This is a genomic window from Stenotrophomonas sp. YJH_SMC_58 (genome assembly GCF_059369635.1).
In genome coordinates this window covers 1-57,671 of record NZ_JCAFSW010000008.1, presented here as the reverse complement: position 1 = coordinate 57,671, position 57,671 = coordinate 1, and the positions used below count along the sequence as shown (strand labels likewise).

Here is a 57,671-nt window from a genome sequence, read left to right as displayed (position 1 = left end):
AGCACCACGCCGCCGCAGATCGAACTGTTCCGCGCCAATGGCGAGAAGATCGCCACCCTGCTCGAGAACGACCTGGCCGATCCCAAGCATCCGTATGCGCGCTACCGCGATGCGCAGCGCCCGGTGGAGTTCGGCACGTTGATGGCTGCCGACGGCAAGACCCCGCTGAACTACAGCCTGATCAAGCCGGCCGGCTTCGATCCGTCCAAGCGCTACCCGGTGGCCGTGTACGTCTATGGTGGCCCGGCCAGCCAGACCGTCACCGACAGCTGGCCCGGCCGTGGCGACCACCTGTTCAACCAGTACTTGGCCCAGCAGGGCTACGTGGTGTTCTCGCTGGACAACCGTGGCACCCCGCGCCGTGGCCGCGACTTCGGTGGTGCGCTGTATGGCAAGCAGGGCACGGTGGAAGTGACCGACCAGCTGCGCGGCGTGGCCTGGCTGAAGCAGCAGCCATGGGTGGACCCGGCGCGCATCGGCGTGCAGGGCTGGTCCAACGGCGGCTACATGACCCTGATGCTGCTGGCCAAGGCTTCGAACCAGTACGCCTGTGGCGTGGCCGGTGCGCCGGTGACCGACTGGGGCCTGTACGACAGCCATTACACCGAACGCTACATGGACCTGCCGGCGCGCAATGAAGCGGGTTACCGCGAAGCGCGCGTGCTGACCCATATCGATGGCCTGCGCTCGTCGCTGCTGCTGATCCACGGCATGGCCGACGACAACGTGTTGTTCACCAATTCGACCAGCCTGATGAGTGCGTTGCAGAAGCGTGCACAGCCGTTCGAGCTGATGACCTACCCGGGTGCCAAGCATGGCCTGTCCGGCGCCGATGCCCTGCATCGCTACCGCGTGGCCGAAGCCTTCCTGGGACGTTGCCTCAAGCCCTGATCCAGCAACGGGAAGGAGCCCGCCGATGACCCTGCCACCGCCGATTCCCGCCCATGACCCCGCATCCGCCGGTTGGTGGTGCCGCCACTGGCGCTGGGCGATGCCGTTGATGGTGGTGCTGGTGCTGGGTGGTGCAGGGGGTGTAGTGACCTGGAGCGTGCTGCGCTGGAGCGAGGCGGCACGCGAGAGCCCGCCGATGCGCGAGGCGCTGCGACGCGCGGGCTGCAGTATTGAACTGGTGGAAGCGTTCGGTGAGCCGTTGAACATCGAGTCGATGCCGCTGGGCAGCATGCAGACTGCGATCAACGGCCAGCGTGATGTCGGCCTGACCGTAGCCCTGGAAGGACCGCATGCGCACGGACGGTTGTTCGTGCAGGGTACCCGTCGCGATGACGTGTGGGACTACCCGGTGATGTACGTGTTGGGCGAGGACAAGCAGACCTTCGACCTGACGGCGCTGGACGACGACGAGGCCGCGCAGGAGTGCGAGCTGAAGGCCTGCCGTGATCGCGGCGAATGCCCGCTGACCGCCGTGCTCTGACCTCCGGGCGCAGGCGACTGCGGGACGCCGACTGGATAGAGTCGACCGGGTAGAGTCGACTGCCAGTCGACTGCTCTTCGATCAGACAGCGAAAACCCCCGCGCTGCGCGCGATGGTCGACTGACAGTCGACTCTACGCCCGCCAGCTTTCCGCGGAGCCCGGCTGCACAACCAGCCCGCCATGACTTCCCGCCGATTGTCGCCATTGCCGTGAGCGCGTAGGGTGCGGGCAACCCTTTGCTGGAGTGTCCCATGAAGCCGATTGCGCTCGCCGTTGCCCTGGCCCTGACTGCCGCACCGCTGCTGTCCGCACCACCGGCGCTGGCGGCACCCTCCGCCAAGGCCGCCACCCCGGCCAGCCCGGCCTGGGTCGCCCGCAGCAATGCGCTGGCGCAGATTCTGCTGGACGCCCAGGGCCCGTTCCAGCCGGAGGAAACCGGCTTCTTCGGCGTGCCCGGCTACGACGACAAGGTGGCCGATCTCGGCCCGGACAACGGCAAGCGCTACCGCGCTGCCATGGCCAAGGCACGCGACGAACTGAAGGCAAAGCTGGCCGTCGAGAAGGATCCCAATGTCCGCCAGGACCTGGAGATCATGATCCACGCCGCCAGCCAGAACATCGAAGGAAGCGAGCTCAACGAGAAGTACCTGCTGCCGTGGAGCGATGCGCCGCAGACCGTGTTCAGCGGCCTCAACCTGCTGCTGTCCGACCAGGTGCCGGCCGAGCGCCGGGCCAAGGCGCTCGACCGCCTCAAGGCCTATGCCGGCCTGCAACCGGGCGGCACCGCCTTCACCACGCTGGCGCGCCAGCGCTACGAGGAACGGCTGAAGGACAGCAGCCTGTTGCAGCCGACTAGGATCGAAGTGCAGCAGTCGCTGGACAACGTCGAGACCTACATCACCGGTATCGAGTCGCTGCTGAAGAAGTACCAGATTGCCGGCGCCGATGAGGCGATGAAGGCGCTGGCCGGGCAGATGAAGGACTACGCCGCCTGGACCCGCAAGGAGGTACTGCCGAAGGCACGTGCCGACGCACGCCTGCCGGCGCCGTTGTACGCCTACCAGCTCAAGCAGGTCGGCATCGACATCGACCCGAAGCTGCTGATGCAGCGCGCGCAGCTGGAGTTCATGGAAACCCGCTCGGCGATGCAGCAGCTGGCACCGCTGGTGGTGAAGGAGAAGGGGCTGAAGGTGGCCGACCCGAGCGATCCGGTGGCGGTGATCCGTGCGCTGAAGGCCGACAAGATCGCCGACGACCATCTGGAAGGCCACTACCGCAAGGTGATCGATGCGATCGATCCGCTGATCCGCGAGCACGCCATCGTCGACGTGCCCAAGCGCGCCATGCAGATGCGCCTGGGCTCGGCCGCCGAGAGCGCGGCCAGCCCGGCCCCGCACTTCCTGCCGGCCCCGCTGGTCAACAACACCGGGCAGCAGGGCACCTTCGTGCTGCCGCTGGGCAACCCGGCAGCGGGCCCGGGCGCGCAGTACGACGACTTCAACTTCGGTGCCGCAGCATGGACGCTGAGCGCGCATGAAGGCCGCCCCGGCCACGAGCTGCAGTTCACCGCGATGGTCGAGCGTGGTGTGTCGCTGGCACGCACCATGTTCGCGTTCAATTCGGTGAACGTGGAAGGCTGGGCGCTGTACGCCGAAGCCGAGATGGTGCCGTACGAGCCGTTGGACGGACAGATGATCGCCCTGCAGTTCCGCCTGCTGCGCGCCGCGCGCGCGATGCTCGACCCGATGCTCAACCTCGGCCTGACCGACCGTGCCAACGGCGAGCGCGTGCTGATGGAGCAGGTCGGCCTGTCCAAGGCGATGGCCACCCAGGAACTGGACCGCTACATGGTGCGGATGCCGGGCCAGGCCGGCAGCTACTTCTACGGCTACACCCGCATCCTGGAACTGCGCATGCAGACGGAACTGGCGCTGGGTGCGAAGTTCGACCGCCTGGCGTTCAACAACTTCCTGCTCGACCAGGGCCTGCTGCCGCCGGACCAGCTGGCTGACGCAGTGAACAAGGTGTTCGTGCCGAAGTACAAGCGCTGAGCATCACCGGGTAGTGCCGGCCGCTGGCCGGCAACCGGTGTGGGTAGATGCCGACCTTGGTCGGCGCTGTGGGGTCGTGCCAACCAAGGTTGGCACCCACCAGAGCGATGCGTCGGTTGCAGCGGTAGTGCCGCGTCACCGCTGCGGTTGCGGCGTGATCACCTGTGTCGGCAACCGCGCCGGCGGTGCCGGATTCGGCACCCAGATCGCGACGCCCGCGGCGCGCTTCTGCGTGGTCGGAATCCCGATGCCGACGCCGCCACCGACGTGCGAGCCGAACGTGCCCGCGCCCACCGACATGCCTACCGGCGACCCGCTGCTGCCCACGCCCATCAGCACCACGCCGTTGGCGCCCAGCGCTGCGGCTTCACGCTTCAGGCGGGCCACCGCGGCGTCGGTCTGGCCCTGGGTGCCGAAGCCGACGGCGGAAGACGATTCCAGCTGGGCGATTTCCTGGGAGCCGGCCGGTGGCGTCGAATAGATCTGCACCAGCGCCGGATCGATCGGTGCGCGCGCGCGGCCCAGCATCACCTTGGAGGTGCTGGCACAGCCGGCGGCGACCAGCAGCGTGGCCGCCAACGCGGCCCAACGGATGTTCATGGCACTTCCCCTGCAGGACTGGTTGCGATGATCGGCGGGCCACTCTGAATCGGCGCCAACACCCGGGCCAGGGCACGCACGACAGCACGCTAGCACGGGCCGGGTGACAGCCCCGCCAATGGCAGTAGGCGGCGGCAACGGGAACGATTATGGTGGGGCCAGGAACCAACTGCGGGAGAGCGGCATGGGTGTGATCAGTCTGTTGTGGGGCGTATTGGCGCTGTTGTGGATGATCCTGGCGTTGATTCCGCTGCTGGGCTGGGGCAACTGGTTCCTGATCCCGTTCGCTGCGGTCGGTGCGGTGATCGCCGCGCTGGGCATCCTGTTCACCCACCCGAGCAAGCGTGGCCGGGCGTGGGCCGGGTTGGTCCTGAACGGTATCGTGGTGGTGGTCGGCATCCTGCGTCTTGGCCTGGGCGGCGGCGTGGTCTGAGCCCGGTCCCGGGTGCGACAGGGCGTCGCAGGCACACGGCCGATGGCCGGGCGGGGGCGTACAATGAATGGCTGCGCGAGCCCCCCGCGTGCCTGTGAATCCGCGCCCCGCGCGGCTGCCCCATGATCATCCGACCCCGTCCCCACGGCTGGCAACTGCTGTACATCCTGCGCGGTTCGATCGTCAAAGCGATCGCGCCGAAGGTGCTGGCCATCCTGATCCTGTCCATCGCCGTGGCTGCGGTGGTCGAACTGGCGCCCCCCACCGGCATCGAACGCGTGTCGGTGACCCCGTTCACCCTGCTTGGCCTGGTGCTGTCGATCTTCCTCAGCTTCCGCAACAGCGCCTGCTACGACCGCTGGTGGGAAGGACGCAAGCTGTGGGGCCAGCTGATCTACGAATCGCGTTCGCTGGCGCGCCAGGTAAACCTGCTGCTGGCCGACGACGCGGGCCGTCGTCGTCGCGTCGCCTACCTCACCACCGCGTTCGCCCATGCGCTGGCGGCGCGACTGCGTGGTCGCATCGTCGCCCTGGCAGCACTGCCGTGGCTGGACAAGCGCCAGCGCGAACAGCTGGGCCAGCGCGAGAACGTGCCCGATGCACTGCTGGCGATGATCGCGGCCGAACTGGCGCATGCGCTGCGCGCCGGCCAGCTCGAGCCCATCCTCTACACCCAGCTGGAAGAGCGCCTGCACGCGATGTCGTCGATCCAGGCCGGCTGCGAGCGCATCCTCACCACGCCGCTGCCGTTCGCCTACACCCTGCTGCTGCACCGCTGCGCGTGGATGTTCTGCGTGCTGCTGCCGTTCGGCCTGGCCAGTTCGCTGGGCTGGGGCACGCCGGTGCTGTCGGCGGTGCTGGCCTATGCCTTCTTCGGCCTGGACCAGCTGGGCGAAGAAATGGAAGACCCCTTCGGCCTTGAGCCGAACGATCTGCCGCTGGACGCGCTGGTGCGCACGATCGAGATCGACCAGCTCGATGCGCTCGGCGAACGCCCGTTGCCCGAACCCCTGCTGCCGCAGGGCTACCTGTTGCAATAGCCACTCCTCGGAGCCTGCCATGTCCCACCCGCTGTACCGCCCGCGCCGCATGCGCCACGACGAGTTCTCGCGCCGCCTGATGCGCGAGAACACGCTGACCACCGACGACCTGATCTACCCGGTGTTCGTGCACGAACTGGCCGGCCGCGCCGCAGTGCCGTCGATGCCGGGCGTGGAGCGGCTGTCGATCGAAGAACTGCTGAAGGTGGCCGAAGAGGCGCTGGAGCTGGGCATTCCGGTGATCGACCTGTTCCCGGTGATCGACCCGTCGCTGAAATCGCTGGATGCATCGGCGGCGTGGGCCGAGGACGGCCTGGCGCAACGCGCGATCCGCGCGCTGAAGTCGCGCTTCCCGGAACTGGGGGTGATGACCGATGTGGCGCTGGACCCGTACACCACCCACGGCCAGGACGGCATCATCGACGACAAGGGCTATGTACTGAACGACATCACTGTCGAAGCGCTGGTCAAGCAGTCGGTGTCGCATGCCGAAGCCGGCGTCGACATCGTTTCGCCGTCGGACATGATGGATGGCCGCATCGGCGCGATCCGCCGTGCGCTGGATGCCGACAACCACGTCAACGTGCGCATCATGGCTTACTCGGCCAAGTACGCCTCGGCGTTCTACGGTCCGTTCCGTGATGCGGTGGGCAGCGCGGCCAGCCTCGGCAAGGCCGACAAGAAGACCTACCAGATGGACCCGGCCAACGGCGACGAGGCCCTGCGCGAGATCGCGCTGGACCTGGAAGAAGGCGCCGACATGGTGATGGTCAAGCCGGGCATGCCGTACCTGGACCTGGTGCGCCGGGTGAAGGAAAAATTCGGCGTGCCGACCTTCGCCTATCAGGTCAGTGGCGAGTACGCGATGATGAAGGCCGCCTTCGCCAACGGCTGGCTGGACGAGCGCGCCTGCGTGCTGGAGTCGCTGCTGGGCTTCAAGCGGGCCGGTGCCGATGGCGTGCTGACCTATTTCGCGCCGCAGGTGGCGCGATGGCTGCGCGAGCGCTGACAATAGCGCCACGATAGACGGAGGACTGCGCGATGGGACCCGAACTGGGATGGATGCAATGGCTGATCTGGGGCACCGGCACGCTGGTGTTCGGCGCCATCATCGTCGGTGTCTTCATCGCCGCCTGGCGCGCGGGCAAGCGCCCACCGGAGCAGCTCTCCGCCGCCCGCCACGTGGCCCGTGAGCAGGCCCTGCCGGACAGCGTGCAGGCCGAGCTGGCCGCGCTGAACCAGCGCAAGGACAATGGCCAGCTGAGCGAGATGGAGTACGAGCAGTTGCGCGCCAAGGTGTTGTCGCGCTGACGGGCAATGCCCGGGGTCGGATCCCTTTCCGCAGGAAAGGGCTCTGATCCCCTTCGCGGGCGCCATCCACGCGCGGCGTGGATCTACCGCACGCACCCGGCCACCGCCGCCACCTTCGGCACCGCCAACCGGTACACGTCCACGCCACCGGCACGCGGTGCCCTGGCCGCGCTGCTGGCCACCATCATTTCGCCTGGCTTGGCGTTGTCGATCACCGGCGCGCCGGTCCAGCCGCCGGTCTGGTTGAACGACAGTCCCAACGGTTGCAGGGGCGCGCCACTCCACGCGCAGCCGCTGCTCCACACCTGTGCGGTTGCGCCGTTGCCGCGGCTGAACACCACCGCGCCATCGTTACCCAGCCAGTCGCCGTCGGTCTCGTCGTCGGCGCTGTTCAACGCTGTCAATGCGGTGGCCGGGCCGCGCATGCCCTGCGCATCCAGCGTCGCCACGAACAGGTTCCAGCCGGCGCCACGGCCCTGTTGGCGGGCAAACAGCAGCCGCGTGCCGTCCGCGCTCAGGGCCGGCCCGCGCTCTTCGTGGCGTCCACCGTCGCCGGCCATGGGGTGCGCCTTGCCCAGCCGGCCATCTGCTTCCACCGCAGCCCGGTACAGCGCCAGCGCGCCTTCGCGGCCGGCGGCGAACAACAGCCAGCGGCCGTCGCGGCTGAAGTAGGGATCGCGGGCCTCGCCGGCCACGCCTACCGGCAGGGCCTGCGCCTGCTGCCAGCGGCCATCGACCACGCGCGCCTCCCACAGGCCCCAGCCGGCTTCGCCGCGGCGGGCGAAGACGATGCGCCGGCCATCGGCACTGATCGTGGCGCGGCCCTCGTCGGCGCGGGTCGAGACCACGCCCATGCCTTCGATGCCGTACTCGTTCAACGCCATCGCCACGGGGGCAGAGAGTAGACTGGCGGCAAGCACCAGCAGGGGCGGGGTGATGCGCATCATCCGGGTCCGTGCACGAAAGAGCATCAGTCTAGCCAGCTTGAGGATTCCATGACCGACCGTTACGCCGTCTTCGGACACCCCGTTGCCCACTCGAAGTCGCCGCAGATCCACGCGACGTTCGGTCGCCAGGAAGGCATCGCGGTGGATTACCGCGCGATCGACCTGGCCCCGGAGGCGTTCCTGGCCGGCCTGGAGGCCTTCGCCGCCGACGGCGGTGTCGGCGCCAACGTCACCTCGCCGCACAAGGAGGCCGCGTTCTCGGTGTGCACCACCCTGACCGCACGCGCGCGCCGCGCCGGTTCGGTCAACACGCTGCTGCGCAAGGGCGACCGCTGGCATGGCGACACCACCGACGGCATCGGCCTGGTGCGTGACCTGACCGACCGCCATGGCCTGGACCTGCGTGGCCGCCGCATGTTGCTGATCGGTGCCGGTGGCTCCGCGCGCAGCGTCGCCCCGGCGCTGCTTGATGCCGGCATCACCGAGCTGGTGGTGGTCAACCGCACACCGGAACGCGCCGATGAACTGATCGATGCGATGGGTGAGCCGGGTCGCGCGATCAGCCGCTACTGGGAAGACCTGCGTGATCTGGGTGACTTCGAACTGATCGTCAACGCCACCTCGGCCGGCCGCGACCGCGACGTCGAGTTCAAGCTGCCGCTGTCGCTGGTCAACTCGATGACCACCGCCGTCGACCTCAACTACGGCGAAGCGGCGATCGCCTTCCTGGCCTGGGCGCGCGCCGCAGAGTGCCGCAATACGGTCGATGGCCTGGGCATGCTGGTCGAGCAGGCCGCTGAGAGTTTCCTGCAGTGGCACGGTGTGCGCCCGCAGACCGACGAGGTCTACCAGTCGCTGCGCCAGGGCTCGGCCGTGCTGGCCGGCGAGGACTGATCGATGGACGGCACAACCCTGCTGGTCACGGTGCTGAGCATGGTGGGCGTGCGCCTGCCGGTGCTGATCGCGCTGTGCGTGGGCCTGGTCTGGGTGGTCGGCGCACCGCGCGATGCCACCCGCACCGGTGCCCTGGTCGGCCTGCTGCTGTTGCTGCTGGCCAGCCTCGGCGGCATGGCGGCGGGCATCCTGCCGATGTGGATGGTCCGCAGCGGTGATTTCAGTGCCGTGTCGAGCTTGAGTGCCATCCTCGGCGTGCTGCATTTCGCGCTGGCGATGGTCGAGGCCATCGGTGTGGTGCTGGTGGTGTGGGCGCTGGTGCGCCTGCTGCGTACCCGTACGCTCCCGGCCGCCTGACCGGTCGCGCCGGGCCATGCCCGGCGTATCTGCCCCTTGGATGGTCCGGCCATTGGACCGGGACCGCCAGCGGGCGTCGTCGCTGGCCCGTTCAGGGTCCCAGCGGCGGTGAATGCGGCCGGCCATGCGACAATGCCCGGCCTGATCCAGCTACGGTAATTCCCGGCGTGACCGAAACCGTCGCCGCTCCGCGCACCCTCGATGACACCTTGAAGGACGCGATCCGCAAGGCGTACACGACGCTGCAGGCCAATACCCCCGGCTTCTCCACCCGTCGCTCGCAGAGCCAGATGATCGGCGTGGTGTCGCGTGCGCTGTCGAAAAGTGGTGGCGTCGGCGTGGTCGAGGCGCCCACCGGCGTCGGCAAGAGCCTGGGCTACCTCACCGCAGGCGTGCCGATCGCATTGGCCAGCAAGAAGAAGCTGGTGATCAGCACCGGCACCGTGGCGCTGCAGTCGCAGCTGGTCGAGCGCGATATCCCGAATTTCCTGAAAGCCACCGGCCTGGAGGCGACCGTGGCGCTGGCCAAGGGCCGTACCCGCTACCTGTGCACGCGCAATGCCGCCGAGGCGCAGGGCGAGGGCTCGCAGGGCGGCATGTTCGAGGACGACGCGCCCTTGTTCGACCGGCCACTGGCGCCGATCGAGATGGACATCGCCAAGCGCCTGACCGATGCCTTCACCGGCGGCAGCTGGGATGGCGACATCGACAACGCACCGGAGACGATCAGCCCCGGCCTGCGCAGCCGCATCACCACGCCGGCTTCGGGCTGCGCCGGGCGCCGTTGTGCCTATTCGGCGCAGTGTGCGGTGCTGCGTTCGCGCAACACCGTGCGCGATGCGCAGATCGTGGTCACCAACCACGCGCTGCTGCTGTCGGCGCTGTCGATCGGCGACAGCGACAACGGCCAGCCGTTGATCGCACCGCCGTCGGACATGCTGCTGGTGCTGGACGAAGGCCATCACATCGGCAACGTGGCGATCGACCAGGGCGCGGCCAGCCTGGCGCTGGACGAGATGGCCAAACGCACCGGTCGCCTGCAGATCCTGATCGCCGGCGCCTACCGCGCGGTCGACAAGGATCGCCTCGGCAACCTGCTGCCGAACGAAGCGATCGAGGTGGCCAGCAACGTGGCCAAGCAGCTGCGCGCGTTCCGCGATCATATCGAGCGCGTGTGGATGCCGGCGCCGGCGGACGAAGAGCCGATGTGGCGCGCGGCCAATGGGCGACTGCCCGAGGCCTGGCGCGAGCCGATCGAAGCACTGGCTGACGATACCCGCAGCCTCTACAACTGGGCGCACGCCGCCACCGCCCAGGTAGCCAAGGGCAAGCCGGACGATGCCGCGCGCGAGCGCCTGCAGCGCAACCTGGGCATGGCGCTGGAGATGATCGAGCAGCAGTACAACCTGTGGCAGGCCTGGCGCCGCGAAGACAAGGACGGTGCGCCGCCGATGGCGCGCTGGGTCACCGCCACCCGCGACGGCGATCTGGTGCTGCACGGCTCGCCGGTGTCGGCCGCGCACGTGCTGCGCAAGCTGCTGTGGGATGAAGTGGACTCGGTGGTGATGACCTCGGCGACGTTGACCGGTGGCGGCGATTTCCAGTCGCTGGCGATCGACAACGGCATCCCCGAAGAGGCCGAGATGGTCTCGCTGTCGTCACCGTTCGACCTGCCCAACCAGGCCGAACTGATCGTGCCGAAGTTCCCGGTCACTCCGGACGACCGCGAAGGCCATCCGCGCGAAGTGGCGCGCTACCTCGACACCGAGCTGGACTGGGCCAAAGGCTCGATGGTGCTGTTCACCTCGCGCTGGAAGATGGAGAAGGTGGCCGGGCTGATGTCGGCCGCGCGCCGCAAGCAGGTGCTGGTTCAGGGCGAGATGTCCAAGACCCGCCTGATCGACGAGCACCTGCGCCGCGTGGCCGCAGGCGAGGGTTCCGTGCTGTTCGGGCTGAATTCGTTCGGCGAAGGTCTCGACCTGCCCGGTGAAGCCTGCACCACGGTGGTGATCACCCAGGTGCCGTTCGCGGTGCCGACCGATCCGCAGACCGCCACCCTCAGCGAATGGTTCGAGGGGCGTGGGCTGAATGCCTTCAATCTGATCGCCATTCCGCATGCGTTGCGCACGCTGACCCAGTTCGCAGGCCGCCTGATCCGCACTTCCACCGACACCGGCCGCGTGATCATCCTCGATTCGCGGCTGCTGACCCGCCGCTACGGCAAGCGCATCATCGACGCGCTGCCACCGTTCAAGCGTGTGATCGGCTGACCGGTAGTGCCGGCCGCTGGCCGGCAAAAAGGGGACGGAGGGGATTAAGTCGATTTAGGCACAAACGACTTAATTCCCTCAGCCCCTTTTCCCAGATGCCGGCCAGCGGCCGGCACTACCGTATGGCGGTCAATCGCCCAGAAGCGCGGTGTTGCGTACGGCACCCTTGTCGGCGCTGGTGGCCAGCAGTGCATAAGCCTTCAGCGCGCTGGTGACCTTGCGTGGGCGCGGTGCGCGCGGCTTCCAACCACGCGCATCGGCGTCGCTGCGGCGCTGGGTCAGCGTGGTCTCATCCAGCAGCAGGTCGATGCGGCGGGCCGGAATGTCGATGCGGATGCGGTCGCCATCTTCCACCAGGCCGATGACACCCCCGCTGGCGGCTTCCGGCGAGACATGGCCGATCGACAGGCCGGAGGTGCCGCCGGAGAAGCGGCCGTCGGTGAGCAGTGCGCACTGCTTGCCCAGTCCCTTCGACTTCAGATAGCTGGTCGGGTACAGCATTTCCTGCATGCCGGGGCCGCCCTTCGGGCCTTCGTAGCGGATCACCACCACCTCGCCCGGCTGCACTTCGTCGGCGAGGATGCCAGCGACGGCGGCGTCCTGGCTTTCATAGACGCGCGCGGGGCCTTCGAACACATGGATCGACTCGTCCACGCCGGCGGTCTTCACCACGCAGCCATCCACGGCCAGGTTGCCGCGCAGCACGGCCAGCCCACCTTCCAGCGAATACGCATGCTGCAGTGAGCGGATGCAGCCCCCGGCGCGGTCTACGTCCAGCGTCGGCCAGCGCGTGGCCTGGCTGAAGGCTTCCTGGGTGGGGATGCCGGCCGGGCCAGCCTTGAAGAACGTATGCAGGGTGTCGTTGTCACTGCGCACCACGTCCCAGCGTTCCAGCGCGTCGGCCAGGCTGGCGCTGTGCACGGTCGGCACCGTGGTTTCGAGCAGGCCGGCGCGGTCCAGCTCACCGAGGATGCCGAACACACCGCCGGCGCGATGCACGTCCTCGATGTGGTACTTCGGCGTATTCGGCGCCACTTTGCACAGCTGCGGTACGCGCCGCGACAGCGCGTCGATGTGGGTCAGGTTGAAGTCGACCTCCGCTTCCTGCGCGGCGGCCAGCAGGTGCAGGATGGTGTTGGTGGAGCCGCCCATGGCGATGTCGAGGGTCATCGCATTGGCAAACGCCGCCTGGGTGGCGATGCCGCGCGGCAGCGCGCTCGGGTCTTCGCCGCCATACCAGCGATGGCAGAGTTCGACGATCAGGCGGCCGGCGCGGCGGAACAGCGCCTCACGGTCGGCATGGGTGGCCAGCGTGGTGCCGTTGCCCGGCAGCGACAGGCCCAGTGCTTCGGTCAGGCAGTTCATCGAGTTGGCGGTGAACATGCCCGAGCAGGAGCCGCAGGTGGGGCAGGCACTGCGTTCGAACGCTGCCACCTTCTCGTCGGAAGCGCTGTCATCGGCAGCCACCACCATCGCATCGACCAGGTCCAGCTTGTGCTCGGACAGCTTGGTCTTGCCCGCTTCCATCGGTCCGCCGGAAACGAACACCACCGGGATGTTCAGGCGCAGCGCTGCCATCAGCATGCCGGGGGTGATCTTGTCGCAGTTGCTGATGCACACCAGCGCGTCGGCGCAGTGCGCGTTGACCATGTACTCCACGGCGTCGGCGATGATCTCGCGGCTGGGCAGCGAATACAGCATGCCGTCGTGGCCCATCGCGATGCCGTCGTCCACGGCGATGGTGTTGAATTCCTTGGCGACGCCGCCGACCTGCTCGATCTCGCGCGCGACCAGCTGGCCGAGGTCCTTCAGGTGCACGTGGCCGGGCACGAACTGGGTGAAGGAGTTGGCGATGGCGATGATCGGCTTGTGGAAGTCGCCGTCCTTCATGCCGGTGGCACGCCACAGGGCGCGGGCGCCGGCCATGTTGCGGCCGGCGGTGGAGGTGCGGGAACGGTATTCGGGCATGGCTGGCGGAACGGGCGGGCCGTACGACGTGGGGGTCAGCCGATCATGGCCAATTTTTTCGGTTGCTGCTGCAACCACCTTCACCGCTTGCAGCGGCTTGGTGGTCCGCGCATTTCCCCTTATCCCCGCGCCTTCGGCGCGCCCCCCTTGAACAACAAGGGGGCTTCTTGCCGGAGACTTGGCTGCGCGCGCCGGGCATGACCGGGCGCCGCGGGATGTGTGCCAACCAAGGTTGGCACCTACCAGAGCGGTGCGTCGCCTGGGGTCGGATCCCATCGCGGCGCGATGGGCTCTGACCCCAATGCCGACGAAAATGAAAGTCCGTTCATCTTTCGGACTTTGCCGATTCCGGTTGCTGGCCCGGATTTGGCATCATTGGGGCATTGATCCGTCGACAGGGCATGAGGCCATGAAACGTTCCCGCACCACCGCGCTGCTGCTGATGAGCGCCGCGCCGCTGCTGTTCACCGCCTGCCAGAAGGAGCCGGAGGTGAAGGTGCAGGAAGGCCTGTACACGTCGGTCGAGGCCTGCACCGAGGCCACCGGCGATCCGTCGTCGTGCCGCAATGCCTTCGCCGAAGCGCAGAAGCAGGCCGCCGATGCGGCGCCGAAGTACGCCAGCAGGGAAGCCTGCGAGAAGGATTACAAGCCGGAGCAGTGCGTGCAGCAGCACACCTCGGCCGGTACCTCGTTCATCGGCCCGATGATGATGGGCTTCTTCATGTCGCAGATGCTGAGTAACCGCGGAGGCCTGGCACCGCAGGCACCGGCGTCGGCGCCGGCCTACCAGGACAAGAACGCGGGTTGGGCGCGCCCGGCACCGGGTGGCACTGGTGGCCTGAACACCGCCAGCGGCATCGGCGCGGGCAAGGCCGGCCTGGCCCCGGTCACCAGCGAACCGAACCGTGCGGTCACTGCCAGCCGTGGTGGCTTCGGCAACACCAGCGCGCGCCGCAGCAGCAGCGGCAGCTACGGCGGCTGATCGACCCATGCAGCGCATCCGGATTGCCGAGCGTGCCCAATGGCGGGCGCGCGCGGAAGAGGCGGGTTTCCGCTTCCACACCATCGACGGCCAGCCGTACTGGGACGAAAGCGCGTACTACGCGTTCACCCTGCGCCAGATCGAGCAGGACATCGAAGACCCCAGCGCCGAGCTGCACCAGATGGCGCTGGACCTGGTCGGCGATGTCATCGCCAGCGAACGGCTGATGGACCAGCTGGCGATTCCGTCGCATTACCGCGACTGGATCGCCGACAGCTGGCGCCAGCGCCAGCCGCATCTGTACGGTCGCCTGGACCTGGCCTACGACGGTACCGGTCCGGCCAAGCTGTACGAACTGAACTACGACACGCCGACCTCGCTGTTCGAGGCCAGCTTCTTCCAATGGCAGTGGCTGGAAGACCAGCGCAACGCCGGTCGCCTGCCGCAGCACGCCGACCAGTTCAACGCGATCCACGAAACGCTGGTCGAGCGTTTCGGCGAACTGGCCACGCAGCTGCCGCCGCCGCTGTATTTCAGTGCCGTGGGCAGCTCCGAAGAAGACCGCGGCACCGTCGACTATCTGCGCGACTGTGCATCGCAGGCCGGCCTGCATGGCCAGGCCATCGCCATCGAGGACATTGGCCTGTCCGAGGACGGCCGCTTCACCGCGCTGGACGATTCGGTGATCGGCACGCTGTTCAAGCTGTACCCGCTGGAAGACCTGATGGCCGAGGAATTCGGTCGCGCGCTGCCCGGTTCGGGCGTGCAGCTGCTGGAGCCGGCGTGGAAGGCGGTGTTGAGCAACAAGGGCATCCTGCCGCTGCTGTGGCAGCGTAACGTGGGCCATCCGAACCTGCTGGAAGCGCATTTCGATGACGGCAGCACGCTGGCGTCGGGCTGGGTGCGCAAGCCGCTGTTCTCGCGCGAAGGCGCGAACATCGAGATGCATCTGGCCGATGGCAGCACCCAGCGCAGCGACGGTCCCTACGATGGCCCGGCGATCATCCAGCGCGCCCATCCGCTCACCCGCTTCGAAGGCGGCTATCCGCTGATCGGCAGCTGGGTGGTGGGTGACCACGCCTGCGGCATTGGCATCCGCGAGGACGACAGCGCGATCACCCGTGACAGTGCGCGCTTCGTGCCGCATGCGATCGTTGACGAGGCGCCGACGCGGATCTACGTCTGATGACGGTGCGGCGTTGGCCTGGCCGGCATGGGCGTCCCACGCCCGTGCCGGGCCGGCATTTCGATGACGGGCGCAGCCTGCAGGCCTTCGCGGACCGCGTCGCGGTGCGTTGCCATCGCTGCGATACCCCCGGCTGGGTGGTCGCCAGCTGGAAACCCTACCGGTGGACCGCGCGATTCCGCTGCACCGGCTGCAGTTCTGCACTGGACAGTGGTGACTGGGTCGGTGCGGTCTACATGCTGGGCCGCCAACCTTGTGGATTCTGTGGGCATCAGTGGCTGCACGTGCGTCGTCGGGTTCCCGCTGGCATCCCTGCGCCGGCGTCCTTCGCTGCTCGATGTGCGCAATGTGATCGCAGTACCGATGTTTCGGTCTCGGTGCGTCCGTTGCGTGATGCCGAGCCTGCCGATCCGCACTTCGGATTGCCGCTGTGCCTGGTCGAACCGACCCGCGCAGGCCTGCTCTGGGCCTATAACGCTGAACATCTGCAGGCATTGCACGAGTACGCGAGCGCGACATTGCGCGAAAGCCGCGGCCATCACCGATCCATGTTCTCGCGCCTGCCGCAGTGGATGAAGCTGGCCCGCAATCGGGTGTTGCTGCAGCGCGCGGTGGAGCGATTGCAGCGGCGATTTTTGCAGGGGTAGTGCCGGCCGCTGGCCGGCAATCGTTCCTGGTATCAGAGCAACCCTTCGCGCTTCACCGCCAGATAGCGCTCCACCAGTGCACCGGGCAGGGCGTCGGCGGTCACGTCCAGAACCATCACCTTCTCGCTGCGCAGCGCTTCATGCGCTTTCGCGCGCTGCTGCAGGTACAGCGCCGCGGCGCCGGCCTGTGCCGCGTCCTCCAGCGACTGCACCTCATCATCGAGGACAGCATCCAGTTCGCGCTCGCGCAGGCTGGCCACGCACACCAGGTGGCGTTTCTGCAGCAGGCGCACCGCCGCCAGCAGGTCTTCGATGTCCTCATCGCGTACGTTGCTGACCAGCATCACCAGCGCGCGCCGGCGCTGGCGCAGCGACACTTCGGTGGCGGCGGCCAGGTAGTCGGTGGCCACCGCGCGCGGCTGCAGGTCGTAGCTGGCACGCAGCAGGTGCTCGACCGTGCCCATGCCACGCTGCGGTGCCACCCAGCGGCGCTCGCCACCGGTGGCGAACAGGCCGGCAGCATCGCCCTGGCGCAGCGCCAGGTAGGCCACCACCAGAGAGGCGTTCAATGCATGATCGAAGTGCGAGAGCCCGCCTTCGCTCGCCAGCATGCGGCGGCCACTGTCGAGCATCAGCAGCAGCTGCTGGTTCTTCTCGTCCTGGTACTCGCGCGAGACCAGCTTGCGCGCACGCGCGGTGGCCTTCCAGTCCAGCTGGCGCAGGCTGTCGCCGATGCGGTACTCGCGCATCTGGTGGAAGTCGGTGCCTTCACCGCGGCGGCGCTTCACGTGTGCACCGACCAGCCGCGAGGCCTGGTCGGCACTGAACAGGGCGAAGCGGGTGAGCGGTACGAAGTTCGGATAGACCCGCACGTCCAGCGCGGGAGGCAGCGTGCGTTGCTGCCACCACAGGCGCCATGGCGAGCGCATGCGCAGATGCACGCCGTCGAAGCGGAAGCGCCCACGCTGCAGCGGCTGCAGGTGGTAGTGCAGGGTGGAGGCGCTGCCGGGCTTCAGGCGCACGCGCTGCGGCAGCGATTCCAGCGGCCAGCCGCCGGGGACCAGGTCGAACACCTGCACCGTCATCGATGCGTCCGCCTGCAGCCGCAGCGCGGCCTCGCGGCGCACGCCCAGTGCCAGTGCTTCGGGCAGCTCACGCTGGATCTGCGGCGATGGACGCCGCGTCTGCCGCCACAGATCCATCAACGCTGGCACGGCAATCGCCACCGCGGCCAGCGCCCAGCTCCAGCGCGGCAGCATGCCGCCCAGCACCAGGCCACCCAGGGCGGCCCAGGCCAGCAGCAGCGCCAGCAGCAGCGGGGCCGGCCTCATCGGCGCGGTGCTTCCACCTTGGCCAGCAGTGCACCCAGCACGTCGTCGGCGTCCTGGCCTTCGATCTGCAGTTCCGGTGCCAGCGCGATGCGATGGCGCAGCGCGGGGCGCGCGATGTCGCGCACGTCGTCGGGGGTGACGAAGTCACGGCCGGCCAACACCGCCTGCGCGCGCGAGGCACGTACCAGCGCGATGCTGCCACGCGGGCCAGCGCCGACCGCGATACCCGGCCACTGCCTCGTGGCCGCCACAATCCGCACCGCGTAGTCGATCACTTCGTCATCGACGGTGATCGCCGCCGTGGCGCGCTGCAGTTCCAGCAGCTCACCGGCGCCGAGCACGCGCGGCACCTGGCTCAGGTCGAAATCGCTGGCGGCGCGGCCGCTGGTGATCGCGGTCACCATGCGCTTCTCGTCCTCCAGCTGCGGGTAGTCGATCAGCACCTTCAGCAGGAAGCGGTCCAGCTGCGCTTCCGGCAGCGGGTAGGTGCCTTCCTGTTCCAGCGGGTTCTGCGTGGCCAGCGCCATGAACGGCGGCGCCAGGGTGAAGGCCTTGCCTTCGATGGTCACCTGGCCTTCCTGCATCACTTCCAGCAGCGCCGACTGGGTCTTGGCCGGTGCGCGGTTGATCTCGTCGGCCAGCAGCAGATTGGTGAACACCGGGCCACGACGGATCTTGAAGCTCTCGGTCTTCGGGTCGTACACCGCGTGGCCGCTGACGTCGCTGGGCATCAGGTCGGGGGTGAACTGCACGCGACCGTAGTCCAGCTCAAGTGCCTGGGCCAGCGCGCGCACCAGCAGGGTCTTGCCCAGCCCGGGCACGCCCTCGATCAGCACGTGGCCACCGGCCAGCAGGGCCACCAGGATCTGGTCCAGCACATCAGCCTGGCCGATGAAGGCGTGGCCGACGGCATCGCGGATGGCATCGACGCGTTCGATCAGGCGGGCGTTGGCGGCCGCCGGCAGCTCGGGGACTTCGGTCATAGCAGGGATCTCATCTGGAGCAGCAAGCGGATGCGCTCGCGCAGGGCGGAGGAATCGTGCGGCGGAGGGGGCGTGAGCGCGCTGGCAACGCGGCCTTGCGGCCACTTCAGCAGCTCGGCGATGGCCTGATCGCGCGGCGCGCCATCGAGTGCGGCGGCAACCGGTGCGCGCAGGCGCAGGCGGTGCAGGAACAGGGCGAGTACGGCCTCGTACAGGCGCGCGCCGTGGCCGAAACGCAGCAGCAGTTCGCCACTGGCGCGCACGTGCTCCAGCAGCGAACGGCGTTCCAGAACCGGCGACGGCAGCAGGCTGCCGAAGCGCTGCGAGCGGCCCCACAGCCAACCCAGCAGGGCCAGCAGCAACGGTGCCCACAGCGGCCAACCCTGATAGAACATGCGCGACCACAGCGACGGCGGGCGGCTGGCATAGACCAGCCAGACCGCACCCTTGCCGTAGTTCGGATCGAGCAGGTAGCGGGTCAGGTCGCGATGCGACGCGTCGTGCAGGCCGTCGCTGGCCTTGCCCCCTGCGGAGGCCAGGCGCGCCGCCGGTGAGTCCACCTCGCTGCGCATGAACTCCATGTCGGCCAGCACGCTCACCTTGCCCTGGCCATGGCGCAGGCGCGCGAACACCAGGTCGCGATCCGTGCCCCAGCGACGTTCGGCCTGCGCACTGGCGGCAAAACCCAGGGTGAAGCGACGGCCACCGCAGAATTCGACGTGGCCAGGATCGTCGTCGACATGGAACGGCTGGCAGTCGCTGCGCTGGAACAGGCTGTCCACGCCCAGCCGGTCCAGCAAGGGGCCCTGCGTGCTGCCGGCATCGTCCTCGGCCGGCGGCGGTGTACGTACCAGCAGGTGGCCGCCACCGTCGACCCAGTCCAGCAGCGCGCTGGCAACGGGCGGCGGCAGTTCGCTGCTGTCCTGCAGCAGCACCACCGTATCGTTCGGCCCCAGTGCCATCTGCTGCAGTTCCAGCCGTGGCCGCGAGTGCACGTCAATGCCATCGGCGCGCAGGGCCTGGCCGAGTACGTACAGCGGGTTGTAGGCGGCTTCGCCCTGTGGCGGCAGCCGGATCGTCTCGGTCACCCGTTCGTGCGTGCGCAGGTAGAGGATGGTCAGCGGTACACCGAACAGCACCAATGCACCGAGCAGCAGCGACCAGAACAGGCGCGGACTCATGCCTGCCACCCGTACTGCTGGCGCAGGGTATCGGCCAATGCATCGAAATCGGCGCGGCTGGGCAGGCGGCCACCGTAGGCGGCGTACTGCCACATGCGCACGATGCGCGCGAACAGGTCACGATCGGTGGCATCAGGCATGCGCCGCGACGCGCGCAGGCATTGCGCTTCGGTGGCACCAGGTGGAAGCGCGATACCGCTGCGCTCGCCCACCGTGCGCACACTGGCGCGGTACAGCAGGGCCAGCGCCTGCCGCGGCCGGCCCTGGTCCCAGAGCAGGCCAGCCTGGGTGGCCACGTCCGGCGGCAGCACCACCGGCAACTCCACCTGTTCCTCCAGCACCTTCGGTGCAGCGTCGGCCTTGCGCCGGCCACTGCCACGCAGCCATGGCAGCCACAGCCGCGCGGTCAGCAGCAGCACCAGCAGCAGGATGCCGAGCAGGCCCCACAGGCCCCATTCGGCCAGCCGTGCCAGCCAGGCGATGCCGTCCCTGCGCGCTTTGCGTTCACCTTTGCTGTTGGTGTCACGCTGCAGCTGCTTGTCTTCCTTCTTTTTTTCCTCGGCCTGCTCGATCGGCTTCCAGCGGGTGACCTCGCGGGTCGGGCGCTGCAGCGGGTCCTCATAGGCGCGGTTAACCGCTTGACGGAAACCGGCGGTGTCCACCGGCGTGCCACCGAAGATGGTGGCCGGCGTGTTGGCCGGGTCGATGGTCGGTTCATCGTCGTCGTCTTCGGCGGCGATGTTATTGGCGTTGGGCTTGCCCATTGCGCGCCCGGGCTCGGCATCTGCGTCCTGCGCATGCACCGGGGCGGAGACCAGCGGCAGTGCCAGGCACAGCAGCAGCGCCAGCGTCGATGCCGCCGGCAGCAGGCGATCGCGCAGGCGGCGCAGGGCGATTTCGACGTCCCAGGCTTCCATCTGCGTACGCCGGTTCAAGTACAGGCCAAAGCCCGCACCGACGAAGAACGGGCCGATCAGCGCCGAGGCCAGCCAGCAGGCCAGATTGAAACCGAAGCGTGCCCATGCCGGCGTGTCCTTGCCGATCATGTCCCACGCCGCACGCCAGGATTCGGACATCAGGTCCAGTGGCATGAACATGAACACTGCACCGATGGCACCAGATACCAGCACCGCTTCGAACGCCATGCAGGTCACGGTCAGCACTGTCGCCGCACCTGCGGCGCCGGCAGCCACCGCACGGCGGCGTGGACCGCGCTGGCCCGGTGCGTTGCCTTCCAGCAGGTTCACCGGCAGGCACAGGCTGCGCAGCACGCTGAAGCGACGCCAGCCCAGGTAGCCCCAGGAACCAGTGTTGCCCCAGTGGCGCTGCGCACGCAGGGCCGAAAGTGTGCTGACCGGTTCGCCGAAGATGCCGCGCGACAGCACATACAGCGGCGCACGCTCGAACAGTGGCTTGCACCACCACATCGCCAGCCAGGCCCAGCCGAAGGCATCCAGCCACCATCCCAGCGCGTTGAAGATCACGAACAACGGAGCACTGGCCAGCAGCCAGCTGCCCCACACGGCGCGCGCATGGCGGCGGGCGAGGGCACTGCCCAGCTCCATCGCTTCCCAGCCGCTGCGTGCACGCAGCACTACGTCCAGACGGTCAATGCGCATGGCCGCCTCCACGCCCGCCACGCCATAGCCACAGCAGCACGCCGGCCCAGAGCACTCCGGCGACGCCGAACTTGGTCCATGCGGGGACTTCCGCGATCGACGACCAGAACGCTTCGATGAAGGCTGCGACCAGCAGCATGAACGCCACGCCCAGGCACAGCCGCGCACCGATGCGGCCACCGTCGACCAGCGCGTCCAGGCGGCTGCGCCGGCCCGGTGCCAGCAGCTTCATGCCCAGCTGCAGGCCGGCACCGCCGGCGATCACGATCGCGGTCAGCTCGAACGCGCCATGGCCGGCCACGAAGCGCCAGAATGGTCCACCGTGTCCGATGTGCTGCAGGTGGCCGGCCACCGCGCCGATGGTGACGCCGTTGAACAGCAGCACCAGCAGCGTACCCAGCCCGGCCAGCAGGCCGCTGGCGAAGGTGCGCAGGGCAATGCTGATGTTGTTGAGGATGTAGTGGCCGAACATCATCCAGTCGGTACCGCTGTCGCGGCCCAGTCGTTCGGCGGCAGGGTCGTACATGCGCTCCATCGCGGCGATCTGGCGGTTGTCCATCAACGTGTGGATCAGGTCCGGGTAGACCTGTACAAGCACGAAGCAGGCGATTGCCGGCAGCGCGAACATCGCCAGCGCCACCCACATGCTGCGTGCCTGGCTGCGCACGAGCAGCGGGAAGTCGGCCACGAGGAATTCCAGCGCGGCGCGCCAGCGCGTCGGCCGTGTGCGGTACAGCACACTGTGGCCCTGCTGCATCAGCTGCTGCAGGCGCTGGAGCAGCTGCGGGCTGTAACCGCGCTCGCGGGCCAGCGCCAGCTGCTGGCACAGGCGCCGGTAGCGCTGCGGGACGGCGGTATCGTCCAGTGCCAGGCCGCTGGCCTTGCGGCGCGCGCGGCGCGAGGCGCCGGCACGCAGCAGCAGCCACTGTTCCAGCTCCTGCCATTCCTGCTGGTAGCGGGCGACGAACTGTTCCTGTTTCATCGCCGCCCCAGCAGCCAGTTGGCCATGGCGTACAGGCGCAGCACGGCGACCTGGCCGTGGGTACCGGTCAGGGGCTCGGCAATGCCGGCCAGCTCCTGCTGGCGGGCCGCCGACAGCCGTGGCGCGCGCTCGGCGAAGGCCATCAGCGCGGCCTGTTCCTCCGGTCGCAGTGGCTGCGGCGGGGCCAGCACGCTGTCGATGGTAGGTGGCGGCGGCAGGTACAGCACAGGCGCGTGCACCACCACGGTGCCGGCCACCAGGTCGCCGAGGCGGCGGCCGTGCGGATCGAACAGGCTGCTGACCAGGCCCAGTGCATAGCCGAACGGCAGCATGTCCACCGTGCGCAGCAGGTTGCGGGTGATCGCCGCCATCCAGCCCACGGGCGCGCCATCGCGGGACAGCACGCGCAGGCCCAGCGCGCGCTTGCCCAGGGTACGGCCCCACAGCGCCTCGCACACGATCGGGTAGACCCAGTAGACCAGGAACATCAGCACCAGGTTGAGGCCGGAGCCGAATTCGTCCAGCACCGCCAGCGGAATCGCCATCAGCACCAGTACCGCGATGCGCACGCCAAGATCGACCAGCCAGGCCATGGCCCGCGGCAGCGGTCCGGCTACCGGCAACTGAAGCAGCACACCCTCCGGCGTCACCACCTCACGGTAGGTATCGAGCATCGGTGCGGCCATCAGCGCGGTGGCCTTCGTTGTGGGCGCCGGAGTCCTCTCCGGCTGGCAACCACAGGCATGGGGGTCTCGACAGGTCCTGGTCGGGCCCAGACTTTAGCAGAGCCGCGCGGCAGCGTTGGCTGCTCAGCCCCGGTATTCGTCCTTCAGCCGCACGTAGTGATCGGCCGAGTACTGCAGCGACTCGATCTCCTTGTCGCTCAGCGTGCGTGCCGGCCGGGCAGGGTTGCCGACCCACAGCTCGCCTTCGCCCACCACCTTGCCGGGGCCGATCACCGCACCGGCGCCGACGAAGCCATGGCGCTCCACGCGGGCACCGTCGAGGATGCAGGCGCCCATGCCGATCAGGCTGTAATCGCCGATCGTGCAGGCGTGGATGATGCAGCCGTGGCCGACGGTCACGCCTTCGCCGATCAGGGTCGGGTAGCCGGCCTTGTTGTACGGGCTGTGGTGGCTGACGTGGATGATGGTGCCGTCCTGCACGTTGGTGCGTGCACCGATGCGTACGTAATTGACGTCACCGCGGATGACCGTGCCCGGCCACACCGACACGTCGTCGCCCAGTTCCACGTCACCGATGATCGTGCACGACGGGTCGATGTACACGCGCTCGCCGAGGACGGGCATCTTGTCGCGGAAGGGGCGCAGCGGGTTCATCGGGGTCTCCGGAAATCAGGGCGTTCGCGACGATGATACCCGCGTGGTCCGCACGCCGCGTGCCTGCCGCGGGTAGTGCCGGCCGCTGGCCGGCAACCACGGAAATCCAAGCGTGCCGCGCGGTTGCCGGCCAGCGGCCGGCACTACCAGAGGCAGGTGCGGCTCTTCATTCAGGCGCGTGCTCGGCCAGCATCTGCCGGAACAGCTCATCCAGCCACGCAGCATCACCTCGTCCGGCGGGCAGCTGTGGCGCCTGCGCAGTCCGGATGGCCAGTTCACGATCGATGTAGTCGCTGATCGCCGCAATGCGCGGCCCGGCAGCGACCTCGGCGCTGGCCCGTTTGACCGCCAGCAGGGCATCGATGACTTCACGCACCGCACCGTCTGGCAGCAGCCGGTCCAGCAGATCCTCGAAGGCCATCGGCGGGGGTGTCTGTTCGTGCTCTATCCACTGGCAGGCCAGCAGTGGGCGCAGCACGTACAGGTACTTCTTGGTGCGCACCGTTTCGCCACGCAGGTAGCCGCGATGGTTCGAGCGCGCCATGTTGAAGTAGTGCCACCAGGTGCCCAGCGGTGAATGGAACGCTTTCGCTGCTTCCCACAACTGTGACACCGCCGCCTGATCCTGCTGGTAGACGATCGGCGAGCGCAGCCACTCGATCAGTGTCGGATTGGATTTTGAAACCAGTCGCAGTGCCTTGCGCAGGTCCCAGCCGCTCACGTCGAGCTCATCGTCGATCGGCAGTTCGATCACATCGCGCTGCGCTTCGCCGGGACCGGTGCTCTCGTTGACGCTGAGATACCAAGGCTGGCGATGCACGTAGATGAAGCGCGCGTCGTAGTCGCTGTCGGGCGAGGAAAAGCCCCAGCCGCGGCTGCCCGACTCGCACGCCAGCAGCACGCGTACGTCGTAGCGCTGTTCGATGTCAGCCAGGGTGGAAAGGATGGCGGCGCGCTTGTCCGGCGCGATCGGGTGGATGTCGTCCATGCAGTTGTGTTCGTAATGTCGAGCGTGCTCGACTGTAACGCAGGTGCGCACCGGTAGTGCCGGCCGCTGGCCGGCAACCACGGAAATCCAGGCGTACCGCGCGGTTGCCGGCCAGCGGCCGGCACTACCGGCTAGGGTTCGTAGCTGTAGCCCATGCCGTACACCGAACGGATCGGCTCGCCTTCCATGCCGGCGTCGGCCAGCTTGCGGCGCAGGTTGCGCACATGGCTGTCGACGGTGCGGTCGACCACCACGCGATGGTCCAGGTACAGCCGGTCGAGCAGTTCATCGCGCGCCCAGATCCGGCCCGGGGTGGCCAGCAGCGTGCGCAGCAGGCGGTACTCCACCGGCGTCAGGTCCAGGCCCTTGCCGTTCCAGGTGGCGCGTGCGGCCGGCTCGTCGATGTGCAGGCCACCGTTGGCGCGCGCACCCGGGTCCGGGCGGTAGCGGCGCAGCACCGCCATTACCCGCGCGACCACTTCGCGCGGACTGAACGGCTTGCAGATGTAGTCGTCGGCGCCGATCTCCAGGCCCAGCAGGCGGTCGATCTCTTCCACCCGTGCGGTGACCATGATGACCGGTACATCGCTGCTGGCACGCAGTTCGCGGCACAGGTCCACACCGTCGCGCTGCGGCAGCATCAGGTCCAGCAGCACCAGGTCGGGCTGGTAGCGCGCGAATGCGTCGATCACCTGGCCACCGTCGTCCACCCACTCGCTGGCCATGCCGGCGGCGGCCAGGTAGTCGCGCAGTACCGAGGCCAGGCGCGGCTCGTCCTCGACGATCAGGATCTTCGTGGACGTGGCGGGCGACGTGCTCATGCAGGCTCCGGCAGGCTGATGACCACGCGCAGCCCGCCCAGCGGCGAGGGCGCGGCGTGGATGACGCCGTGGTGGGCGAGGATGATGTTGTGGCTGATGGCCAGGCCCAGCCCGCTGCCGCCACTGGCGCGGTTGCGCGAACTTTCCACGCGGTAGAAGCGTTCGAACAGCAGTGCACACTTGTCGGGCGGAACGCCCGGCGCGGTGTCTTCCACGACCAGCTGCACGCCGGCAGGCACGCGCGCTGCCTGCACGCGTACGCGGCCACCGGCATGGGTGTAGCGCAGTGCGTTTTCCAGCAGGTTGGCCAGCACCTGCTGCAGGCGCCGTTCGTCACCGGACACCTGCAACGGCGTGGCGGGCAGGTCTTCTTCCAACGCCAGGCCTGCATTGGCGAAGCGCACGCGCATGCCATTGAGTTCGCTGCGCAGCAGCGCCACCAGGTCCAGTGGCGCGAAGCGGTACGCCAGGCCGCCGGACTGGGTCATCGACAGGTCGTGCAGGTCGTCGATCAGCTTGCCCAGCTGGCGGATCTCGCCCTGCAGGCCCACCAGGTTGGCCCGGTCCAGCGGACGGATGCCATCTTCGATCGCCTCCAGCTCGGCGCGCACCACGGCCAATGGCGTGCGCAGCTCATGCGAGATGTCGGCAATGAAGGCGCGGCGGTTGCGTTCGGTATCGTCCAGCGCCTGCGCCATCCGGTTGAAGTCGTTGACCAGCGCGTCCAGCTCATCGTCACTGGTGCGCTCGATGCGGGTGGCGTAGTCACCGGCGGCTAACCGGTGGGTGGCAGCGGCCAGCTTGGCAAGGCGCTGGCGCAGCGCACGCGATACCAGCCAGGCCAGCAGTACCGTCACCAGCAGTAGCGCGATGCCGATCACCCACCAGGCGCGCACCTGGGTGTTGTAGAAATTCAGGTCGTTGGTGGCGATGACGGTCTGGAACGGCACCATGCCCAGCCAACCGACGGTCTGCCCGTCCACCTGCACCGCATGCGGCTCGTCATCGCTGGTGGCGTCGGGGTTGCCGGCCACGAAACGGTGCTGCGCGTCGAACAGGCCCAGGCGCGACGGCACGCCGGTCTGGTCGGACAGCGACGGCACCGGTCCTTCGTGCCCATGGGCCAGGTCCGGGCGCAGCAGCCGCGCCCAGCGGTCGCCATCACCGTGCAGATGCTCCCAGCCACCGTGCTCGCGGTACTCGCGCTGCAGGTGTGGCATCAGCCGCTGCATGCGCAGGTCGCCCTGGTCGTTGAGGTAGTCCAGGAAGCCGGTCTGGAAGGCCACGCGGCTGGCAACACCGTTCACTGCCAGCACCAGCAGGCAGGCGGTGAAGATCGCGAGGAAGGTCTTCGCGGTCAGGCCGAATTTGAGTTGGAACTTCGCCATCGCGAAGGCCATTAGCGGCGCATGCGGCGCCGAAAGCAAGCGCCAGCTGAGCCCGTCGCACAATCTCCATATTCTCTGCACAGTTTCACGGCAGCGTGCACGGGTCAACGCAAGGCCCCCACGCCCCCCATGTCCCTCCTGCGCCCGCTGTCCCGTTCCCCGCGTCCCCTGCTGTTGCCCCTGCTGCTGGCCCTGGCGGCCTGTTCGGCGGGCAGGACCGATGCCCCGGCCATGCCCGAAGTGGGCGTCATCATCGCCCGCGCGCAGCCGCTGGCACTCCAGCAGACCTTGCCCGGCCGTGCCGTGCCGTTCGAGATCTCCGAGGTGCGGCCGCAGGTCGGCGGCCTGATCCGCCAGCGGTTGTTCACCGAAGGCCAGCAGGTCAAGGCAGGGCAGCTGCTGTACCAGGTCGACCCGGCACCGTACCAGGCGGCCTTCGATACCGCGCGCGGGCAGCTGGCGCAGGCCGAGGCTACCGTGTTGTCGGCACAGCCGAAGGCCGAGCGTACCCGCGCGCTGGTGAGCATGGATGCAGCCAGCAAGCAGGACGCCGACGATGCCACCTCGGCATTGAAGCAGGCGCAGGCCAACGTGATTGCCGCGCGCGCTGCATTGCAGGCTGCCCGCATCAACCTCGACTACACCCGGGTGACCGCCCCCATCGACGGCCGCATCGGCACCTCCAGCGTCACCGCCGGCGCGCTGGTCGCGGCCGGCCAGGATACGGCACTGGCCACCATCCAGCGGCTGGACCCGGTGTACCTGGATGTCACCCAGTCCAGCACGCAGATGCTGGCGCTGCGCAAGCAGCTCGATGCGGGCCTGGTGAAGGCCATCGATGGCAAGGCACAGGTAAAGGTGCTGCTGGAGGACGGCAGCACCTACGCGCATGAAGGCACCTTGGAGTTCGTCGGCAGCGCAGTGGATCCGGGCACCGGCAACGTGAAGCTGCGCGCGGTCATTCCGAACCCGGACGGCCTGCTGTTGCCGGGCATGTACCTGAAGGCGGTGCTGCCGATGGCCACCGACGCGCGTGCCCTGCTGGTGCCGCAGAAGGCGGTGGTGCGCAACGAACGCGGCGAACCGCTGCTGCGCCTGCTCGACGCCAAGGATCATGTGGTCGAGCGCCGCGTCAGCACCGGCCAGGTGGTCGGTAACCAGTGGCAGATCACCAGCGGCCTCAAGGCTGGCGAACGGGTGATCGTCAGCAACGGCAGCGCGGTATCGCTCGGCCAGCAGGTGAAAGCGGTGGCGGCCACGACGGCGCAGTTGGCGGCGATGCCGGCGGTCGATCCGAACGGCAACACCGACGAAAAGTCGCACTGAGGCCTGGCCCACATGGTTCGTTTCTTCATCGACCGGCCGATCTTCGCCTGGGTGATCGCCATCGCGGTCAGCCTGCTCGGCCTGCTCGCGATCCTGATCCTGCCGGTGGACCGCTACCCGCAGATCGCCCCGCCCACCATCACCATCCGCGCCACCTACACCGGCGCCTCGTCGCAGACCGTGGAAAACGCGGTCACCCAGGTCATCGAGCAGTCCCAGCAAAGCCTCGATCACCTGATGTACATGACCTCGACCAGTGCCTCCGACGGCTCGGCGCAGGTCAACCTGGTGTTCGCCACCGGTACCAATCCGGATACCGCGCAGGTGCAGGTGCAGAACCAGCTGCAGGCCGCCATGGCCACGCTGCCGCAGGCGGTGCAGCAGAACGGCCTGACCATCACCAAGTCCAGTGGTTCGATCTTCGAGGTGCTGTCGTTCACCAGCGAAGACGGCAGCATGGACAACTTCGATGTCGCCAACTTCATGGAAGCGCGCATCGATGACCAGATCAGCCGCGTCAGCGGTGTCGGCAACATCCAGCCGATCGGCCAGGAATACGCCATGCGCATCTGGCTGGATCCGGAGAAGATGCGCCAGTACGCGCTGATGCCGTCGGACATCGAGACCGCACTGCAGGCACAGAACACCGATGTCTCCGCCGGTGAGCTGGGTGGCCAGCCGGCGCTGAAGGGCCAGCAGCTCGACGCCACGGTAACCGCGCGCAGCCGCCTGCACACGCCCGAGCAGTTCGCGCAGGTGGTGCTCAAGGCCGATGCCAACGGCAGCGTGGTGCGTCTGGGCGACGTGGCGAAGATCGGCCTCGGGCCGGAAAGCTACGACAGCATCAGCACCTTCAATGGCAAGCCGTCGGCGTCGCTGGGCATTGAACTCAATGCCGGTGCCAACGCGATCGCCGTCTCCAAGGCCATCGATGCACGGCTTCAGCAGCTGCAGAAGTACTGGCCGCATGGCTACACCGCCCACGTGGCCTTCACCACCACGCCATTCGTGACCATTTCGCTGAAGGAAGTGGTGATCACCCTGATCGAAGCGATCATCCTGGTGGTGCTGGTGATGTACCTGTTCCTGCAGAACTGGCGCGCCACGCTGATCCCGACCATCGCGGTGCCGGTGGTGCTGCTGGGCACGTTCGGCGTGCTGGCTGCATTCGGGTATTCGATCAACACCCTGACCATGTTCGCACTGGTGCTGGCCATCGGCCTGCTGGTGGACGATGCCATTGTGGTGGTGGAGAACGTAGAGCGGGTGATGACCTTCGAAGGGCTGGCGCCGAAGCCGGCCACGCTGAAGGCGATGGGCCAGATCACCGGCGCGCTGGTCGGCATCGTGCTGGTGCTGACCGCGGTGTTCCTGCCGATGGCGTTCTTCAGCGGTGTAACCGGGGTGATCTATCGCCAGTTCTCGGTGACGATCGCCGCCGCGATGATCCTGTCGGTGCTGGTGGCGATGACCATCACCCCGGCACTGTGTGGCAGCATCCTGCACCAGATTCCCAAGGGCGGCCATCCGCATGGCGACCACGGTGGCGAGCCGAGCCTGCTGGGCAAGTTCTTCATCTGGTTCAACCACCGCTTCGAGCGTACCTCCAACGGCCTGCGTCACCGCGTGGATCGTTTCCTCGGCCGCCGCTCGCTGGGCGTGCTGTTCTACCTGGTGCTGAGCGTGGCCACCGGCCTGTTGCTGTGGCACCTGCCGGGCGCGTTCCTGCCCGATGAAGACCAGGGCATGCTCAACGCGCTGGTGAAGCTGCCGGCCGGTTCCACGCTGGAGCAGACGCGGGCGGTGATGGATCGTCTGAGTGCCGTCGCGGTGAAGGACGACGGCGTGCTCTCGATCCAGGCCACCGCCGGCTTCAGTGTTACCGGCAGCGGCCAGAACGTCGGCCAGGCCTTCATCCGCCTGAAGGACTGGGATGACCGCAAGGACGACGCCGATACCATCGCCGCACGCTTGACGCGGGCGATGGCCAGCGTGCCCGATGCGCAGGTGTTCATCACCTCGCCACCGGCCATCCTGGGCCTCGGCGATGCGGGTGGCTTCACCCTGGAACTGCAGGACGAAGGCGGTGCCGGCCATGCCGCCGCCGTGGCCGCGCGCAACACGCTGCTGAAAGAAGCCGCCAAGGACCCGAAGCTGGTCAACGTGCGCTACGCCAGCCTGGAAGACGCGCCGGTATACGCGGTGAAGGTGGACGACGCCAAGGCGCAGGCGATGGGCGTGAACCCGCAGGACGTCAATGACACCTTGAACGCGGCGTTGGGCGGCGACTTCGTCAACAACTTCATCTACAAGGGACGCATCAAGAAGGTGTTCATCCAGGGCACCGCCGAAGCACGCATGCAGCCGCAGGACATCGAGCGCTGGAGCGTGCGCAACCAGGCCGGGCAGATGGTGCCGCTGTCGTCGCTGATCAGCACGCATTGGACCAGTGCGCCGGCCGCACTGCAGCGCTACAACGGCGTATCAGCGATGGAAATCACCGGACAGCCGGCGCCGGGCGTCAGCTCCGGCGAGGCGATGGCCGAGATCGCGCGGCTGGCCGACACACTGCCGGAAGGCTTCAGCCATGCCTGGTCGGACATGGCCTACCAGGAACAGTTGTCGGGCAACCAGGCGCCAATGCTGTACGCCATCTCGCTGCTGTTCGTGTTCCTGTGCCTGGCCGCGCTGTATGAAAGCTGGGCGGTGCCGTTCGCGGTGATGCTGGCGGTGCCGGTGGGTGTGTTCGGTGCGGTGCTGATGATGAACCTGCGTGGCCTCAACAACGACGTGTACTTCCAGGTCGGCCTGCTGACCACGATTGGTCTGGCAGCGAAGAACGGCATCCTGATCGTCGAGTTCGCGCGCATCCTCGAACAGCAGGGCAGGGACACCCGCGACGCAATCCTGCAGGCGGTCTACCTGCGGCTGCGGCCGATCGTGATGACTTCGCTGGCGTTCCTGATGGGCGTGTTGCCGCTGGTGTTCGCCACCGGGGCCGGTTCGGCCGCGCGCCGTTCGCTGGGTACCGGCGTGGCCGGTGGTACGGTGGCCTCGATGGTGCTGGGCATGTTCTTCGTGCCGTTGTTCTACCTGCTGGTGCGCCGCCTGTTCCCGGGCCGCGCGTCGGCCGACGCCACTGTCCCGGAGACAAGCCCATGAAGCCGATGCTGCTGCGCGCCCTGGCGGCCGCAACGATGACCGCCGTGCTGGGCGGCTGCGTGAGCATGGCCCCGCACTACCAGCGACCCGAGGCGCCGGTGCCGGCACAGTTCGGCAATGCCGCCATCGGCGCGGCCGAACCGGCACTGGCGATGCCGGCCTGGCGCGACGTGTTCCTGGAACCGCGCCTGCAGCAGGTCATCGCGCTGGCGCTGCAGAACAACCGCGACCTGCGCGTGGCGGTGCTGCAGGTGGAGAAGGAGCGCGCGCAGTACCGCATCCAGCGCGCGGCACCGCTGCCGCCGGTGGATGCCAGCGGCAGTGTCACCCGTTCGCGGGTGAGCGATGCCAACAGCGAGACCGGCGTCACCCAGGTGACCGAATCCGATGCCGTGCAGGTGGGCATCAGCAGCTGGGAGCTGGACCTGTTCGGGCGTATCCGCAGCTTGAAGAACGAGGCGCTGCAGAACTGGCTGGCCAGCGCCGAGAACCAGCGCGCCGCGCGCACCAGCCTGGTGGCTGAAGTGGCGACGGCGTGGCTGGCGCTGGCGGCCGACGAGCAGTCGCTGGCATTCACGCAACAAACGCTGGACAGCCAGCAGCAGACCCTTCAGCGCACCGAGGCCCGCCATGCACAGGGGCTGGCCTCGGGCCTGGACCTGTCGCAGGTGCAGACCAGCGTGGAAGCCGCGCGCGGTGCGCTGGCGAAGCTGCAGGCCCAGCAGGCGCAGGATCGCGATGCATTGCAGCTGTTGGTGGGGGCACCGCTGGATCCGGCCCTGCTGCCAACCGCGCAGGCGCTGGGTGGCAGCGTCGCATTGGCGCCGCTGCCCGCCAACCTGCCGTCCAGCGTGTTGCTGCAGCGTCCGGACGTGCTGTCCGCCGAGCATGCATTGCAGGCAGCCAACGCCGATATCGGTGCCGCGCGCGCCGCATTCTTCCCGACGCTGGCGTTGACCGCCAACTACGGCCACAGTTCCACCGCGTTGTCGACGCTGTTCTCGGCCGGCACCCGTGGCTGGTCGTTCGCGCCCAGCATCACCGCGCCGATCTTCCATGCCGGTGCACTGAAGGCCTCGCTGGATGCCTCGAAGATCGGCAAGGACATCGGCATCGCGCAGTACGAGAAGGCGATCCAGCAGGCCTTCAGTGAGGTGGCCGATGCGCTGGCCACGCGCGATCACCTGACCGCGCAGCTGGACGCGCAACGCGCGTTGGTGGCTGACAGCCAGCGCAGCTACACCTTGGCCGATGCGCGCTACCGCACCGGACTGGATGGCTACCTGCAGTCGTTGGATGCGCAGCGCAGCCTGTATGCCGCGCAGCAGGACCTGATCGCCCTGCAGCAGCAGGAGGCGGGCAACCGGGTGACGCTGTTCAAGGTGTTGGGTGGCGGCGCCGACGCGCGGTAACGCGCCCGCCAATGTGGGTGTGTCTTCCGCTCCGGTAGGTGCCGACCTTGGTCGGCACAAATGCATGCAGCATCGCGATCTGATGATTCGTGCCGACCAGGGTCGGCACCCACCAGGGCAGACTCATGTGCCGACCAAGGTCGGCACCCACCAGAAGCAGGTGCGACCGCTTATGCCACGCGGCCGCGGCGCGCCCGCTCCAGATGCACCAGCAGCAGCGAGATCGCTGCCGGGGTCATGCCCGGGATGCGCTGCGCCTGGCCGATGGTCTGCGGGCGCACGCGCTCCAGCTTCTGCAGCGCTTCGGCCGACAGCCCGCGTACCGTCGCATAATCGAAGGCTTCAGCGATCGGCGTGGCTTCGTGCCGCTGCTGGCGCTCGATTTCCTCGCGCTGGCGATCTAGGTAGCCGGCGTACTTCACGCCGATCTCCACCTGCTCGGCCACCTTGGCGTCGGCCACGGCCGGGCCCAGCGACGGCACCTGCATCAGCTGCGCGTAATCCAGCTCGGGGCGCTTGATCAGGTCCAGCACATTGGTTTCGCGGCTGACCGCCACGCCCAGCGTGTCCTGTACCTCGCGGCCCAGCGCATTGGCCGGGGTCGCCCACAGTGCGCCCAGGCGCGCGCGCTCGGCGGCGACGGCAGCCTGCTTGGTCTCGAACGCGCTCCAGCGATGGTCATCCACCAGGCCCATTTCGCGGCCGGCGGGGGTCAGGCGCTGGTCGGCATTGTCCTCGCGCAGCTGCAGGCGGTATTCGGCGCGGCTGGTGAACATGCGGTAGGGCTCGTTGGTGCCGTGGGTGATCAGGTCATCCACCAGCACGCCCAGGTACGCCTCGTCGCGGCGCGGGCACCAGCCATCCAGTCCACGTACCTGGCGTGCGGCGTTGAGGCCGGCCAGCAGGCCCTGCGCGGCCGCTTCTTCATAGCCGGTGGTGCCGTTGATCTGGCCGGCGAAGAACAGGCCGTTGACCAGCTTGGTCTCCAGCGAGGCCTTCAGCCAGCGCGGATCGAAGAAGTCGTACTCGATCGCGTAGCCGGGGCGGGTGATGTGCGCGTTCTCGAAACCACGGATGCTGCGCACCATCTCCAGCTGCACGTCGAAGGGCAGCGAGGTGGAGATGCCGTTGGGGTAGATCTCGACGATGCCCAGGCCTTCGGGTTCGACGAAGATCTGGTGGCTGGCCTTCTCGGCGAAGCGCACCACCTTGTCCTCGATGGACGGGCAGTAGCGCGGGCCGATGCCTTCGATCTGGCCGCTGTACAGCGGCGAGCGATGCAGCGCGTCGCGGATGATCTGGTGGGTCTGTTCGGTGGTGTGGGTGATCCAGCAGCTGACCTGCTGCGGATGCTCGTCCACCGAGCCGAGGAAGGACATCACCGGGCGCGGCGAATCACCGGGCTGTTCGTCCATCACGCTGTAGTCCAGCGAGCGGCCATCGATGCGCGGCGGCGTGCCGGTCTTCAGGCGGTCCACCTGGAACGGGCGCTCGCGCAGGCGCGCGGCCAGCGTGGTGGCCGGCGGGTCGCCCATGCGGCCGGCGGCGTACTGGGTGGGGCCCACGTGGATCTTGCCGGCGAGGAAGGTACCGGCCGTCAGCACCACGGCCCCGGCGTCGAAACGCAGGCCGGTCTGGGTGATGACGCCGCGCACGGCGTCGCCTTCGATGACCAGATCGTCCACTGCGGCTTGGAACACGGTCAGGTTGGCCTGGCCTTCGACGATGGCGCGGATCGCCATGCGGTACAGGTTGCGATCGGCTTGGCAACGGGTGGCACGCACGGCCGGGCCCTTGGAGGCGTTCAACGTGCGCCACTGGATGCCGGCGCGGTCGGCGGCATGCGCCATCGCACCGCCCAGGGCGTCGATTTCCTTGACCAGGTGGCCCTTGCCGATGCCGCCGATGGCCGGGTTGCAGCTCATCGCGCCCACCGTTTCGATGTTGTGGGTCAGCAGCAGGGTGCGCACGCCGGTGCGGGCCGCGGCCAGCGCGGCTTCGGTGCCAGCGTGGCCACCGCCGATGACGATGACGTCGTAACGATGGAAGGACGGATTCATGGGGGCTGTTCAGCTGGGGGCGGGCGCGGCCGGGGGGGCGGCGCCGGGGTGGCGATTTTAGCGCCATTCGGGTCCGGGACGTCGGCACCGGTCGGCCGGCGCCGAAATCAGCCCTAAAGTTGGCAGGATTTTTGCAGATAACCCAATAGCACCCACCGTGGCTGGCGCCGTAGGCGCCCGTGACCGGAATTGGAACAGGGGCCGGTACAGGCGCACGGTGGGGGAGCAGAGGGCCGGCAGTCGGGGGACTGTCCGGCCCTGTTTTTTTGGGGTGCCGGGAAAGGCCCCGTCCACGCATGGCGTGGATCTACTGACGCTGGGTCTCTCGCCGGTTGGCGGCCCGGCAAAACAAACGGCCCCGCATTGCGGGGCCGTCTGCCTTCAGAGGTGCCGACATCCGACAGGGCCGGAACAGGGGGGATCCAGATGTTCCTGTCGGATATCGACGTAGAGCTTTTTGCGGCGGCCCGTGTCGTTTTTGTCACTTTGTGACGCGGGCCGTCACTGTCCGCGTAGATTGCGGCTTGGACCGTGTGAAATGCAAGACGGTTCAGCGCTCAACTGTGCGCTGCGTCGCACGATCCATGTTGCGCCAGGGGGAACCGTTCATCCTCGGCGCACTCGGTGCCGGGGACGGGCGGGCCTGCGGCGCGGGCGACGGCGGCTGCATGTTCGATTGCGGCGGGCGGCGCATCGAATCCATGTTCCGCCACGGGGAACCGCCGTTGTACGACGGCCGCGGCGGCGGCGGCGGACGATTCTCGCCACCGTTGCCGGGCGGACGCGGCGGCGGGCGGTGGTTGTGCGGTGGGCGGTAGATCGGGCGCGAGTAGTACGGGTTGCCATAGCCGCCGTAATAGCCGCCATAGCCACCGTAGTACGGGTAGCCGTAGTTGTAGGGATAGCCGGCCGGGTAGCGGTACTCCACCGACGGCGCGCCGTGGTAGTAGCCGCCACCGCGGCCACCGCCTACATAATCGTAGGTGGTGCAGCCAGTCAGGCCCAACAACAGGCCACCGGCAAGCAACAGGCGCATTTTCATGGTGGGTCCCCCCAGAGGACGGATGTGCAGCCAGCTTCGTGCGCGGGCATTGAATCGGCCCTTAATTCGGCTGGCCAGGATGAATGGAGGCGTAGGCCTGCATGCTGGCATGACCTGTGCCCCGGTCGCCAGCGCGGGGGCATACGTTAATCTTGCGTCATGAGCGATTCACTGTTGCCCCGCGCCGATGATGTCCTGCTTGCTGCTGCGAGGATTGCCCCGCATGCCAGCGTGACCCCGGTGCTGCGCTCGCGCACCCTCGATGCAATGACCGGCGCGCAGTTGGCCTTCAAGGCCGAGCACCTGCAGCGTGGTGGCGCATTCAAGTTCCGTGGTGCCTGCAATGCGGTGTGGTCGCTGGATGCCGATCGCGCCAGTGCTGGCGTGGTGACCCATTCCTCCGGCAACCACGGCGCCGCGCTGGCCCTGGCCGCACGCACCCGGGGCATCCCCTGCCATGTGGTGGTGCCGGAGGGGGCGGTGGCCGCCAAGCTGGCCAACATCGCCCGCCACGGCGCCACGCTCTGGCGCTGCCCGCCGACCATCGCCGACCGCGAGGCCACCTGCGCCAAGGTGCTGGCCGATACCGGCGCAACCCTGGTGCATCCCTATACGAACCCGGCGGTGATGGCCGGGCAGGGCACCGCGGCCCTGGAACTGCTGCACAGCGACGGCCCGTTCGACGCGCTGGTGGTGCCGGTGGGCGGCGGTGGCCTGGCCAGCGGTACCGCGCTGGCCCTGCAGCATGCCAGTCCGCAGACCCGGCTGATCCTGGCCGAGCCGGCCGGCGCCGATGACACCGCGCGCTCGCTGGCCATCGGCGAGCGCCAGGGTGCGTTCACCCCGGACACCATCTGCGATGGCCTGCGTACTCTGATCGGCGCGCCCAATTTCGAGTTGCTGCGCGCCGCCGGTGCCGAGGCGATCGTGGTCGATGACGCCGCGACGCTGGCGGCGATGCGCCTGCTGTGGGACGTGCTCAAGCAGGTGGTGGAGCCCTCTTCGGCCACCGTGCTGGCTGCGGTGCTGGCGCAGCCGCAGCGCTTCGCCGGCCTGCGCGTGGGCCTGGTGTTGTCCGGCGGCAACGTCGACCTGCCAGCGCTGCGCTGGGGGGCGGCGTGAGCCGCGGGCGGCACCGCGAACGCACCGGCCTGCTGGGCTGGTTGTGGCGGCTGTTCGTGCTGCTGGTGATCTGGCTGCTGGGCGTGACCGCCTGGATCGTCTGGGTGGGTGAACGCGACCAGGCCGCCAAGGCCGACGCCATCATCGTGCTGGGTGCGGCCGCCTATGACGCCAAGCCGTCACCGGTGTTCGAAGAACGCATCCGCCACGGGCTGGATCTGTATGAAGCACGCTATGCGCCGCTGCTGATCTTCACCGGTGGCTATGGCGGCACCGGTGCGCGCTTCTCCGAGTCGCAGGTGGCGCGGCGCTACGCGCTGAAGCATGGCGTGCCGGACGATGCGATCCTGATCGAAACCGCTTCGCGCAATACCGTGCAGAACCTGGTTGAAGCCAAGCGGCTGATGGACCAGCGCGGCCTGCACCGGGTGATCGTCGTCAGCGATCCGCTGCACATGGCGCGCGCGCTGCGCCTGAGCAAGGCGCTCGGCATCGATGCGCTGGCCTCGTCCACGCCCAGCACGCGCTTCCGCAGCTTCCATACCAGCTGGCGCTTCCTGGTGCAGGAAATCTATTTCTTCCACCGCGACCTGGTGCGCCCGCCGTTGAGTTCGCCGGCCAATACCTGAGGGCGGAAGCCTGCGTTGGGCGCGGCGTCGCATTGGGTAGTGCCGGCCGCTGGCCGGCAGATGCCCACCATGGAATCGTGAGGTTGCCGGCCAGCGGCCGGCACTACCAGACGATCAGGTCTGCTTGCGGCGGATCGGAATCGCCGACACCGCTCGGAACTGGTAGGTGCCAACCTTGGTTGGGACCATCTGTCAGATCGCGATGCTGCCGGCACTGTGCCGACCAAGGGCGGCACCCACCAGAGCGATTCGCGTATGGCGTCGCATTGGGTAGTGCCGGCCGCTGGCCGGCAGATGCCCACCATGGAATCGTGATGTTGCCGGCCAGCGGCCGGCACTACCAGACGATCAGGTCTGTTTGCGGCGGATCGGAATCGCCGACAACGCCCGAATTTGGTGGGTGCCAACCTTGGTTGGCACCATCTGTCAGATCGCGATGCTGCCGGCACTGTGCCGACCAAGGGCGGCACCCACCAGAGCGATTCGCGTATGGCGTCGCATTGGGTAGTGCCGGCCGCTGGCCGGCAGATGCCCACCATGGAATCGTGAGGTTGCCGGCCAGCGGCCGGCACTACCAGACGATCAGGTCTGCTTGCGGCGGATCGGAATCGCCGACACCGCCCGAATTTGGTGGGTGCCAACCTTGGTTGGCACCATCTGTCAGATCGCGATGCTGCCGGCACTGTGCCGACCAAGGGCGGCACCCACCAGAGCGATTCGCGTATGGCGTCGCATTTGGTAGTGCCGGCCGCTGGCCGGCAGATGCCCACCATGGAATCGTGAGGTTGCCGGCCAGCGGCCGGCACTACCAGACGATCAGGTCTGCTTGCGGCGGATCGGAATCGCCGACACCGGCACCGAGGCGACGTCATGCCCGCCTTCGCGGATCGGCGCGCCCGGATCCGGTGCCCAGGCGTGGGCGTAGATCACTTCCCAGCTGCTGGGCAGCTTGCCGTCGGCACGGCGCATCGGCTCGTATGCGGCGGCGGCAGCGGCGAAACGACCACGCCCGGTCAGCGTATGGCGGCGGTCCACCCGCGCGTTGGTCGCACCCATCGCGCGCAGCTCGCGCATCAGCGAGGGCAGGTCGTCGTAGGTCAGGGTGAACAGATCGCGGTCCAGCACCGGGTCGCGGAAGCCGGCCATCATCAGCGCGTCGCCGAACTGGGCGATCTGCGCGAAGCGGCTCACGTGCGGACGATCATCGGCGGCGGCGAACGCTTCGTTGAGTTCCACCAGGGTTTCCGGGCCGAAGGTCGAGCACAGCAGCAGGCCACCGGGCTTGAGCACGCGACGGAATCCGGCAAACACCGCCGGCAGGTCGTCCACCCACTGCAGGCACAGGTTGCTGAAGATCACATCCACGCTGTTGTCGGCCAGCGGCAGCGCGGCGGCATCGCCGCACAGGCGCTGGAACGGCTTCCACCACCCGGCCTGGCGCTTGGCCTGGTCCAGCATCGGCAGCGCCACATCCAGCGCGATCACCTGCGCCTTCGGCCAGCGCTTCTTCATCAACGCACTGGCATGGCCGGTACCCGCGCCGATGTCCAGCACCACCTCGGGCTTGCGTGCCTCCAGGTAGTCCAGCGATTCGATCAGTCGCGACTGCACCTCGCGCTGCAGGGCGGCGGCGGCGTCGTAGCTGCTGGCGGCACGCGCGAACGCGCGGCGGACGTGGCGGGCATCGAAGTGGGACGGCATTGCGAAAGTCTCTTAGAACGTACCGGGGTAGGCGCCGCCGTCGATCAGCAGGTTCTGCCCGGTGAGGTAACCGGCCTGCGCACTGCACAGGAAGGCGCAGGCGGCGCCGAACTCGTCCGGCGTGCCGAAGCGGCCGGCGGGAATCTGCTGGCGGCGGCGCTCGGCCACTTCGCCAGCATCGCCGTCCTTGCCCGCACTGTGGGCGAAGTTGGCGCGCAGGCGGTCGGTGTCGAACTGGCCGGGCAGCAGGTTGTTGATGGTGACGTTGTGGGCCACGGTGCGGCGCGACAGGCCGGCGACGAAACCGGTCAGGCCGCTGCGCGCGCCGTTGGACAGCGCCAGGATGTCGATCGGGGCCTTCACCGCCGACGAGGTGATGTTGACGATGCGGCCGAAGCCGCGCTCGATCATCGCGTCGACGGTGGCGCGGATCAGCGCGATCGGCGCCAGCATGTTGGCGTCCAGCGCGGCAATCCAGTCGTCGCGCTCGAAACTGCGGAAATCACCGGGCGGCGGACCACCGGCGTTGTTGACCAGGATGTCCACCTGCGGGCATGCGGCCAGTGCCGCAGCACGGCCGGCCTCGGTGGTGACATCGGCGGCAACCGCGCGCACCTCGGCAGCGGCGGGCACGGCACGCAGTTCTTCAGCGGCGGCCTGCAGCGCAGCGTCACCACGGGCCACGATCACCACGTTCACGCCCTCGCGCACCAGCGCACGCGCGCAACCCAGGCCCAATCCCTTGCTGGCGCCGCAGACCAGTGCCCAGCGGCCGTTGATGCCCAGATCCATGCGTCAGTCCTGCGGAATTCGGAAGGTGTTCATTGTCCGCCATCAGCCGGCGACAGGGCGGCAACGAAGTGTTGCAGGGCGGCGGCCACTTCGTCGGCATGGCCAAGGAACGGCGCGTGGCCGCCGTGGGCGATGGTCAGCGCCTGCGCACCCGGGGCCAGTGCTGCGGCGGCCTGCATCGCCACCGGAGACACCAGCCGGTCACGCTGGCCGGCGATCCACAGGCTGGGCTTGCCCAGCGTTGGCAGTGCGCCGCGCAGGTCAGTGCTTTCGAGCAGGCGCAGGCCTTCCAGCAGGGCGCGTTCGGTGGGCGCACCGCGCTCGACCAGGCGCTGGCGCAGGGTGCGCAGCTCCTCGCGGGCGTGTGCCGAGCCCATTACGTCCAGCGCGAGGAAGCGTTCCAGCGTGCCGCCGAAGTCGGTCGCCAGCTCGCGGCCGAACTGCTCGAACACCGCCGGCTCCACCGCGTGCGGCCAGTCATCGCCTCGCACGAAGCGCGGCGTGGCGGCGATCATCGCCAGCCCGCGCACCTTTGGCAGCGTGGCCGCCGCGTGCAATGCGAACAGGCCGCCCAGTGACCAGCCGCACCACACCGCCGGCGGCGTAGCCGCGGCAATGGCACCTACCACAAACGGCAGGCGCAGCGGCGTGGTGTCCTCGCGGCTGTGCCCATGGCCGGGCAGGTCGACCAGATGCAGGGTGAACTGGTCCGCAAGCCGCTGCACCAGCGGCGCGAACACGCCGCCCTGCAGAGCCCAACCGTGGATCAGCACCAGGTCCGGCCCACGGCCGGTGACGTCAATATGCATGGGCAACGACACGGAACTCAGGCAAAGACAGGCAGCGGCGGTGGCGCGGCTTCACGCACGGCCAGGGCCACGCGTTCGCGCGCGCTGGCGATGGCCTCGACCAGCCCCCGCACCTGTTCCGGCGTGTGCAGCGCAGACAGTGTCACCCGCAGGCGCGCCTTGCCTTCCGGCACGGTCGGCGGGCGGATCGCACCGACCAGCCAGCCGGCCTGTTCCAGCGCCGTGGACATGGCTACGGCGGTGTGGTCATCGCCGCACAGCAGCGGTTGGATCGGCGTGTCCGAAGCCATCAGGTCCAGCCCATAGCGGCGTGCTTCGCTGCGGAACAGCGCGATCAGGTCTGCCAGTTTGGAACGGCGCCAGTTGTCCCTGCGCGCCAGGCGCACCGCTTCAAGCGCAGCGGCGGCCATCGCTGGTGGCACGGCGGTGGTGTAGATGTACGGGCGTGCGGTCTCGGCCAGATGCTCGATCAGGTCGTCGCGGCCCAGCACCAGTGCACCCGAACCGCCCAGTGCCTTGCCCAGCGTGACCAGCTGCAGCGGCACATCGTCCACACCCAGCCCGGCGGCGGCCACGGCACCCCGGCCATCACCGACCACGCCTACACCGTGCGCATCATCCACATAGAACAGCGCCTGCTGCAGGCGTGCCACAAGCGACAATGCACGCAGCGGTGCGATGTCGCCATCCATGCTGAAAACACCATCGGTGGCCAGCATTGCCGCGCCATCGGGCGCATGCTTGAGCTGACGCATTGCGCCTTCCGCATCCAGATGCGGATAACGGCGCAGGCGTGCACCGGCCAACCGGGTGGCATCGAGCAGGCTGGCGTGGTTGAGCTTGTCCTGTACGCAGACATCGTTCTCTTCGCTCAGCAGCGCCTGCTGCACCGCCAGGTTGGCGGCGAAGCCACTGCCGAACAGCAGCGCACGCGGATAGCCAAGCCATTCGGCCACCTCGCGTTCCAGCGCCTCATGCAGGGCATGATGGCCGCAGACCAGGTGCGAGGCACCGGCGCCAGCGCCTTCGCGTGCGGCGGCGTCCTGCAGCGCGTTGACCACGCTGAACTGCTGGGCCAGGCCGAGGTAGTCGTTGCTGCAGAAGCCGGTCTGCCACTGGCCGTCCACTTCCAGGCGCACGCCATCGCGACGGGTGACCGTGCGTCGCGGGCGGCGACGGCCTTGGGCATCGCGCAGGGCGCGCTGGGCGTGGAGGCGGGCGGTCAGGTCGGGGCGGGCCATGGTGGCTGAATGCGTCGACGGGGCGGCTAGGGTAGCGCGTTGCCGCGGCGCCTGCTTGCGGCCCGTCTCAGGCCGCGTGAGCGCAGCCACAGCCGGGCGTATCGGCACTGATATCGGCGTGCACGGTGCCGCCGTGGTCGTGGCCCTCGGCATCCACCTGCACCGCCATCGGCTGCAGGCCCAGCCGGGCGAACAAGGCCAGGTCGCGCTCGCTCTCCGGGTTGCCGGTGGTCAGCAGTTTGTCGCCGTAGAAGATCGAGTTGGCACCGGCCAGGAAACACAGTGCCTGCAGTTCGTCACTCATCGCCTCGCGCCCGGCCGACAGCCGCACCATCGAGCGCGGCATGGCGATGCGCGCCACTGCGATCATGCGCACGAACTCGAAGGGGTCCAGCTCGGCACTGCCATGCAGCGGCGTGCCCGCCACCTGCACCAGCTTGTTGATCGGCACCGAATCGGGATGTGCCGGCAGCGAGGCCAGCGCCAGCAGCAGGCCGACGCGCTGCGCGCGCGTCTCGCCCATGCCGACGATGCCACCGCAGCAGGTCTTCAGGCCGGCATCGCGCACGTGCTCCAGCGTATCCAGACGGTCCTGGTACTGGCGCGTGTGGATGATCGAATCGTAGTAGTCCGGCGCGGTGTCGAGGTTGTGGTTGTAGTAGTCCAGGCCCGCATCCTTCAGCGCACGCGCCTGCTCGCCACTGAGCATGCCCAGCGTGGCGCAGGTCTCCAGGCCCAGCGCCTTCACCCCGGCGATCATCGCCGCCACCTTCGGAATGTCGCGGTCCTTCGGCGATCGCCACGCGGCACCCATGCAGAAGCGCGATGCACCGGCGGCCTTGGCCTGGCGCGCCTTGGCCAGCACCGCGTCGGTCTCCATCAGCTTCTGCGCGTTCACCCCGGTGCTGTAGCGCTGCGCCTGCGGGCAGTACGCGCAGTCTTCCGGGCAGCCTCCGGTCTTCACCGACAACAGCGTGGACACCTGCACCTGCGCCGGATCGAAGTGCTCGCGGTGCACCGCGGCGGCGCGGAACAGCAGCTCGGGAAACGGCAGATCGAACAGCGCCTGCAGTTCGTCGTGTTGCCAGTCGTGGCGGATGGCAGCAGCCATGGCGGGACCTTGGATACGAGTGGAGCGAGGGCGGCAGTGTGGGTGGGCGCGGGGAGGCTGTCAACCATTTGCATTTTAATTTGGTTTACAGATCGTCGGTGCAATAGAGCATCGAGCGAAGCGCCGCATTTCACCGCATGCTGCAAGGCGTCCAGCCACAGTGCCTGCTGCACAACGCAAGTGCTGGCGCGCAGACTCTTTCCCATGTTTGATCTTTACCACCTTCGTGGGCGCATCACCGCGCTGGTCCTCAGCGAGGCCTGGCGCCGCCGCGCCGCGCTGTGGGGCGGCGCGGTGGCCGTGGCACTGGTGGCGATCCTGTTTGCCAAGGCCAGCGATGCGGCCTTCCATCTGTTCCAGCGCATCACCTCGCACTCGCCGTGGTGGGCCCTGCTGCTCACGCCGGGCATCTTCGCGCTGCTGGCCTGGCTCACTTCCGGCGTGTTGAAGCCCACGCGGGGCAGCGGCATTCCGCAGGTCATCGCTGCGCTGGACAAGGCCGATGAGCCGTTCCGGAAAACCAACCTTTCCCCAGCGGTTTCGGCCGGCAAGCTGCTGCTGACTTCGCTGTCGCTTCTGGGTGGGGCATCGGTCGGGCGCGAGGGGCCCACCGTGCACGTAGGCGCAAGCCTGATGTATCTGTTCGGCCGCTGGTTCGGCTTCAAGGATCCCCGCGAGCTCTCGCACTTCCTGTTGGCCGGTGGCGCTGCCGGTATTGCGGCGGCGTTCAACACGCCGCTGGCCGGCATCGTCTTCGCCATCGAGGAGCTCAGCGGCCGTTTCGAACATCGCTTCTCCGGCACCCTGTTGACCGCGGTGATCGTCGGTGGCGTGGCATCGCTCGGTCTGTTGGGCAATTACACCTACTTCGGCCATGTGAGCGCGCGTCTGCCGCTCGGCCAGGGCTGGCTGGCGATCCTGCTGTGCGGCGTGGTGGCGGGCCTGCTGGGCGGGCTGTTCGCACGTGCGGTACTGGCCAGCGCGGCGGGCCGTCCGCGTTGGCTGGGCCAGCTGCGGCAGCGGCATCCGGTATTGCTGGCCGCGGGCTGCGGCCTGGTGGTGGTCATGCTGGCCCTGGTGTTCGGCGAAGGCGCGTTCGGCACCGGTTACGAACAAGCGCGCAGCCTGGTGCAGGGCCAGGCGCTGGTCGGCCATGAGTTCGGGTTGATGAAGCTGCTGGCCAACCTGGCCTCGTACGTGGCGGGCATTCCCGGTGGCCTGTTCTCACCTGCGTTTGCGGTCGGCGCGGGACTCGGCCACAACCTGTCAGTGCTGATGCCGGGCGTGGACCCGCGCGCGTTCGTGTTGCTGGGCATGTGCGCCTACCTGACCGGTGTGACCCAGGCGCCACTGACCTCGGCGGTGATCTCGCTGGAGCTGACCGACAGCGGCGACCTGCTGTTGCCGATCCTGGCGACGGTGCTGATCGCGCGTGGTGTGTCCGGGCTGGTGTGCAGGGTACCGATCTATCGCGGGTTGGCGGAGCTGTTGATGGTGCCGAAAACGGCTGAAGATGTGGCTGTCGAGGCGCCTGCTGTGCGAACGTCCCGCACCCGCGAAAATGGAGATGGCTAGGAGCAATACAGCCTGGAGCAGCAATTCTCCTCCCAGAGGAGGTGTTGGCGACGTTACGGTGCTACTTCGTGACCGATGATGGCTCGCTTCCGGAAGTGGAGCTCGCCTACCGTGAGGCCGCCGGAACGGCCGATGCGTTCGCCTATCTGTTTGCCTGCGGTGCCCGCGTCGCGGGTTCTGGAAGCGTGCAGCTCTGGCACCGTGCGGAAGATCTTGGTCAGCCGTTCATGGGACCGGGCGACGCGCGACGCGTTCTCCAGGACGAAGTGGAACCCTTCCATGTCGGCCTTGCAGACATTGCCTGCGGCGGCGTTCTTCTGCCAGAACTGGGTGTGCTCGTCATGCGCCATGGGTTGACGCTGGATTACCGCATGGGAGCGTCATGGGGCCAGCGGGAGGTCCAGGCCTTCCTGCTCCTTCTGCACCAGTTGCAGCGGCGGGGGGGCGTGATGACCGTTCCCTGGTGGGGTGAAGAGGGCCAGCACAGGTTCGAAACCGCGTTGGCAGCCGTTGAGATTTCTTGACCGGGTTTGCCGCAAGGCAGGCACGCAACGGATAGACAACGATCATTGCTTCAATCAACGCAATCAATCAGCCCTCCATCTTCACTCCAGCAGTGAAGCTGATTCCGCGTTGCACCGTCTACCCGATGCCACGCGCGACGCAGAAGATGCGTCGACGCCGGGGCTGCACCCGGACCTGCATCGAGAGCGCGACCATGATCAACTGCCGTATCCGCAGCCTGGCGGCTGCCGTCCTGGCCCTGGCCAGTTCCCCCGCGCTGGCGATGTCCGGCGCGCCCCTGCTGCCCAGCGAGCGTAGCATCGGCACCCTCGAACCGGTGGCGCGTTTCGATGGCGCCATGCCCACCAGCGTGGCGGTATCTGAAACCGGGCGGATCTTCGTCAACTTCCCGCGCTGGGGCGATGAGGTGGCCTACAGCGTGGCCGAATGGCGCGACGGCCGCGCCGTTCCCTATCCGGATGCGCGCATCAACCGCAAGGACGGTCCCGATCCGGCGGCCCATTTCATCAGCGTGCAGAGCGTGGTGGCCGATGGCCAGGGCCGGTTGTGGGTGCTGGATACCGCCGCGCCCGGGTTCTCTGCGCCACAGGCCGGCGGTGCCAAACTGGTGGCGATCGACCTTGCCACCAACACCGTGGCCAGGACGCTGGTGTTCCCGGCCAACGTCATCGACGCGCGCACCTATGTCAACGATGTGCGCTTCGATTTCCGTGTTGGCCGCGAGGGCGTGGCCTACGTGACCGACTCGTCACTGAGCGGTATCGGCGGCATCATCGTGATCGACCTCGCCACTGGCGCCGCGTCCAAGCGACTGGTCGGCCACGTATCCACCTCGGCCGATGCCGCCTTCGTGCCGATCGTGGAAGGGCAGCAGATGCGGCTGCGTAACGCCGACGGTTCGTCGGCGCCGTTCACCGTGGCCGCCGATGGCATCGCCCTGTCGCCCGATGGTGGCACCCTGTTCTACACGCCCTTGTCCAGCCGTCATCTGTACAGCGTGCCGACCGCGCTGCTGCGCGACCCGAAGCTGAGTGAAGCGGAACTGGCGGCGGCGGTGGTCGACCTGGGCGACAAGGGCGCCTCCGATGGCATGGAGATGGACGCCAACGGGCGGCTGTATGCCAGCGACTACGAGCACAACGCCATCCATGCCCGCGACGCGCAGGGGCGATGGACGACGGTGGTGCACGACCCGCGCATCCTGTGGCCGGATACGCTGTCGATGGGGCCGGACGGCTATCTGTATTTCACCGCCAACCAGCTGCATCGACAGGCCGGCTTCAATGGTGGAGTGGATCGCCGGCAGACGCCGTACATGGTGTATCGCACCCGGGTGGATGCGAAGCCTGCGCCAACGCGGTGAAGTGCTCCGTAAACGGGTAAAGATGCCTACAGGTCAATGAGCGTGCGTCTGATGGCCTCGGGGCAGCGGCGCGGTCACGCTGTAGCGCATGCCGGCCCTGTTCAAGTCCACTCGCCTCCTGCAGGCGGCACTTCGCGTGCTGCTACCGCTGCGCTGCTTGGTCTGTGGCGAGCCGGGCCACGATGAACTTGACCTGTGCCGCGCCTGCTTTGCCGAACTGCCCTGGGCCGGCCGTGCCTGCCTGCGCTGCGCACTCCCGCTGCCCGGGAACGCCCTGATCGTCTGCGGAATCTGTCGCGAGGAGGTGCCGCCGCAGGCCGCCACACATGCCAGCCTGCTGTACCTTCCACCCGTCGATCAGCTGCTGGTGCGCTACAAGTTCCATCAGGATCTGGCGGCAGGTCGCCTGCTTGCGCACCTGATGCAGCGCGCACCACCCCCCTGGTCGTGCGCGCCGCTGGTGCCGGTGCCGCTGCATGGGCGGCGCCTGCGCCAGCGCGGCTACAACCAGGCCGCCGAGCTGTGCCGGTTGCTGCCGATGCCGGTCTGGCAGGGCCTCTACCGGCGCCGCCACACCGCGCCGCAGTCCGAACGCAGCGCAGAACAGCGCAGGGACAACCTCTTTGACGCATTCGGCACGCGCTTGTCGCCGCCGACACGGCTGACCGTGGTGGACGATGTGATGACCACCGGCAGCACAGTGATGGAAATCGCCGAGACGTTGCGGCTGGCCGGTGCCAGGGACGTGCGTGTATGGGTGTGCGCACGGGTGCCGTAACGGCCGCAGCGATTGACGACGTATGACGGCTGCTGAAGGATGCCCATCCTTCAGCGTGTGGTGCTCGACTGCGTCGCCGCAATGGGTACACGGATGCAAAGACCCTAAAGTTCCGCGCACTCCCGCCGATAGCGGTTGGCGGTCGAGTCGGTGCTGGCCGCATGTTCTCTCTGCACGATGTCTGTTCACAGCCCCAGGTCTGTACCAATGCTGGACAAGGAAGTCGTTGATGGGTAACAGAAGAGCAGGATGCAGCGTGCGTGCCGTTCTGGGCACTGCGGGACTGTTGTGGATCGGCGTCGTGCATGCACAGTCGGCCAGTCCCTCGTTCGCCGAGCAGCAGGAACTGCGTGAACGCGCCGAGCGCGAGGCGCGCGAGCGTGAGCAGCGGCAGGCATTGCCGGATGTATCACGCGAACAGCCGGCCGCTGCCACCGATCTGCATTCGCTGGAACTGCCGGACGAAGAACCGTGCTTCACCCTGCAGCAGCTGCAGCTTGACGGCGCGCATCTGGGGCAGTTCGCGTTCCTGCAGCGCTATCTCGACCGCTACCGTGGCCGCTGCGTGGGCCAGCAGGGCATCGCGCTGATCGTGCGGCGTGCTTCGGATCTGGCGCTGGCCAAGGGCTACGTGACCACCCGCATCGGCCTGCCCGAGCAGAGCCTGGGCAGCGGAACCCTGCGCCTGCAGCTGGTGCCGGGCGTGATCCGGCAGATCCGCTTCAACGCGGAAGAGGTACCCGATTCGATGTGGAAGAGTGCGTTTCCCGCGCGGCCGGGGGACGTACTCAATCTGCGCGCGTTGGAACAGGGCCTGGAGCAGCTCAAGCGAGTTCCGTCGCAGGACGTGAACATGGAACTGGTGCCGGGCGAGGCGCCCGGCGAGTCGGACGTGGTCATCAGCATCCGCCACGGCAAGCGATGGCGTGCCTCGGTGTCGCTGGATGATGCCGGCAGCCGTGCGACCGGAAAGCAGCAGGTCGGCGCGACCGCGTGGGTAGACAACCTGGCTCGCGTCAACGACCTGCTCAGCATTGGCGTCAGCAGCGACGGCAGTGCCGACAAGGGCCGGGGTAACCACGGCTTCAATGCATCGTGGTCGGTTCCGCTGGGCAACTGGCGTTTCAGCACCAGCACCTACAGCTCGCGCTACAAGCAGACCATCGCCAGCAACGCCGACACGTTCGCCAGCACCGGCACCTCCAGCAACGTCGACCTGGCCGTGGAACGGCTGCTGGTGCGTGGCCAGAGCTATCGCAGCGGCATCGAGCTGCGCGTGGCGCGACGGTCGTCGCACAGCTACGTGGAAGGCGTGGAGATCGAAGGCCAGCGCCGGCGTACCACCTCGGTCGAGCTGGCGCTGCTGCACCGCCAGTACCTGGGGCGGGTCCAGGCCGATATCCGCCTGGCGCACCGCCGCGGCGTGCCGTGGCTGGGAGGCGATGATGACGCCGTGGGCCGTGATGACCTGGCGCCGACGTTCCGCTATGGGCTGACCACGCTGGACATCGGCGCCGGTGGCGCCCTGACATCCGGGCCGCGTCCGCTGGCATGGAATACCGCGCTCCGCTACCAGTGGAGCAAGGACACGCTGTACGGCTCGGAGTTCATCAGCGTTGGTGGCCGCTATACCGTCAACGGCTTCGACGGCGAGGTGCCACTCGGCGGCAGCCGTGGCGGCTACTGGCGCAACAGCATCAGCTGGATGGCACATCGCGCCATCGCGCCCTATGCGGGCATCGATATCGGCCACATCGAGCGCGACGACCGCCAAGGTATCGGCGGCGGAACCCTCAGCGGCGCCCACCTGGGTGCACGTGGCGAGCTGGGCGGATTGGCGTGGGATGGCTTCGTCGGCGTACCGATGAGCCGCCCGGCTTGGCTCAAGCATGAGGCACGCGGTCACGTGATCGGATTCCGCGCGTCCTGGCAGTTCTGATTCGACTGGAAGCACCGTCGCCACGTGGCGACGTGATCGGGTTGTTGTGTGTGCAGTTCCCCCTGGGTTGATGGAAGCACCTGGCATGAAGAACGTATTCCGCAGTCTGTCCCTGTCCGCTTCGGGCGCCGGTTGGGCCACGCGCCTGCGCACCGCGATGGCGAGCGCCACCCTGGCATTGGCGTTCCTGGCCCCGGGCAGCTCGTTTGCCCAGGTGCAGGTACAGGCCGGCGAGCAGGCGCGGGCCGACCAGGCGGCGAACGGCGTGCCGGTCATCCAGATCAACCGGCCCAACGCGGGCGGCGTATCGCACAACCGCTTCCAGGACTACAACGTCGGGCGCGAGGGGCAGATCCTCAACAACAGCGCGAGCACCGTGCAGACCCAATTGGGTGGCTACATCCAGGGCAACGGCAACCTGCAGCCGGGCCAGTCGGCACGATTGATCCTCAATGAGGTGACATCCACCAACGCGTCGCGCCTGCAGGGCCACATCGAGGTGGCGGGGCGCTCGGCGGCGGTGATCGTCGCCAACCCCAATGGCATCACCTGCGATGGCTGCGGCTTCATCAATACCACCCGTGGCACGCTGACCACCGGCACCCCGGTGTTCGGCAACGATGGCAGCCTGTCTGCGTTCCGGGTGTCGCGCGGAACGATCCGCCTGGAAGGCAACGGCCTGGATGCCGGCAACCTGGAAGGCGTCGACCTGCTGGCCCGCGCGGTGCAGCTCAACGCGGGCCTTTGGGCGCGCCAGGTGAACGTGGTCACCGGCGCCAACCAGATCGATGCCCAGACCCTGGCGACGCAGGCGATCACCGGAGACGGCGAACGCCCGCAGTTCGGCCTGGATGTTGCCGCTCTCGGGGGCATGTATGCAGGCAAGATCCGGTTGGTCGGTACCGAGGCCGGCGTGGGCGTGCGCAGCACGGGCCAGATGGTGGCCGACGCAGGCGACTTCATCCTGACCCAGGCCGGCGATGTCCGCCTGAGCGGACGCACGGCGGCCGCAGGCCGCCTGCAGATCGAAACCGACGGTGACCTGAAGGCCGACGGCACCCAGTACGCGCAGGGAGATCTTCAGATCCGTGCCCGGCAGGCGTCGCTTGCCGGTTCGACGTCGGCGGGCGCTGCGTTGGCCGTACGCGCCAACCAGAATCTGGACCTGGCCGGCAGCGCGCAGGCCGCACAGATGCAGCTGGACGCCGGTGGCACGCTGACCCTGGCTGACACGGTGAAGAGCGCGGGCAGCATCGCGCTGGCTGCCGCGCAGGTGCAGAACCGTGCACAGGTGACCGCAGGTGCCGGGCTTGCCGTGCGCGCCGACACGCTGGCGCAGGACAAGGGCGCGCGCCTGGGCGCACAGGTGCTGGACGTGCAGGCCCGCCAGGTGGACAACGCCGGCCTGCTGCTGGGCAACCAGGGCGTACGGATGCAGGCCGCGCAGCTGCACAACGCCGGCCAGCTGTACAGCGACGCCGACGTCGAACTCGATGCGGCCAGCATCGACAACGAGGGCATCATCGGTGCCGGTGCCAACCTGCGTGCAGCGGCCGACCGCATCACCCAGCTGAAGGGTGCCGAGCTGTCTGCGGGCGGGCTGCTGAAGGTCCAGGCGCGCCAGCAGCTGGACAACGCCGGACGCATCCTCTCCGAGCAGGCGCTGGAACTGTCTGCCGGCGGCGTGGACAACCAAGGCACCCTTGAGGCCCGCCAGGCCACGCTGACGGTCGATCGTCTGCGCAACAGCGGCACGCTGCAGGCAGTGGACCTGCTGGCATTGAAGTCCAACGCACGCATCGACAATGACGCCACCGGCAGCATCCAGGGGGGCGAGGGCCTGCAGGTCGACGCGGATGTGCTGGACAACGCCGGCATCATCGGCAGCGCAGCCGATGCCCGTCTGTCCGTTGCCACGCTCGACAACCGCAACCGGCTTGAAGCCGGCGGCACCCTGACCCTGCAGGGCGGCGTCCTGCGCCAGCAGGCGGCCGCCACGGCGCTGGCGCGCGTGGTGGCCGTGGACGTGCAGAAGGTCATCAACGACGGTCGCCTGCATGGCCAGCAGGCAATGGACCTGCGCGCCACTGAGCTGAGCAACAGTGGTGTGATCTACGGTCGCGACCGCTCACAGCTGCGCACCACCACATTGGACAATGCCGGCGTGATCGCCAGCGACGGCACGCTGGACGTGCGCGCCGATGCATTGCACAACCGCGCCGGCGGCAACCTGTCCAGTGCGCAGTCGCTGCAGCTGGATGCGGTGACGCTGGACAACGCGGGTAACCTGTTCGCCAAGGGCGCGCTGACGGCCAAGGCCGATGTGATCGACAACCGTGGCGACCTCTACGGCGCCGGCGATGTCGATGTCACCGCGCGCGATTCGCTGGACAACCAGGGCAGCCTGGTGGCCGGCCAGGCGTTGCAGGTGCGGGGCCGGACCCTGCGCAGCCAGGGTGAACTGGGTAGCGAGCGTGGCAACGTGCAGCTCGACAGTGACCAGGCACTGGTGCTGGGCGGGCGGGCGCTGGCCGCCGGCACGCTCACCGCCCACGCAGGCGGCAGCCTGGAGCAGTCGGGCAAGGTCTTTGCGCAGCAGGGCGTCGCGCTGTCCGCCGACAGCGACGTGACGCTGAAGGGAACAATCGACAGCGCCGCCGATCTGCAGGTGCACAGCGGTGGCGACCTGGACAACCAGGCGGCGCTGTTCGCCAGCGGCGCGCTGTCGCTACAGGCCGCGCAGGCACTGCGCACGGCGGCCGACGTGCAGGCGCGCACCGTCACGCTGCAGGCCGCCCAGGCCAGCAATCGCGGGCGCGTGCTGGCCTCGGGTGACATCGAATTGCGGGCGGGGCAGATCGACAACAGCGGCGTGATCGTGGCGGGCCTGCTGGCCGACGGCAAGGTCGGCAGCACCGGCAGCGTCACCCTTGATGCGCGTCAGCAGCTGCGCAACGCCGGCCAGATCAACGCCGGCCAGCAGGTTCACCTGCTGGGCGACAGCCTGCTGCTGGAGGGTGGCCAGGTCTGGTCCGGTGGCACCCTGCTGGCGCAGGCGCGCAGCGGTGAGTGGCGCAATATCGGCGGCAGCCTGACCGCCATCGGTCTGCTCGACCTGCGTGCCACCGACCTGCTGCGCAATGCGGGCAGCCTGCAGGGCACGCGCATCGGCCTGTTGGCGGCCGCGCTGGACAACAGCGCCGGCGAACTGCTGCAGACCGGCACCAATCCGTTCGAGCTGAGCCTGTCAGGCGCGCTGCGCAACACCGGCGGGCGCATCGCCGCCAACGCCAGCAATGTCCATCTGCGGGCGGCGCAGCTGCTGAACCAGGGTGGCCGCATCGAGCATGCGGGCACGGGTGTGCTGAAGATCGAGACCGGCACGCTGGACAACAGCAATGCAGGCCTGATCGTCGGCAACGGCGAGGCGGACGTGGCCGTTGCCGGTCGCCTCGACAACAGCGGCGGTACGCTCACCGCAGGCAGCGGGGCACGCGTAGCCGGCACGGAGATCGTCAACACCGGTGGTCGGCTCGATGCTGGCGGCAACCTTACCGTGGACGCTGCCGGGGCGTTGGACAACCGCACTGGCACCATCGTGCAGCGCGGCGCCGGCCAGCTGCAGGTGCTGGCCTCCCAGCTGGACAACAGCAATGGCCTGCTGGGGGCCGAGGGCAATGCGCGCGTGACCAGCCGCACGGGCGACCTGCGCAACGTGGATGGCAACCTCTACGCCCGCCAGGAACTCGCGCTCGACGTGGCCGGTGCGCTGGCCAACCAGCGTGGCCTGGTCCACGGCGGCACCTCGCTGGATCTGCAGATCCGCCAGGCACTGGACAACAGCCAGGGCAACATCGAAGCACAGGGCCCTGCGAGTATCCGCGCTGCCTCAGTGGGCAACCGTGGCGGCCGCATCGTGGCCAACGGCACCGGGCAGCTGACGCTGGAATCGGCCGGTGCGCTGGACAACCGTGGCGGCACCCTGGGCAGTACCGGTGGTGCGCTGGCGCTGACCGCAGGCAGCGTGGACAACCGCGCCGAAGGCGGCCAGGCCAAGCTGGTGGCTGGAACCGACCTGCGCCTGCAGACCGCTTCGCTGGACAACGCCGGCAGCATGGTCCACGCCGCCAATACCCTGTACCTGGAGCGCGCAGGCGCACAGGTATTCAACGTTGGTGGCCAGCTCAGCGCAGGCAACCTGCTGCGCCTGGATCTTGCCGCGCTGGACAACAGCAACGGCCGGCTGCTCAGTCGCCAGAGCCAGCTGACGCTGGGCAGCCTGGCCAATGGTGGCGGCGAAATCAGCGCCTATGAAGCACTCGGCGCACGCCTGCAGGCCTTCAGCGGCATCGGCCGCCTGTTCGGCGGCAGCGAGCTGCGCCTGACGCTGGCGGGCGATTACGTGCATGGCAACGGCCAGCGCCTGGAGAGCAACGGACTGCTGAAGCTGGACGTTGCCGGCGCACTGGTCAACCAGGGGCGCCTGGAGAGCAAGGGCACCCTTGAAGTTTCGGCGGCCCGGATCGAGAACACCGCCGGTGCATTGCTCAATGCCACGGCAGGCAATGGCAGCGGCCGCGTTGTGCTGACCACGGCAGGTGACTTCAGCAACGCCGGTCGCGTTGACGGCGATACGGTGGAGGTGTCGGCTGCCAACATCACCAACACCGGCACCCTGATGGGCAACGCGCTGGAACTGCGCGCCTCGCGCATCACCAACGGCCGCGACCTGGGCAACACGCTGGTCGCACGCGATTACAACGAAGGGCTGATGGCGGCCACCGGCCGCATCAACCTGTATGCCAACTACATCGACAACCTCGACGGCGAGCTCTTCAGCCTGGGCGACATCCGCCTGCAGGGCTGGAACGGCGGCAACGCCCAGCAGATCCGCAACCGTTCCGGGCGCATCCAGGCCGAGAACGATCTGATCCTGGCTGCACTGGGCGTGGCCAACGAGCGTCGTGTGCTGGTCACCCAGCACAAGGTCTACAGCGGCAACGAAGGCGCTGCCGACCCGGACAGCGGGACGTTCAGGGTCGACGGCATCGACGGCCCGGCACCGCCGGGCAAGCTGTGCCCGGGCGACTGTGCCGTGCTGGAAGTCTGGACCGAGCACAAGGACCTGGTGCTGGAAGGCACCACCGTCATCGCCGCCAGCGCGGCATCGCAGCTGATTTCCGGTCGCGACATGCAGATGTCCGGCGGCTCGGTCGACAACCGGAACTCGGCCATCGCCGCCGGTCGCAACCTCTCGATCAACGGCCGCGGCTCATCCAACAGCGAAGACCCCAACGACTGGGCCGGCGTGGTCAACAACGAGGCGCTGGCCGGCTACAAGGTGGTCCAGCGTACGTCGACCATCGATTACACCTACCGCCCTTGCCCCAGCCGCTGCGACTTCGAGATCTATGGCGGCAGCCGCGCGCTGGGCACCAGCACGGTCACCAAGCAGGTCACGCTGGCCGGTGGCAATGCCAGCATCACCGCCGGCCGCAAGGTGCAGATCGAAGCGCGCGAGGTCAACAACGCCGTGGTCACCGCGCATAGCGGTGGCACGCCGCTGGACGTCGCCGGTTGGCAGGGCAACAACGCCTATGCACCCGAACTGGGCCAGCAGCAGGGCGCCGGCGCGGTCGGCGGCAATGCTGGCGCACCGGGTGCACAGCAGGGCGTGGCCACCGGGCCTGCCAGCGCGCAGGCGCAGGGTGCGGGAACGGCCGGTGATACCGGCTCCCCGGGCCCTGGACGTGTCACCACGGTGCCGCCGCCGCAGGTGGTGGGCAGCCCGCAGAATCCGCTGCCGGGCCTGTCGCTGCCCAGTGGCGGCCTGTACACGGTCAATCCGGGCAACCAGCGCTGGCTGGTGGAAACCGATCCGCGCTTCGCCAACTTCGGGCAGTGGATCGGCTCGGACTACATGTTCCAGCGCCTGAACCTGGACCCCGACAAGCAGCTGCGTCGGATGGGTGACGACTTCTACGAGCAGCGCCTGGTGATGGAACAGATCACTGGCCTGACCGGGCGTCGCTACCTGGATGCCGACCAAGGCGATGGCATGGGCCAGTACCGCGCCATGATGGATGCCGGCGTGAGCGAAGCCGCGCGCCAGCAGCTGAGCGTGGGCGTGGCGCTGTCGGCCGAACAGGTGGCCGCGCTCAACGAAGACATCGTGTGGATGGTCGCCCAGGAAGTGGATGGCCAGAAGGTGCTGGTGCCGGTGGTGTACCTGTCCCAGGCCACCGCCAACCGCCTGCAGCTGGGGGGCGCCGCCATCGCTGGCGAGTCGGTGGAGATCCGCGCCGGCAATGTGTCCAACCAGGGCATGATCCGCGCCGATGATCGATTGACCATCGATACCGGCAGCCTGCTCAACGATCGCGGTGGCATCTCCGCGGGCGGCAATGCCCGCATCACCGCCGTGGAGGACATCCTCAACAACAGCGGCCTGATCCAGGGCGGCAACGTGGCCCTGGTGGCCGGCCGCGACCTGAAGAGTGTCAGCGGCATCGACGTGGCCAGCATCCGCAGCAGCGGCAGCCTGGCGCTGGAAGCCGGACGTGACCTGGCACTGGTCGGTTCGCAGACCCGTGCCCGCGGCAACGCGGCGCTGGAGGCCGGCCGCGACCTCAACCTCACCACGCAGATGCAGGGCGATGGAAGTCTGCGTCGCACCACGCTGGACGTGGGCGGCGGCCTGTCGCTGGACGCCGGCCACGATCTGAACCTGACGGCAGTGACCGCCAAGGCCGGCGGCAGCGTCCATGCCACGGCCGGCAACGACATCAACCTCAACGCACTGACCACCACCGAACAGGGCGGCTGGGGCAGCAACCGCTACACGCGCGAAACCCTCAACGCCAGCGGCATCGAGGCTGGTGGCTCGCTGGGCATGCAGGCCGGGCAGGACGTGAACCTGCAGGCCGCGCAGCTGAAGGCCGGCGACGGCCTGGCCGTGGTGGCCGGGCGCGATCTCAACCTGCAGGCCGAAACCACCACCAACACCAGCCAGCAGCAGAGCCGTGGCAAGCGCTTCTCGCAGACCACGCAGAGCATGGACGAGACCGTGCACGGCACTTCGCTGCAGGCCGGCGGTGACATCGCGCTGGTGGCCGGGCGCGATGCCAACCTCACTGCCACGCAGGTCGGCAGCACCGACGGCGGCATCAGCATTGCCGCTACGCGCGACGTGAACCTGCTGGCGGCGCAGGAGGACCACAGCTGGGAGCAGGAAACCACGCGCAGGAAGAAGGGCCTGCTGTCGAGCAAGACCACCACCACTTACGACGCGACCCGGGACAGCCTGGTGGTGGGCACCACGCTCAGCGGCGAGACGGTGACCATCGGCGCCGGACGTGACGTCGTCGCGCAGGCGGCGCAGGTGGCTGCCACCGGTGATGTGGTGGTGGCCGCCACCCGCGACCTCACCATCGGCACGGCCACCTCCACGCACAGCGAAGAGCATGACAAGACCGTCAAGCGCTCGGGCGTGTTCGGCGGTGGTGGCTTCAACCTGACCATCGGCCAGAGCAAGCTGGAAAAGGGCCTGGAGATCGAGCAGAGCGCGCCACAGGGCAGCCTGATCGGCTCAACCGATGGGCGGGTCAACCTGAGCGCCGGCAACACGCTGCACATCACCGGTTCGGACGTGCTGTCGAAGACCGGTACGCAGCTGGTGGGCGGGCAGGTGGTGATCGACGCGGCACAGGGCACCACTGAGGTACACCAGAGCACCAAGCAGAAGAGTGCCGGCATCAACGTCGGCCTGACCGGCGGTGTGGTGGATGCCGCCCTGGCCGCCTACGGTGCGGCCAAGGCGGCCGGCAATGCGCAGGATGATCGCCTGAAGGCGCTGTACGCGGTGCAGGCGGCCAATGCCGCCGCTGGCGTGGGCGGCGCCATGCAGCAAGGTGCTTCCGGCGCCACCGACGGCGTGAGCCTGCGCATCGGCATCGGCGCCTCCAGCTCCAGTGCCAGCCAGACCAGCCACGACCAGTCGGCGGTGGGCAGCACCATCCGCAGCCAGGGCGACGTCAGCATCGTCGCCACCGCCGGTGACCTGAACATCATCGGCAGCCAGGTGAAGGGTGACAACGTGGCGCTGGCCGCGCGGGACAACATCACCCTGCGCAGCGAAGCGGAAGACCACACGCAGTCGTCGAAGAACAAGAGCGGCAGCGGTGAGATCGGTTTCAGCATCGGCGCGCAGACCGGTTGGTACGTGTCGGCCAGCACCGCCAAGGGCAAGGGCAGCGGCAACGGCACCACGCATGTTGAAACCGTGGTGGACGCCGACCGCAACCTGACCGTCATCAGTGGCAAGGACACCACG

44 protein-coding genes (1 of these 44 running past the window's edge) are annotated in these 57,671 nt (G+C 68.2%); 24 read left to right on the top strand and 20 right to left on the bottom strand.

Features of this window, described 5'->3' with window-relative positions; all coding sequences use genetic code 11:
- The 3 genes from AC5P68_RS11955 to AC5P68_RS11945 form a co-directional block, all read left to right on the top strand.
- A protein-coding gene (locus AC5P68_RS11955) for a S9 family peptidase (protein ID WP_049453562.1) crosses the window boundary here: on the top strand, nucleotides 1-891 show its final stretch. Its footprint begins 1,335 nt before the window's first position; 891 of the gene's 2,226 nt are visible here — the last part of the coding sequence; its start codon lies off the left edge, out of view; its stop codon occupies nucleotides 889-891.
- 25 nt (nucleotides 892-916) lie between these two features.
- Nucleotides 917-1,432 carry a cytochrome c oxidase assembly factor Coa1 family protein gene (locus AC5P68_RS11950; protein ID WP_005414826.1) on the top strand — a complete coding sequence of 172 codons (516 nt, stop codon included), beginning with the start codon at nucleotides 917-919 and terminating at the stop codon, nucleotides 1,430-1,432.
- A 252-nt stretch (nucleotides 1,433-1,684) separates the two neighbouring features.
- Complete coding sequence (locus tag AC5P68_RS11945) at nucleotides 1,685-3,484, top strand: DUF885 domain-containing protein (protein ID WP_495217053.1); 1,800 nt, start codon at nucleotides 1,685-1,687, stop codon at nucleotides 3,482-3,484.
- 135 nt (nucleotides 3,485-3,619) lie between these two features.
- Here AC5P68_RS11945 and AC5P68_RS11940 read toward each other — a convergent pair whose 3' ends face one another.
- The gene (locus AC5P68_RS11940; RefSeq protein WP_049453566.1) at nucleotides 3,620-4,084 is read right to left on the bottom strand and encodes a YbjQ family protein; all 465 of its coding nucleotides are present in this window, start codon (nucleotides 4,082-4,084) and stop codon (nucleotides 3,620-3,622) included.
- Nucleotides 4,085-4,268: 184 nt separating this feature from the next.
- Between AC5P68_RS11940 and AC5P68_RS11935 the strand changes: the two genes are divergently transcribed.
- The 4 genes from AC5P68_RS11935 (at nucleotide 4,269) to AC5P68_RS11920 (ending at nucleotide 6,868) form a co-directional block, all read left to right on the top strand.
- Nucleotides 4,269-4,517 (top strand): hypothetical protein, encoded by a 249-nt coding sequence (locus AC5P68_RS11935; RefSeq protein WP_005411548.1) that lies wholly within the window; start codon nucleotides 4,269-4,271, stop codon nucleotides 4,515-4,517.
- 122 nt (nucleotides 4,518-4,639) lie between these two features.
- Nucleotides 4,640-5,557: a bestrophin family protein gene (locus AC5P68_RS11930; RefSeq protein WP_033833780.1), complete on the top strand. Its 918-nt coding sequence runs from the start codon at nucleotides 4,640-4,642 to the stop codon at nucleotides 5,555-5,557.
- A gap of 19 nt (nucleotides 5,558-5,576) precedes the next feature.
- Nucleotides 5,577-6,566 (top strand): porphobilinogen synthase, encoded by a 990-nt coding sequence (gene hemB / locus AC5P68_RS11925; RefSeq protein WP_049403672.1) that lies wholly within the window; start codon nucleotides 5,577-5,579, stop codon nucleotides 6,564-6,566.
- Between the two features lie 32 nt (nucleotides 6,567-6,598).
- Nucleotides 6,599-6,868 (top strand): hypothetical protein, encoded by a 270-nt coding sequence (locus AC5P68_RS11920; protein WP_005411545.1) that lies wholly within the window; start codon nucleotides 6,599-6,601, stop codon nucleotides 6,866-6,868.
- Between the two features lie 83 nt (nucleotides 6,869-6,951).
- On the opposite strand, the gene AC5P68_RS11915 is transcribed toward AC5P68_RS11920, so the two are convergent.
- Nucleotides 6,952-7,815 carry a TolB-like translocation protein gene (locus AC5P68_RS11915; RefSeq protein WP_049403673.1) on the bottom strand — a complete coding sequence of 288 codons (864 nt, stop codon included), beginning with the start codon at nucleotides 7,813-7,815 and terminating at the stop codon, nucleotides 6,952-6,954.
- 48 nt (nucleotides 7,816-7,863) lie between these two features.
- On the opposite strand from AC5P68_RS11915, the gene aroE reads away from it, so the two are divergent.
- The 3 genes from aroE (at nucleotide 7,864) to dinG (ending at nucleotide 11,336) form a co-directional block, all read left to right on the top strand.
- Entirely contained in the window at nucleotides 7,864-8,709 is an 846-nt protein-coding gene (gene aroE / locus AC5P68_RS11910) for a shikimate dehydrogenase (protein WP_033833778.1), read from the top strand.
- Nucleotides 8,710-8,712: 3 nt separating this feature from the next.
- Entirely contained in the window at nucleotides 8,713-9,066 is a 354-nt protein-coding gene (locus AC5P68_RS11905) for a hypothetical protein (RefSeq protein WP_005411542.1), read from the top strand.
- Nucleotides 9,067-9,233: 167 nt separating this feature from the next.
- On the top strand, nucleotides 9,234-11,336 hold the full coding sequence (gene dinG / locus AC5P68_RS11900; protein ID WP_033833777.1) for an ATP-dependent DNA helicase DinG: 2,103 nt from the start codon (nucleotides 9,234-9,236) through the stop codon (nucleotides 11,334-11,336).
- Between the two features lie 129 nt (nucleotides 11,337-11,465).
- Here dinG and ilvD read toward each other — a convergent pair whose 3' ends face one another.
- The gene (gene ilvD, locus AC5P68_RS11895; RefSeq protein WP_495217050.1) at nucleotides 11,466-13,304 is read right to left on the bottom strand and encodes a dihydroxy-acid dehydratase; all 1,839 of its coding nucleotides are present in this window, start codon (nucleotides 13,302-13,304) and stop codon (nucleotides 11,466-11,468) included.
- Nucleotides 13,305-13,713: 409 nt separating this feature from the next.
- Between ilvD and AC5P68_RS11890 the strand changes: the two genes are divergently transcribed.
- The 3 genes from AC5P68_RS11890 to AC5P68_RS11880 are packed head-to-tail and all read left to right on the top strand — an operon-like array spanning nucleotide 13,714 to nucleotide 16,119.
- Nucleotides 13,714-14,286: a DUF1190 domain-containing protein gene (locus tag AC5P68_RS11890; RefSeq protein ID WP_005411539.1), complete on the top strand. Its 573-nt coding sequence runs from the start codon at nucleotides 13,714-13,716 to the stop codon at nucleotides 14,284-14,286.
- Nucleotides 14,287-14,293: 7 nt separating this feature from the next.
- Nucleotides 14,294-15,472, top strand: coding sequence for a glutathionylspermidine synthase family protein (locus AC5P68_RS11885; protein ID WP_012481554.1), 1,179 nt, complete (start codon nucleotides 14,294-14,296; stop codon nucleotides 15,470-15,472).
- Nucleotides 15,472-16,119: a hypothetical protein gene (locus AC5P68_RS11880; RefSeq protein ID WP_231522481.1), complete on the top strand. Its 648-nt coding sequence runs from the start codon at nucleotides 15,472-15,474 to the stop codon at nucleotides 16,117-16,119. The genes AC5P68_RS11885 and AC5P68_RS11880 overlap by 1 nt, the downstream gene beginning before the upstream one ends.
- A gap of 32 nt (nucleotides 16,120-16,151) precedes the next feature.
- Here the strand turns inward: AC5P68_RS11880 and AC5P68_RS11875 are convergent, their stop codons facing one another.
- The 10 genes from AC5P68_RS11875 to baeS form a co-directional block, all read right to left on the bottom strand.
- Nucleotides 16,152-17,450: a DUF58 domain-containing protein gene (locus AC5P68_RS11875; protein WP_049403678.1), complete on the bottom strand. Its 1,299-nt coding sequence runs from the start codon at nucleotides 17,448-17,450 to the stop codon at nucleotides 16,152-16,154.
- Nucleotides 17,447-18,433: an AAA family ATPase gene (locus tag AC5P68_RS11870; RefSeq protein WP_033833772.1), complete on the bottom strand. Its 987-nt coding sequence runs from the start codon at nucleotides 18,431-18,433 to the stop codon at nucleotides 17,447-17,449. The genes AC5P68_RS11875 and AC5P68_RS11870 overlap by 4 nt, the downstream gene beginning before the upstream one ends.
- Nucleotides 18,430-19,614, bottom strand: coding sequence for a DUF4350 domain-containing protein (locus AC5P68_RS11865; RefSeq protein ID WP_033833771.1), 1,185 nt, complete (start codon nucleotides 19,612-19,614; stop codon nucleotides 18,430-18,432). Before AC5P68_RS11865 ends, AC5P68_RS11870 begins: the two co-directional genes overlap by 4 nt.
- Nucleotides 19,611-21,233 carry a DUF4129 domain-containing protein gene (locus AC5P68_RS11860; protein WP_049403685.1) on the bottom strand — a complete coding sequence of 541 codons (1,623 nt, stop codon included), beginning with the start codon at nucleotides 21,231-21,233 and terminating at the stop codon, nucleotides 19,611-19,613. The genes AC5P68_RS11865 and AC5P68_RS11860 overlap by 4 nt, the downstream gene beginning before the upstream one ends.
- On the bottom strand, nucleotides 21,223-22,215 hold the full coding sequence (locus AC5P68_RS11855) for a stage II sporulation protein M (protein ID WP_049403679.1): 993 nt from the start codon (nucleotides 22,213-22,215) through the stop codon (nucleotides 21,223-21,225). Before AC5P68_RS11855 ends, AC5P68_RS11860 begins: the two co-directional genes overlap by 11 nt.
- On the bottom strand, nucleotides 22,212-22,901 hold the full coding sequence (locus AC5P68_RS11850) for an RDD family protein (RefSeq protein WP_005414811.1): 690 nt from the start codon (nucleotides 22,899-22,901) through the stop codon (nucleotides 22,212-22,214). Before AC5P68_RS11850 ends, AC5P68_RS11855 begins: the two co-directional genes overlap by 4 nt.
- A gap of 123 nt (nucleotides 22,902-23,024) precedes the next feature.
- Nucleotides 23,025-23,555, bottom strand: coding sequence for a gamma carbonic anhydrase family protein (locus AC5P68_RS11845; RefSeq protein ID WP_033833769.1), 531 nt, complete (start codon nucleotides 23,553-23,555; stop codon nucleotides 23,025-23,027).
- A 166-nt stretch (nucleotides 23,556-23,721) separates the two neighbouring features.
- Complete coding sequence (locus tag AC5P68_RS11840; protein WP_005414810.1) at nucleotides 23,722-24,543, bottom strand: nucleotidyltransferase domain-containing protein; 822 nt, start codon at nucleotides 24,541-24,543, stop codon at nucleotides 23,722-23,724.
- Between the two features lie 131 nt (nucleotides 24,544-24,674).
- Entirely contained in the window at nucleotides 24,675-25,364 is a 690-nt protein-coding gene (locus AC5P68_RS11835) for a response regulator (RefSeq protein ID WP_005414809.1), read from the bottom strand.
- Nucleotides 25,361-26,764 carry a sensor histidine kinase efflux regulator BaeS gene (gene baeS / locus AC5P68_RS11830; RefSeq protein WP_033833768.1) on the bottom strand — a complete coding sequence of 468 codons (1,404 nt, stop codon included), beginning with the start codon at nucleotides 26,762-26,764 and terminating at the stop codon, nucleotides 25,361-25,363. Before baeS ends, AC5P68_RS11835 begins: the two co-directional genes overlap by 4 nt.
- Nucleotides 26,765-26,881: 117 nt before the next feature.
- Here baeS and smeA point away from each other — a divergent pair, with 117 nt between their 5' ends.
- The 3 genes from smeA to smeC are packed head-to-tail and all read left to right on the top strand — an operon-like array spanning nucleotide 26,882 to nucleotide 32,652.
- The gene (gene smeA, locus AC5P68_RS11825) at nucleotides 26,882-28,078 is read left to right on the top strand and encodes a multidrug efflux RND transporter periplasmic adaptor subunit SmeA (protein ID WP_049403680.1); all 1,197 of its coding nucleotides are present in this window, start codon (nucleotides 26,882-26,884) and stop codon (nucleotides 28,076-28,078) included.
- Nucleotides 28,079-28,090: 12 nt separating this feature from the next.
- Nucleotides 28,091-31,240, top strand: coding sequence for a multidrug efflux RND transporter permease subunit SmeB (smeB, locus tag AC5P68_RS11820; RefSeq protein WP_033833766.1), 3,150 nt, complete (start codon nucleotides 28,091-28,093; stop codon nucleotides 31,238-31,240).
- On the top strand, nucleotides 31,237-32,652 hold the full coding sequence (gene smeC / locus AC5P68_RS11815) for a multidrug efflux transporter outer membrane subunit SmeC (protein ID WP_495217048.1): 1,416 nt from the start codon (nucleotides 31,237-31,239) through the stop codon (nucleotides 32,650-32,652). Before smeB ends, smeC begins: the two co-directional genes overlap by 4 nt.
- 170 nt (nucleotides 32,653-32,822) lie before the next feature.
- On the opposite strand, the gene mnmG is transcribed toward smeC, so the two are convergent.
- Nucleotides 32,823-34,712 (bottom strand): tRNA uridine-5-carboxymethylaminomethyl(34) synthesis enzyme MnmG, encoded by a 1,890-nt coding sequence (gene mnmG / locus AC5P68_RS11810; protein WP_495217046.1) that lies wholly within the window; start codon nucleotides 34,710-34,712, stop codon nucleotides 32,823-32,825.
- Between the two features lie 550 nt (nucleotides 34,713-35,262).
- Nucleotides 35,263-35,754, bottom strand: a complete 492-nt coding sequence (locus tag AC5P68_RS11805; RefSeq protein ID WP_005411522.1) for a hypothetical protein — start codon at nucleotides 35,752-35,754, stop codon at nucleotides 35,263-35,265.
- A 159-nt stretch (nucleotides 35,755-35,913) separates the two neighbouring features.
- Here AC5P68_RS11805 and AC5P68_RS11800 point away from each other — a divergent pair, with 159 nt between their 5' ends.
- Both AC5P68_RS11800 and AC5P68_RS11795 read left to right on the top strand, forming a co-directional pair.
- A complete protein-coding gene (locus AC5P68_RS11800) occupies nucleotides 35,914-36,876 on the top strand; it encodes a pyridoxal-phosphate dependent enzyme (protein ID WP_495217044.1) in 963 nt (320 codons plus the stop codon).
- Nucleotides 36,861-37,505 carry a YdcF family protein gene (locus tag AC5P68_RS11795; RefSeq protein WP_024958800.1) on the top strand — a complete coding sequence of 215 codons (645 nt, stop codon included), beginning with the start codon at nucleotides 36,861-36,863 and terminating at the stop codon, nucleotides 37,503-37,505. Before AC5P68_RS11800 ends, AC5P68_RS11795 begins: the two co-directional genes overlap by 16 nt.
- Before the next feature lie 816 nt (nucleotides 37,506-38,321).
- Here the strand turns inward: AC5P68_RS11795 and bioC are convergent.
- The 5 genes from bioC to bioB form a co-directional block, all read right to left on the bottom strand.
- The gene (bioC, locus tag AC5P68_RS11790; protein WP_005414800.1) at nucleotides 38,322-39,206 is read right to left on the bottom strand and encodes a malonyl-ACP O-methyltransferase BioC; all 885 of its coding nucleotides are present in this window, start codon (nucleotides 39,204-39,206) and stop codon (nucleotides 38,322-38,324) included.
- A gap of 12 nt (nucleotides 39,207-39,218) precedes the next feature.
- Complete coding sequence (locus AC5P68_RS11785) at nucleotides 39,219-39,998, bottom strand: SDR family oxidoreductase (RefSeq protein ID WP_049453741.1); 780 nt, start codon at nucleotides 39,996-39,998, stop codon at nucleotides 39,219-39,221.
- Between the two features lie 29 nt (nucleotides 39,999-40,027).
- Entirely contained in the window at nucleotides 40,028-40,807 is a 780-nt protein-coding gene (gene bioH, locus AC5P68_RS11780; RefSeq protein WP_033833757.1) for a pimeloyl-ACP methyl ester esterase BioH, read from the bottom strand.
- Between the two features lie 17 nt (nucleotides 40,808-40,824).
- The gene (gene bioF, locus AC5P68_RS11775; protein ID WP_049433592.1) at nucleotides 40,825-42,048 is read right to left on the bottom strand and encodes an 8-amino-7-oxononanoate synthase; all 1,224 of its coding nucleotides are present in this window, start codon (nucleotides 42,046-42,048) and stop codon (nucleotides 40,825-40,827) included.
- 67 nt (nucleotides 42,049-42,115) lie between these two features.
- Nucleotides 42,116-43,159, bottom strand: a complete 1,044-nt coding sequence (bioB, locus tag AC5P68_RS11770) for a biotin synthase BioB (RefSeq protein WP_005414796.1) — start codon at nucleotides 43,157-43,159, stop codon at nucleotides 42,116-42,118.
- A gap of 204 nt (nucleotides 43,160-43,363) precedes the next feature.
- Here bioB and AC5P68_RS11765 point away from each other — a divergent pair, with 204 nt between their 5' ends.
- The 6 genes from AC5P68_RS11765 to AC5P68_RS11740 all read left to right on the top strand — a co-directional run.
- Nucleotides 43,364-44,734, top strand: a complete 1,371-nt coding sequence (locus AC5P68_RS11765; protein ID WP_231522636.1) for a chloride channel protein — start codon at nucleotides 43,364-43,366, stop codon at nucleotides 44,732-44,734.
- Between the two features lie 68 nt (nucleotides 44,735-44,802).
- On the top strand, nucleotides 44,803-45,258 hold the full coding sequence (locus AC5P68_RS11760; protein WP_032964538.1) for a hypothetical protein: 456 nt from the start codon (nucleotides 44,803-44,805) through the stop codon (nucleotides 45,256-45,258).
- Nucleotides 45,259-45,452: 194 nt separating this feature from the next.
- Complete coding sequence (locus AC5P68_RS11755; protein WP_049433593.1) at nucleotides 45,453-46,622, top strand: L-dopachrome tautomerase-related protein; 1,170 nt, start codon at nucleotides 45,453-45,455, stop codon at nucleotides 46,620-46,622.
- An 88-nt stretch (nucleotides 46,623-46,710) separates the two neighbouring features.
- Complete coding sequence (locus AC5P68_RS11750) at nucleotides 46,711-47,400, top strand: ComF family protein (RefSeq protein ID WP_049433587.1); 690 nt, start codon at nucleotides 46,711-46,713, stop codon at nucleotides 47,398-47,400.
- A gap of 256 nt (nucleotides 47,401-47,656) precedes the next feature.
- Nucleotides 47,657-49,339 (top strand): ShlB/FhaC/HecB family hemolysin secretion/activation protein, encoded by a 1,683-nt coding sequence (locus tag AC5P68_RS11745; protein ID WP_231522637.1) that lies wholly within the window; start codon nucleotides 47,657-47,659, stop codon nucleotides 49,337-49,339.
- An 85-nt stretch (nucleotides 49,340-49,424) separates the two neighbouring features.
- Nucleotides 49,425-57,671: two-partner secretion domain-containing protein (locus AC5P68_RS11740; protein ID WP_495217135.1), on the top strand; the 8,247-nt coding region annotated here is incomplete at its 3' end.

What these genes read in the sequence shown, in the direction of transcription:
- AC5P68_RS11885 (WP_012481554.1), top strand. Translation starts at nt 14,294, where the DNA reads ATGCAGCGCATCCGGATTGCCGAGCGTGCCCAATGGCGGGCGCGCGCG.
- AC5P68_RS11945 (WP_495217053.1), top strand. Translation starts at nt 1,685, where the DNA reads ATGAAGCCGATTGCGCTCGCCGTTGCCCTGGCCCTGACTGCCGCACCG.
- AC5P68_RS11875 (WP_049403678.1), bottom strand. Translation starts at nt 17,450, where the DNA reads ATGAGGCCGGCCCCGCTGCTGCTGGCGCTGCTGCTGGCCTGGGCCGCC.
- smeA (WP_049403680.1), top strand. Translation starts at nt 26,882, where the DNA reads ATGTCCCTCCTGCGCCCGCTGTCCCGTTCCCCGCGTCCCCTGCTGTTG.
- bioB (WP_005414796.1), bottom strand. Translation starts at nt 43,159, where the DNA reads ATGGCTGCTGCCATCCGCCACGACTGGCAACACGACGAACTGCAGGCG.
- AC5P68_RS11805 (WP_005411522.1), bottom strand. Translation starts at nt 35,754, where the DNA reads ATGAAAATGCGCCTGTTGCTTGCCGGTGGCCTGTTGTTGGGCCTGACT.
- aroE (WP_033833778.1), top strand. Translation starts at nt 7,864, where the DNA reads ATGACCGACCGTTACGCCGTCTTCGGACACCCCGTTGCCCACTCGAAG.
- AC5P68_RS11950 (WP_005414826.1), top strand. Translation starts at nt 917, where the DNA reads ATGACCCTGCCACCGCCGATTCCCGCCCATGACCCCGCATCCGCCGGT.
- hemB (WP_049403672.1), top strand. Translation starts at nt 5,577, where the DNA reads ATGTCCCACCCGCTGTACCGCCCGCGCCGCATGCGCCACGACGAGTTC.
- ilvD (WP_495217050.1), bottom strand. Translation starts at nt 13,304, where the DNA reads ATGCCCGAATACCGTTCCCGCACCTCCACCGCCGGCCGCAACATGGCC.
- AC5P68_RS11860 (WP_049403685.1), bottom strand. Translation starts at nt 21,233, where the DNA reads ATGCGCATTGACCGTCTGGACGTAGTGCTGCGTGCACGCAGCGGCTGG.
- AC5P68_RS11940 (WP_049453566.1), bottom strand. Translation starts at nt 4,084, where the DNA reads ATGAACATCCGTTGGGCCGCGTTGGCGGCCACGCTGCTGGTCGCCGCC.
- AC5P68_RS11920 (WP_005411545.1), top strand. Translation starts at nt 6,599, where the DNA reads ATGGGACCCGAACTGGGATGGATGCAATGGCTGATCTGGGGCACCGGC.
- AC5P68_RS11765 (WP_231522636.1), top strand. Translation starts at nt 43,364, where the DNA reads ATGTTTGATCTTTACCACCTTCGTGGGCGCATCACCGCGCTGGTCCTC.
- AC5P68_RS11840 (WP_005414810.1), bottom strand. Translation starts at nt 24,543, where the DNA reads ATGGACGACATCCACCCGATCGCGCCGGACAAGCGCGCCGCCATCCTT.
- AC5P68_RS11845 (WP_033833769.1), bottom strand. Translation starts at nt 23,555, where the DNA reads ATGAACCCGCTGCGCCCCTTCCGCGACAAGATGCCCGTCCTCGGCGAG.
- bioC (WP_005414800.1), bottom strand. Translation starts at nt 39,206, where the DNA reads ATGCCGTCCCACTTCGATGCCCGCCACGTCCGCCGCGCGTTCGCGCGT.
- smeB (WP_033833766.1), top strand. Translation starts at nt 28,091, where the DNA reads ATGGTTCGTTTCTTCATCGACCGGCCGATCTTCGCCTGGGTGATCGCC.
- bioF (WP_049433592.1), bottom strand. Translation starts at nt 42,048, where the DNA reads ATGGCCCGCCCCGACCTGACCGCCCGCCTCCACGCCCAGCGCGCCCTG.
- AC5P68_RS11800 (WP_495217044.1), top strand. Translation starts at nt 35,914, where the DNA reads ATGAGCGATTCACTGTTGCCCCGCGCCGATGATGTCCTGCTTGCTGCT.
- AC5P68_RS11835 (WP_005414809.1), bottom strand. Translation starts at nt 25,364, where the DNA reads ATGAGCACGTCGCCCGCCACGTCCACGAAGATCCTGATCGTCGAGGAC.
- AC5P68_RS11785 (WP_049453741.1), bottom strand. Translation starts at nt 39,998, where the DNA reads ATGGATCTGGGCATCAACGGCCGCTGGGCACTGGTCTGCGGCGCCAGC.
- AC5P68_RS11870 (WP_033833772.1), bottom strand. Translation starts at nt 18,433, where the DNA reads ATGACCGAAGTCCCCGAGCTGCCGGCGGCCGCCAACGCCCGCCTGATC.
- AC5P68_RS11935 (WP_005411548.1), top strand. Translation starts at nt 4,269, where the DNA reads ATGGGTGTGATCAGTCTGTTGTGGGGCGTATTGGCGCTGTTGTGGATG.
- AC5P68_RS11905 (WP_005411542.1), top strand. Translation starts at nt 8,713, where the DNA reads ATGGACGGCACAACCCTGCTGGTCACGGTGCTGAGCATGGTGGGCGTG.
- AC5P68_RS11750 (WP_049433587.1), top strand. Translation starts at nt 46,711, where the DNA reads ATGCCGGCCCTGTTCAAGTCCACTCGCCTCCTGCAGGCGGCACTTCGC.
- AC5P68_RS11850 (WP_005414811.1), bottom strand. Translation starts at nt 22,901, where the DNA reads ATGGCCGCACCGATGCTCGATACCTACCGTGAGGTGGTGACGCCGGAG.
- AC5P68_RS11880 (WP_231522481.1), top strand. Translation starts at nt 15,472, where the DNA reads ATGACGGTGCGGCGTTGGCCTGGCCGGCATGGGCGTCCCACGCCCGTG.
- mnmG (WP_495217046.1), bottom strand. Translation starts at nt 34,712, where the DNA reads ATGAATCCGTCCTTCCATCGTTACGACGTCATCGTCATCGGCGGTGGC.
- AC5P68_RS11865 (WP_033833771.1), bottom strand. Translation starts at nt 19,614, where the DNA reads ATGAGTCCGCGCCTGTTCTGGTCGCTGCTGCTCGGTGCATTGGTGCTG.
- AC5P68_RS11890 (WP_005411539.1), top strand. Translation starts at nt 13,714, where the DNA reads ATGAAACGTTCCCGCACCACCGCGCTGCTGCTGATGAGCGCCGCGCCG.
- bioH (WP_033833757.1), bottom strand. Translation starts at nt 40,807, where the DNA reads ATGCATATTGACGTCACCGGCCGTGGGCCGGACCTGGTGCTGATCCAC.
- AC5P68_RS11930 (WP_033833780.1), top strand. Translation starts at nt 4,640, where the DNA reads ATGATCATCCGACCCCGTCCCCACGGCTGGCAACTGCTGTACATCCTG.
- baeS (WP_033833768.1), bottom strand. Translation starts at nt 26,764, where the DNA reads ATGGCCTTCGCGATGGCGAAGTTCCAACTCAAATTCGGCCTGACCGCG.
- AC5P68_RS11855 (WP_049403679.1), bottom strand. Translation starts at nt 22,215, where the DNA reads ATGAAACAGGAACAGTTCGTCGCCCGCTACCAGCAGGAATGGCAGGAG.
- AC5P68_RS11915 (WP_049403673.1), bottom strand. Translation starts at nt 7,815, where the DNA reads ATGATGCGCATCACCCCGCCCCTGCTGGTGCTTGCCGCCAGTCTACTC.
- AC5P68_RS11755 (WP_049433593.1), top strand. Translation starts at nt 45,453, where the DNA reads ATGATCAACTGCCGTATCCGCAGCCTGGCGGCTGCCGTCCTGGCCCTG.
- smeC (WP_495217048.1), top strand. Translation starts at nt 31,237, where the DNA reads ATGAAGCCGATGCTGCTGCGCGCCCTGGCGGCCGCAACGATGACCGCC.